Annotated in this window: 44 protein-coding genes and 1 pseudogene (2 of these 45 only partly in view); 38 read left to right on the plus strand and 7 right to left on the minus strand. The window is 48.2% G+C overall.

Going from position 1 to position 57,671, the window contains the following annotated elements; genetic code table 11:
• The 5 genes from KWJ01_RS17730 to KWJ01_RS17750 form a co-directional block, all read left to right on the plus strand.
• A protein-coding gene (locus KWJ01_RS17730) for a DUF2851 family protein (protein WP_224998242.1) crosses the window boundary here: on the plus strand, positions 1–511 show its 3' end. Its footprint begins 782 nt before the window's first position; only the last 511 of its 1,293 coding nucleotides appear in the window; its start codon lies beyond the left edge, outside the window; its stop codon occupies positions 509–511.
• Positions 492–1,751 (plus strand): hypothetical protein, encoded by a 1,260-nt coding sequence (locus KWJ01_RS17735; protein ID WP_224998244.1) that lies wholly within the window; start codon positions 492–494, stop codon positions 1,749–1,751. Before KWJ01_RS17730 ends, KWJ01_RS17735 begins: the two co-directional genes overlap by 20 nt.
• A 34-nt stretch (positions 1,752–1,785) precedes the next feature.
• Positions 1,786–2,421, plus strand: coding sequence for an acetyltransferase (locus KWJ01_RS17740; RefSeq protein ID WP_224998246.1), 636 nt, complete (start codon positions 1,786–1,788; stop codon positions 2,419–2,421).
• Between the two features lie 247 nt (positions 2,422–2,668).
• A complete protein-coding gene (locus KWJ01_RS17745; protein WP_224998248.1) occupies positions 2,669–3,634 on the plus strand; it encodes a rhodanese-related sulfurtransferase in 966 nt (321 codons plus the stop codon).
• 41 nt (positions 3,635–3,675) lie between these two features.
• Positions 3,676–4,536 (plus strand): nucleoside phosphorylase, encoded by an 861-nt coding sequence (locus KWJ01_RS17750; protein WP_224998250.1) that lies wholly within the window; start codon positions 3,676–3,678, stop codon positions 4,534–4,536.
• Positions 4,537–4,634: 98 nt separating this feature from the next.
• Here the strand turns inward: KWJ01_RS17750 and KWJ01_RS17755 are convergent, their stop codons facing one another.
• On the minus strand, positions 4,635–5,993 hold the full coding sequence (locus tag KWJ01_RS17755) for a GntP family permease (RefSeq protein WP_224998252.1): 1,359 nt from the start codon (positions 5,991–5,993) through the stop codon (positions 4,635–4,637).
• An 837-nt stretch (positions 5,994–6,830) separates the two neighbouring features.
• On the opposite strand from KWJ01_RS17755, the gene KWJ01_RS17760 reads away from it, so the two are divergent.
• The 17 genes from KWJ01_RS17760 to KWJ01_RS17840 all read left to right on the plus strand — a co-directional run bounded on the left by KWJ01_RS17760 (position 6,831) and on the right by KWJ01_RS17840 (position 32,981).
• Positions 6,831–9,968, plus strand: coding sequence for a TonB-dependent receptor (locus tag KWJ01_RS17760; RefSeq protein ID WP_224998254.1), 3,138 nt, complete (start codon positions 6,831–6,833; stop codon positions 9,966–9,968).
• A 9-nt stretch (positions 9,969–9,977) separates the two neighbouring features.
• Positions 9,978–11,645 (plus strand): RagB/SusD family nutrient uptake outer membrane protein, encoded by a 1,668-nt coding sequence (locus tag KWJ01_RS17765; RefSeq protein WP_224998256.1) that lies wholly within the window; start codon positions 9,978–9,980, stop codon positions 11,643–11,645.
• A 111-nt stretch (positions 11,646–11,756) separates the two neighbouring features.
• Positions 11,757–12,602, plus strand: a complete 846-nt coding sequence (locus tag KWJ01_RS17770; RefSeq protein WP_224998258.1) for an endonuclease/exonuclease/phosphatase family protein — start codon at positions 11,757–11,759, stop codon at positions 12,600–12,602.
• Between the two features lie 158 nt (positions 12,603–12,760).
• Positions 12,761–14,257 (plus strand): PQQ-binding-like beta-propeller repeat protein, encoded by a 1,497-nt coding sequence (locus tag KWJ01_RS17775; RefSeq protein WP_224998260.1) that lies wholly within the window; start codon positions 12,761–12,763, stop codon positions 14,255–14,257.
• A 77-nt stretch (positions 14,258–14,334) separates the two neighbouring features.
• Positions 14,335–15,180 carry an endonuclease/exonuclease/phosphatase family protein gene (locus tag KWJ01_RS17780; protein WP_224998262.1) on the plus strand — a complete coding sequence of 282 codons (846 nt, stop codon included), beginning with the start codon at positions 14,335–14,337 and terminating at the stop codon, positions 15,178–15,180.
• A 58-nt stretch (positions 15,181–15,238) separates the two neighbouring features.
• Positions 15,239–16,726, plus strand: a complete 1,488-nt coding sequence (locus tag KWJ01_RS17785) for a PQQ-binding-like beta-propeller repeat protein (RefSeq protein WP_224998264.1) — start codon at positions 15,239–15,241, stop codon at positions 16,724–16,726.
• Positions 16,727–16,751: 25 nt separating this feature from the next.
• Positions 16,752–17,579 (plus strand): endonuclease/exonuclease/phosphatase family protein, encoded by an 828-nt coding sequence (locus KWJ01_RS17790; protein WP_224998265.1) that lies wholly within the window; start codon positions 16,752–16,754, stop codon positions 17,577–17,579.
• A 4-nt stretch (positions 17,580–17,583) separates the two neighbouring features.
• The gene (locus tag KWJ01_RS17795) at positions 17,584–19,452 is read left to right on the plus strand and encodes a PQQ-binding-like beta-propeller repeat protein (protein WP_224998267.1); all 1,869 of its coding nucleotides are present in this window, start codon (positions 17,584–17,586) and stop codon (positions 19,450–19,452) included.
• Between the two features lie 262 nt (positions 19,453–19,714).
• Positions 19,715–20,959, plus strand: a complete 1,245-nt coding sequence (locus KWJ01_RS17800; RefSeq protein ID WP_224998269.1) for an ROK family protein — start codon at positions 19,715–19,717, stop codon at positions 20,957–20,959.
• 45 nt (positions 20,960–21,004) lie between these two features.
• The gene (nagB, locus tag KWJ01_RS17805; RefSeq protein WP_224998271.1) at positions 21,005–22,924 is read left to right on the plus strand and encodes a glucosamine-6-phosphate deaminase; all 1,920 of its coding nucleotides are present in this window, start codon (positions 21,005–21,007) and stop codon (positions 22,922–22,924) included.
• 82 nt (positions 22,925–23,006) lie between these two features.
• Positions 23,007–23,888, plus strand: a complete 882-nt coding sequence (locus tag KWJ01_RS17810) for an ROK family protein (protein ID WP_224998273.1) — start codon at positions 23,007–23,009, stop codon at positions 23,886–23,888.
• Positions 23,889–24,387: 499 nt separating this feature from the next.
• On the plus strand, positions 24,388–25,680 hold the full coding sequence (locus KWJ01_RS17815; protein WP_224998275.1) for a sugar MFS transporter: 1,293 nt from the start codon (positions 24,388–24,390) through the stop codon (positions 25,678–25,680).
• Positions 25,681–25,816: 136 nt separating this feature from the next.
• Positions 25,817–27,946, plus strand: a complete 2,130-nt coding sequence (locus KWJ01_RS17820; RefSeq protein ID WP_224998277.1) for an alpha-N-acetylglucosaminidase — start codon at positions 25,817–25,819, stop codon at positions 27,944–27,946.
• 71 nt (positions 27,947–28,017) lie between these two features.
• Positions 28,018–30,303, plus strand: coding sequence for an alpha-N-acetylglucosaminidase (locus KWJ01_RS17825; protein WP_224998279.1), 2,286 nt, complete (start codon positions 28,018–28,020; stop codon positions 30,301–30,303).
• Positions 30,304–30,379: 76 nt separating this feature from the next.
• The gene (locus KWJ01_RS17830) at positions 30,380–31,768 is read left to right on the plus strand and encodes a Gfo/Idh/MocA family protein (protein WP_224998281.1); all 1,389 of its coding nucleotides are present in this window, start codon (positions 30,380–30,382) and stop codon (positions 31,766–31,768) included.
• Positions 31,769–31,825: 57 nt separating this feature from the next.
• The gene (locus KWJ01_RS17835; RefSeq protein ID WP_224998283.1) at positions 31,826–32,620 is read left to right on the plus strand and encodes a HipA family kinase; all 795 of its coding nucleotides are present in this window, start codon (positions 31,826–31,828) and stop codon (positions 32,618–32,620) included.
• Positions 32,598–32,981 (plus strand): DUF3037 domain-containing protein, encoded by a 384-nt coding sequence (locus tag KWJ01_RS17840; RefSeq protein WP_224998285.1) that lies wholly within the window; start codon positions 32,598–32,600, stop codon positions 32,979–32,981. Before KWJ01_RS17835 ends, KWJ01_RS17840 begins: the two co-directional genes overlap by 23 nt.
• Positions 32,982–33,154: 173 nt before the next feature.
• Here KWJ01_RS17840 and KWJ01_RS17845 read toward each other — a convergent pair whose 3' ends face one another.
• Entirely contained in the window at positions 33,155–33,955 is an 801-nt protein-coding gene (locus tag KWJ01_RS17845) for a TrkA C-terminal domain-containing protein (RefSeq protein WP_224998287.1), read from the minus strand.
• 120 nt (positions 33,956–34,075) lie between these two features.
• Positions 34,076–35,965 (minus strand): ABC-F family ATP-binding cassette domain-containing protein, encoded by a 1,890-nt coding sequence (locus KWJ01_RS17850; protein ID WP_224998288.1) that lies wholly within the window; start codon positions 35,963–35,965, stop codon positions 34,076–34,078.
• A gap of 345 nt (positions 35,966–36,310) precedes the next feature.
• On the opposite strand from KWJ01_RS17850, the gene KWJ01_RS17855 reads away from it, so the two are divergent.
• Both KWJ01_RS17855 and KWJ01_RS17860 read left to right on the plus strand, forming a co-directional pair.
• Entirely contained in the window at positions 36,311–37,111 is an 801-nt protein-coding gene (locus tag KWJ01_RS17855; RefSeq protein ID WP_224998289.1) for a murein L,D-transpeptidase catalytic domain family protein, read from the plus strand.
• An 85-nt stretch (positions 37,112–37,196) separates the two neighbouring features.
• Positions 37,197–37,991 carry a murein L,D-transpeptidase catalytic domain family protein gene (locus KWJ01_RS17860; protein WP_224998290.1) on the plus strand — a complete coding sequence of 265 codons (795 nt, stop codon included), beginning with the start codon at positions 37,197–37,199 and terminating at the stop codon, positions 37,989–37,991.
• 13 nt (positions 37,992–38,004) lie between these two features.
• Here KWJ01_RS17860 and KWJ01_RS17865 read toward each other — a convergent pair whose 3' ends face one another.
• Positions 38,005–38,490: a hypothetical protein gene (locus KWJ01_RS17865; RefSeq protein WP_224998291.1), complete on the minus strand. Its 486-nt coding sequence runs from the start codon at positions 38,488–38,490 to the stop codon at positions 38,005–38,007.
• A gap of 581 nt (positions 38,491–39,071) precedes the next feature.
• On the opposite strand from KWJ01_RS17865, the gene KWJ01_RS17870 reads away from it, so the two are divergent.
• Positions 39,072–40,283: a S8 family serine peptidase gene (locus KWJ01_RS17870; protein WP_224998292.1), complete on the plus strand. Its 1,212-nt coding sequence runs from the start codon at positions 39,072–39,074 to the stop codon at positions 40,281–40,283.
• Between the two features lie 79 nt (positions 40,284–40,362).
• Here the strand turns inward: KWJ01_RS17870 and ade are convergent, their stop codons facing one another.
• Positions 40,363–41,997: an adenine deaminase gene (gene ade, locus KWJ01_RS17875; RefSeq protein ID WP_224998293.1), complete on the minus strand. Its 1,635-nt coding sequence runs from the start codon at positions 41,995–41,997 to the stop codon at positions 40,363–40,365.
• 241 nt (positions 41,998–42,238) lie between these two features.
• Between ade and cmk the strand changes: the two genes are divergently transcribed.
• The 13 genes and pseudogenes from cmk to KWJ01_RS17940 all read left to right on the plus strand — a co-directional run bounded on the left by cmk (position 42,239) and on the right by KWJ01_RS17940 (position 54,584).
• Positions 42,239–42,940, plus strand: coding sequence for a (d)CMP kinase (gene cmk, locus KWJ01_RS17880; RefSeq protein ID WP_224998295.1), 702 nt, complete (start codon positions 42,239–42,241; stop codon positions 42,938–42,940).
• Positions 42,937–43,836, plus strand: a complete 900-nt coding sequence (locus KWJ01_RS17885; RefSeq protein ID WP_224998297.1) for a 4-hydroxy-3-methylbut-2-enyl diphosphate reductase — start codon at positions 42,937–42,939, stop codon at positions 43,834–43,836. Before cmk ends, KWJ01_RS17885 begins: the two co-directional genes overlap by 4 nt.
• 106 nt (positions 43,837–43,942) lie before the next feature.
• Positions 43,943–45,307: a Na(+)-translocating NADH-quinone reductase subunit A gene (locus KWJ01_RS17890; protein WP_224998299.1), complete on the plus strand. Its 1,365-nt coding sequence runs from the start codon at positions 43,943–43,945 to the stop codon at positions 45,305–45,307.
• Positions 45,307–46,518 (plus strand): NADH:ubiquinone reductase (Na(+)-transporting) subunit B, encoded by a 1,212-nt coding sequence (locus tag KWJ01_RS17895; protein WP_224998301.1) that lies wholly within the window; start codon positions 45,307–45,309, stop codon positions 46,516–46,518. Before KWJ01_RS17890 ends, KWJ01_RS17895 begins: the two co-directional genes overlap by 1 nt.
• Positions 46,505–47,320, plus strand: a complete 816-nt coding sequence (gene nqrC / locus KWJ01_RS17900; RefSeq protein WP_224998302.1) for an NADH:ubiquinone reductase (Na(+)-transporting) subunit C — start codon at positions 46,505–46,507, stop codon at positions 47,318–47,320. Before KWJ01_RS17895 ends, nqrC begins: the two co-directional genes overlap by 14 nt.
• 3 nt (positions 47,321–47,323) lie before the next feature.
• Positions 47,324–48,001, plus strand: coding sequence for an NADH:ubiquinone reductase (Na(+)-transporting) subunit D (locus KWJ01_RS17905; RefSeq protein WP_224998303.1), 678 nt, complete (start codon positions 47,324–47,326; stop codon positions 47,999–48,001).
• A gap of 4 nt (positions 48,002–48,005) precedes the next feature.
• Positions 48,006–48,614 (plus strand): annotated as a pseudogene (gene nqrE / locus KWJ01_RS17910) (NADH:ubiquinone reductase (Na(+)-transporting) subunit E); the annotation flags it as partial.
• A 288-nt stretch (positions 48,615–48,902) separates the two neighbouring features.
• Positions 48,903–49,577 (plus strand): DUF502 domain-containing protein, encoded by a 675-nt coding sequence (locus KWJ01_RS17915; protein ID WP_224998304.1) that lies wholly within the window; start codon positions 48,903–48,905, stop codon positions 49,575–49,577.
• Positions 49,574–50,266 (plus strand): metallophosphoesterase, encoded by a 693-nt coding sequence (locus KWJ01_RS17920; protein WP_224998305.1) that lies wholly within the window; start codon positions 49,574–49,576, stop codon positions 50,264–50,266. The genes KWJ01_RS17915 and KWJ01_RS17920 overlap by 4 nt, the downstream gene beginning before the upstream one ends.
• Positions 50,267–50,320: 54 nt before the next feature.
• The gene (locus KWJ01_RS17925) at positions 50,321–51,190 is read left to right on the plus strand and encodes an N-formylglutamate amidohydrolase (protein ID WP_224998306.1); all 870 of its coding nucleotides are present in this window, start codon (positions 50,321–50,323) and stop codon (positions 51,188–51,190) included.
• Positions 51,120–52,964 (plus strand): flavohemoglobin expression-modulating QEGLA motif protein, encoded by a 1,845-nt coding sequence (locus tag KWJ01_RS17930; protein WP_224998307.1) that lies wholly within the window; start codon positions 51,120–51,122, stop codon positions 52,962–52,964. The genes KWJ01_RS17925 and KWJ01_RS17930 overlap by 71 nt, the downstream gene beginning before the upstream one ends.
• A 19-nt stretch (positions 52,965–52,983) precedes the next feature.
• The gene (locus KWJ01_RS17935; RefSeq protein ID WP_224998309.1) at positions 52,984–54,039 is read left to right on the plus strand and encodes a glutathione synthase; all 1,056 of its coding nucleotides are present in this window, start codon (positions 52,984–52,986) and stop codon (positions 54,037–54,039) included.
• Positions 54,039–54,584: an O-acetyl-ADP-ribose deacetylase gene (locus KWJ01_RS17940; RefSeq protein WP_224998311.1), complete on the plus strand. Its 546-nt coding sequence runs from the start codon at positions 54,039–54,041 to the stop codon at positions 54,582–54,584. The genes KWJ01_RS17935 and KWJ01_RS17940 overlap by 1 nt, the downstream gene beginning before the upstream one ends.
• Positions 54,585–54,684: 100 nt before the next feature.
• Here KWJ01_RS17940 and yidC read toward each other — a convergent pair whose 3' ends face one another.
• Together yidC and KWJ01_RS17950 are read right to left on the minus strand one after the other, a co-directional pair.
• Entirely contained in the window at positions 54,685–56,526 is a 1,842-nt protein-coding gene (gene yidC, locus KWJ01_RS17945) for a membrane protein insertase YidC (RefSeq protein ID WP_224998312.1), read from the minus strand.
• Positions 56,527–56,538: 12 nt separating this feature from the next.
• Positions 56,539–57,671, minus strand: partial view of a CTP synthase gene (locus KWJ01_RS17950; RefSeq protein WP_224998313.1) — the 3' portion only. It continues 493 nt past the right edge of the window; 1,133 of the gene's 1,626 nt are visible here — the last part of the coding sequence; the start codon falls outside the window, past its right edge — the gene reads right to left on this strand; the stop codon is at positions 56,539–56,541.

Below are 57,671 nucleotides of genomic sequence, written 5' to 3' on the forward strand. Positions count from 1 at the left end.
GAACCAGTGGCTCTTTTTCCGACTGCGCCCTGCTAACTTTCCCAGCCTGCGCCTTGCACAGCTGGCCGCTTTACTAAAACATCAGCCCCGGCTGTTTTCTTTTTTGCTGCACAGCGGGGCTAAAGAACTTTTAGAGGCACTGCAGGTAGAGCCATCAGCATACTGGAAAACCCATTATCATTTTGGCCGGGAAAGTAAAGAAGCTGTGCATCGTTTGGGGAGCAGCAGTGCAGAAAATTTACTGATCAATGTGGTAGCACCCCTTAAAGTAGCCTATGGACGCTACACCGATCAGCAGCAACCTATCGACGATGCCGTTGCCCTGCTGCAGGCGCTGCCAAAAGAAGATAACCAGGTGATTCGCTACTGGAAAAAGCTGGATATGCCTACAGCCACCGCTGCCGATACACAGGGCCTGCTTGAACTTTTTAATGAATACTGTACTCCCAAAAATTGTCTCCAGTGCAGCATAGGCCTGGCTATTCTCAAAAATGATATTACTCCTGCTTAATCTACTACTGTTATGCCTCGCTAGCTGGGGGCTGTACAGAAGGTGGCGACATACGCCTGTTGCAAGCTTTTTCTGGCCCGGCCTTATTCTGAAAATACTAAGCGGGTGGGCGCTGCTTGCCCTTTACCTTTACTACTATGGCTATGGCGATATATTAGGCTATCATACTGGTGCCAGCGAAATGGCTGCCCTTTTCCGGGAGCAGCCTGCTGAATATTTCTCACAGCTGCGCGGCATGAATTTTTTGTACGTGCCGCATGAATTTCATGGATACGCCCGGGTGCACCATTTAATAAAACTGATCAGCCCTGTGTATATTCTTTCGGGTAGTAATATGTGGGTAGCCTCTGCCTGGTTGTCTTTTCTGTCCTTTGTTGGTCTGTACTGGCTAGCGTTGCGCCTGTCGTATCAGTTTCCCGGAAGTTCCCTGGCCGCAGTAGCAGCCTTTATCTTTTGGCCCTCCATGCTTTTGTGGTCGGGCAGTATTACCAAAGAAGCACTGGTAGTGCCTGGTATTGCGGCACTGGTTGCAGCTACCCTGCCCTACATTACTGGCAAAGGCAGGAGCACCATACTGCAATGGCTCATTGCGCTGTTCGGTGCCTGGATCGTCTGGCGTATAAAATACTATTTTGCACTACCGTTATTTGCACTACTAATCGGAATGGTGCTGGCAGCCTACGCCGCCAGGTTTAAGCTTTCGCGTCCGCTTGTGCTCATCATATCAGTGGCAGGCCTGCTTTTGGCTGGCCTTTTGCTATCGCAGCTACATGCCAATTTGTATCCCGAAAGACTCTTGGGGGTGCTTGTGGAAAATTATAGAGCAATGAGTGATTTGTCTGATGATGACCTGCAACTCCGCTTTCGTGAACTACAGCCAAGTGTGTGGAGTGTGCTGTACTATACCCCCAAAGCTTTGGCAGGCGGATTGCTCATGCCGCTACCATTAGTACCCCTAAAGATTGAGTTGTTGCCCTTGATGGCTGGTGCCGAAAACCTGCTGATCCTGGTGCTGCTGATCGGGGCCTTCTATAAGCTGTACCGGCTGCCCCGGCACAACATACCGCTGCCGGCGCTGGGGCTGGTAGTTTATGTGGTGGTACTGGCAGTGGCCATGGCCATTGCATCACCTAACTTTGGTTCGCTGCTCAGGTACAGAACAGCCTATCTGCCCTTTGCTGTTTTCCTGCTGCTGTACTGGCTGTTTCCCCTCAGGTGGAATCCCGGCAACAGGAGTTGAATGCTTGCACAAATAGCTGTACCTTTGCGGCGCAATGGAAAATCCTGTAATCATATTCGGCACTGGCGGTTTAGGCCGCGCTGCCCTCGAAATATTCGAAAAAAATGGCGTAGCCGTGTATGGCTTTCTCTCTGATGAGAAAGACCAGCATGGCAAGGAGATCGATACCGTTACCGTTCTTGGCAGTACCGACGACGATGGTTTCCTGAAGCTGATCGGCAAAAAGTGCGAAGCCTTTGTTGCTACCGACGACAACCGCCTGCGCAAAAGCCTGGTGAAGATGCTGAAGGAAAAGCGGAAGGTGCAGCCTGCCAATGCTATTCATCCCGATGCCATCATTGCCCAGTCTGCCCATATTGGCTACGGCAATTTTATAAACCAGGGTGTGCGCATTGGTGCCGGTACCGGCGTAGGTAGCCAGTGCCTGCTGCACAGTGGAGCTCTCGTTGACTTCAGCGTTACCATTGGTGACTTTGTGCAGATAGGTGCCGGAGCCGTAATCGGTAGTGGCGTTACCATTGAAGATGGTGCCTTTATCGGCACAGGCGCTATAGTGGTTTCCGGAGTAACGATAGGCAAAGGCTCCCGTATTGGTGCCGGTTCTGTAGTGGTAGCTCCTGTGGAAGCAGGCCAGACAGTTTTCGGTAATCCGGCTGCAGTAATTAAGTGATCAAGAGCACAGTTACAGTTTTATTCCTGTATTGTGGCCCTGTTTACAGCGGGCTTGGGCTGTAAAGGTCAGTACTTTGTAATCGGCTGTGAATTAAAGTACCTCCTGATAAAACTTACCGGGAGGGGCTCGGAAAAATTGCTGGAACATTAGCAGGCGAATGATTTGCCCTCTTTCATTGTTGAAGTTTTGTTAATAATTTTGACTTCTTAATATCTATCCATCCTGCCTGAAACAGGAAAAGGCTATGACAAACGAGAAAAAATACCAGGTTTTGCTCTACTACTGCTATGTAAAAATTGAAGACCCGGAGCAGTACCGGTTTGAGCATCACAAGTTCTGTTTAGAGAATAATCTTAAGGGGCGCATCATCATTGCGCATGAAGGGCTCAATGGCACCGTTAGCGGCTTGCGCGAAGATTGCGAACGCTACATGGCCTATGTAAAAGGCGATCCACGCTTTGCCCACACCGATTTCAAACTGGAGGCACACGAAGATCATGCCTTCCAGAAGCTGCATGTGCGGGTAAAGCCTGAGATCGTACACAGTGGCCTGCAGCACATCGATCCTAATGTGCGTACAGGTGTGCACCTTTCGCCACAGGAGTTTAAGCAAATTAAGAATGCTGATGATGTTGTGATCGTGGATGTGCGCTCTAATTACGAGCACAGCCTCGGACATTTTAAAGGCGCCGTTACCTTTGATATTGAAAACTTCCGCGACTTTCCTGAAAAGGTAAAAGACCTGGAGCAGTTCAAGGGCAAAAAGATTGTAACCTATTGCACCGGCGGTATTAAATGCGAAAAGGCCAGTGCTTACCTGCTGGAGCAGGGCTTCGATAATGTGTACCAGCTGCATGGTGGTATTATCAAATATGGCCTGGAGACCGATGGCGAAGATTTTGAAGGCCGCTGCTATGTGTTCGATGGCCGTGTGGTAACCGACATCAACAAAAAGAACCCAAGCGTAGTGTCTAAATGCTGTGTGTGCGGCAAGCACAGTGCGCGCATGGTAAACTGTGCCAACCCTGTTTGCAACCTGCATGCCCCCATGTGCGAGGAGTGCGGCTGGGAAATGGAAGGTGCCTGTTCGCCGGCCTGCAAGGAACATCCGGAAAAAAGAGCCTATGATGGTACAGGTTATTATGCCAAAGAAATGAATGGCTACGATCCCTACCATGGGCTGAAAAATACCCAGAAACACCTATCTTAGTGCTGCCACCCGCAGCACTTTTTTTGTTCAAACCTTCTGCCATGAATCGTATTCCCAGTTCTGAGCTTGTTCTTAATCCGGATAACAGCGTTTATCACCTTAGCCTGCACCCCGAATCAATAGCCGATACCATTATTACCGTAGGCGATCCGGAGCGGGTAGCCCGCATCAGCAAGTATTTTGATAAAGTTGAGTACACAAAGGTTAAGCGGGAGTTTGTAACCCATACGGGTTATTACAAGGGTAAGCGCCTTACGGTAATGAGTACGGGCATGGGTACCGACAATATCGAAATCCTGATGATGGAGCTGGATGCCCTGGTGAATGTTGATTTGAAAAACAGGGTAGTGAAGGAGGAACACAAATCCCTGAACATCATAAGGCTTGGGACCAGTGGTAGTCTGCAGCCCGATATCCCGGTGGGTGCACAGCTGGTAAGCGATTATGCCGTTGGTCTGGATACCCTGATGTTCTTCTACAACCTGCATAGTACCCCTGATGAGCTTAAACTGCAGGATGCTATTTTCACAGAAGCGCAACTTCCCTTCAAGCCTTATGTAGTACGAGGGTCGCAGCAACTCCTGCAAAAAATTGGCTATGACATGATCAGGGGCAATACTTTAACAAGCCCGGGCTTTTATGCACCACAGGGCAGGCAGTTACGGGCTACACTGCGGATGCCCAATATGGTGGAGGCTCTTAGCCGCTTTAGGTTTGAGGGAGACAACAGGCTTACCAACTTTGAGATGGAAACCGCAGGATACTACGCCATGGGCAAAATTCTGGGGCATGAGGTGCTAAGTGTAAACGCTATCCTGGCTAACCGCATCTCCAACGAATTTTCACAGAACCCCGATGTGGTTGTAGAAGCCCTTATTCATAAAGTGCTGGACAGGGTCTAAGCTTAGATTTCAAAGCTCCTTACCGACCGGGTAAGCCTAGCACCTGAAAAGTTCTGAAACCTGTCCGGTGTGAACGGCTGCTACTTTTCCTCTGGCTACTACACCAGTATGAACCATAACAACATTGTTACAGCAATGGCCGTAACACCCTGTACCAGTGTAGCCATGGTCTGGGCTTTATAGGCATCGGCCACCTTCATGCCGCTGAATTGAGTAACCACCCAAAAATAGCTGTCATTTACATGGCTTATGGCCATTGCGCCTGCACCAATGGCCATTACCACCAGCGCCAGTGGAACAGCCCCGCTTATGCCTGCCTGGGGAAGCATGGGAGATACAAGGGCAGAAGTAATCACAAGGGCTGCAGTGGAAGAACCCTGGGCTGTTTTTAATGCTGCAGCCACTACGAAGGGTATTAGCAGGATCAGCGGACCATTCAATGCACCACCGCTGGCAATATTTTGTATTAGGCCGGCCACAGGCGTAGCCTTGATAACAGCACCAAAAGCTCCGCCGGCACCTGTCAGCAACAGGATGATAGCAGCATCCTGCAGGCCCTCGCCAACCCAGCCTGTAAGGGTTTCCTTGTTCCAGGCCGGCATTAGGGGAAATGCCGAAAACACACCAATAAGCAGGGCTACAACAGGCGAGCCAAGAAATAGCAGCAATTCTGCCGCTGCACCTTCCCACTGCAAATAATTGATAACAGAACCAGTGCCAATGAGCAGGATGGGGAGCAGGATTGGTATAAACGACTTTGCTGTTGATGGGAGAATGCCAAATGCTTTGGTAACCTCGCTATAGCTGGGGCTGCTGCTGTCTTCCCCCTCAATTTTTATTTTAGCAGCAACCCTGGTTGCCCAAAAGTAGCCTGCCAGCATTACTGGTATGGCAACGATAAAACCTATCAGAATGATAGTACCCAGATATTGGCTGGCACCAATGTTACCGGCCGCTGCAATCGGCCCGGGGGTGGGTGGTACCAGGGTGTGGGTTGCATACAGGCCTGTGGCAAGCGCAACAGACATGGAGGCCAGCGATACCTTTGCACGTTGTGCCAGTGCTTTATTCAAGCTCGAAAGAATAATGTAAGCAGAATCGCAGAACACTGGTATGCTTACAATAGCCCCGATCAGCGACATGGCAAGCTGCGGCCTTGATTCCCCAACAACCCTTAAAACTGTTTCTGCCATGCGCAGGGCTGCACCCGATTTGTCCAGGATCTTTCCGATAATGGTGCCGGCAACAATTACAATCCCGATGTAGCTCATCAGGTCTCCGAACCCCTGGTTGATGGCTTGTACCACCTCGTTGAGCGGTAAACCGGCCGCAATGCCTACACCAAAGGCTGCTATCAGCAGGCCCAGGAAGGGGTGAAGTTTAAACTTTGCCGTTGCCAGTACGATGAAACCTACTCCCAGGAGCAGTATCAGGAAAAGAAGGGGCCCTTGTACCATGGTGGTTTGTCTGAAGTATTGATCGAGTCAGTTTAATGTTATTTTTTTCGTGCTCTTTTACCCTGCTGCCACCTCCTCCCTCATTACAACAATATAGTCTGGATCGGGGATACTACATTGCTATTCCGCACCAAACAGGTGGCTTATCATCATCAGTGCCTTTTCCGCTTCATGAAAAGGGAGAAGCTGCTGCAATCGATTCTCTGTAAGTAATTTATTTTTATTAAATTAATAAACTTAGTTAATTAATTGTTGTTAATCCGTTAATCTTAAGTAAAAATTTTACATAAGTTTTGCAGTTAATAAAAAATATTTCCTTATTGAAGCATTAGTTGCAGGGGATAGATGATTCAGTAGATTTTTGATCATCGATATTTTTTCTGCAGATGCCAACAGAAGCGAAAAGAGAGCGACCAGAGTGATGGCAATTTTTAGAGTAAAAGCAAAAATAGACGAGCAGTAAATATTTCTTTCTGACAGAGGGAGCGTGGTAAAACAGTAGGTAGGCGCCGCTGTCATGAGCAGTGGGGTCAGGAAGTTAGACTTAGTAATTGTAAGTGATCAGGAGGTTGCCTGAGTTAGATCCGGAGTACTGCTGCAGCGCAGCTGTACTGATTTTGCGGAAGGCTTAAGGCAGCTCATAAAGTTCCATCTGGGTCTGTGGGCACAAAAGCCCCGGCATAGTGAGATATGCCTGCCAGACTTATTCCAGGTGCTGACTGGCGGTAGCAGTTTAGCCTACCGGTAAAACAGCATCAGCACCCGGAAAGGTGAAATTTTTAAGAACGGCATTTTTTGTGAAAAGGACCAAGTAACCACCAAACGCTCATGTTGCATATGTTTGAACTTTTACTGTTAAAGAACCGGGAAGGCAATCAGTACAGATCCGCTTTTCTGTTGTTGATCCTGCTGGGAATAGCTCCGCAATGGAGCTATGCAGCAGGGGCTAAAGCTACTGTTATCGGGTCGATGGCCTCTGTTATTGTTAATGAGGATAGCCAGCAGGCAGATCTTGTAAGGGGCCAGGTAAATAATGCTGCCGGTGAGCCATTACCAGGCGTTGCCATTCGCCTGAAGGGAACCACTACAGGTACAGTAACCGATATGGATGGCAGGTTTAGCCTGGATGTTGAGGGGGTTGAAGCCCCGGTACTCGTATTATCCTACATAGGGTATAAAGACCAGGAGGTAGCACTGGGCAATCAGCGGGAACTAACCATCTCACTCCAGGAAGATAATGAAGTGCTGGATGAGGTAGTGGTAGTAGGCTACGGCACCCAAAAGAAAGCAAACCTGACAGGTGCAGTATCGCAGGTACAGGCAGAAGCTATAGAAGACAGGCCTGTAACGAATATTAATAATGCCATTCAGGGACTACTACCTGGGGTAACTGTTACTGGTACATCTGGTGTGCCCGGGAATAATGCAGGTACCATCCGAATCAGGGGTATTGGTACCTGGGGAGACGCCCGGCCTTTAGTTGTGATTGATGGTATACCCGGAGGCGATATGGATATACTTAACCCCAATGACATAGCGAGTATATCTGTGCTGAAAGATGCTGCTTCTTCTTCTATTTATGGTGTGAGGGGCGCAAACGGTGTGATTCTGATCACTACGAAGAAAGGAACCGGCAAAACTACTGTTTCTTATAATGGATACTATGGTGTACAAACCCCAACTGCCCTGCCTGAATTTCTGGGTTCGCCTGAATACATGGAACTTCTGAACGAATCCATGATCAATGCAGGGAGGAATCCAACCTACACACAGGAGGATATAGACGTTGCCAGAAGCGGATCTGATCCTAACTATTTTGCCAATACCGACTGGATGGAGGAAATCTATAAAGATTATGCCCCGCAACAAAATCATAATGTTAGTGTAAGTGGAGGTAAAGAAGATTTTAACTACTATCTCTCTTATGGACTTTTGAAAGAAGGTGGTTTGGTTACAGGAGATAATTTCAATGCTACCAGGCACAACATCCGTGTTAAATTAAATACTACCCTGCTGGATCGATTGGAGGTGACTGCTAACATGGGCTACATCGATCGTGACTACACTGGCTCATCTGCAGGTACTGGGGTGATTTACTCTGCGCACTCTATTCTTCCGCTGGTGCCGGTTCGCTTTACGACTGGCGGCTGGGGGTACCTGGGCGGACAGCGTAATCCAGTGGCAATTGCAACAGATGGTGGCACAGATGATTTTGCATCGCAGGAAGTTACCGGTAATTTCAGTGCTACGCTTAACCTGTTCGAAGGATTTAAGCTGCGGGGCCAGTATGGACTGGTCAGGTCTAATTCTAAAAGAACAATTTTCTCGCGCACTGTTAACTACTACAGTCCCGAAGACGGCTCGCTCATCTACAGAAACAACTATCCCAATAAGATCGATACCCGGGATTATACCTCCCTCTACCAAACGTTTATCGCAACTGCTGAATACAGCCGGAATTTTAATGATACCCATGATGTAACACTCCTTTTAGGTGCTTCGCAGGAAGAAACCATCGGAGATAACTTCACCGCAACCAGAACTAATCTTGCTTCGCAGTCTGTAGGCCATCTAAACCTGGGTACTGAAGATCAGCTTAATAGCGGTAGTGCAGATCAAAATGCATTACAATCCCTTTTTGGCAGGATTAATTACGCTTTCAGAAATAAGTACCTGGTCGAGGCAAACTTCAGGTACGATGGTTCTACGCGCTTTGCCGAAGATGTGCGTTGGGAATTGTTCTCATCAGCATCGCTCGGCTGGGCTTTTACAGAAGAAGCATTTTTTGAGGGACTGCGTAATGTAGTTGAATATGGTAAATTCCGCGCCTCCTACGGAACACAGGGTAACGACAGAATAGGCGACTGGGCCTATATGGATATTTTGGGTCCGGTAGGAACCATGCCAATCGGGTATGAAAACACCATTGGCTATCGTCAGACAGTTGTTGCCAATGAGATCCTCACATGGGAATCAGCTATCAAGAAAAATATTGGTGTTGATCTGGCATTCCTGAACAACCGCTTACAACTAACCGCAGATTACTTTATCAATGAAACAGAAAATATTCTGCTCACGCTTCCTTTACCAGATGTATTTGGTGCACCATACCCTGTTCAGAATGCAGGAAAGATAGAAAACAAGGGATGGGAGCTACAACTAGGCTGGAACAACCAGGTAGGCGATTTTCAGTATGGCGCCAGCTTTAACATTTCTGATGTACGAAACCGGGTGGTAGATCTGGGAGGAACAGACCCTACCATTGATGATAGGATAAGAATGGTTGGTCAACCACTGGATGCCTTTTATGGATTAGTGGCAGAGCGCCTTGCTCAGGAAGAGGACTTCTCCTACAATCCCGAGACCGGCAGTTTTGTGGCAGACTTCCCTCATATTGTAAGCGATCCGGTAGCACCGGGAGATATTATTTACAAAGACCTGAATGGCGATGGTGTGGTAACACTCGAAGATGACAGAACTGTTATTGGTAGTCATATACCAAGATACACCTATGGCTTCCGTGGCGATGTTGGCTGGAAGGGTTTTGACCTCAGACTCTTTTTGCAGGGAGTAGGAGAGGTAGATGGCTACCTGTACGGCTCCGCACGCCATGCCTTTATTTCAGAAAGCAGCTTTCCGCAGACTATTCACCTGGATCGCTGGACCCCTGAAAACACAGATGCCAGCTATCCGCGCTTGTCCTATCAGCAGGATTACAACCAGCGCTTATCTACCTACTGGCTGGAAGATGCATCTTATCTAAGAATCAAAAATGTGCAGCTGGGATATACTGTACCGTCACAAATAACAGAAAGGTACCGGATGAGCAACCTGCGTATCTACGTTTCTGCAGACAATGTCTTTACCCAATCAGACTATTTCTACGGCTATGATCCGGAATCGCCGGTAAGCAATGGTAACTTTTATCCACAGGTGAAGACCTTCGTCTTAGGTCTGAATGTCAACTTCAAATAACCATCTCTCATGAAAATAAATATAAAATATAGCCTGCTGGTGTGTGCATTTTTATTAGGCTCCTGTGAAGATGATTTTCTGGACCGGGCACCACTGGATGTGATTACGAATGAAACTTTCTGGGAAACAGAAGAGCACCTGGTACTGGCCGTAAATGCTATTTATGGTAACATCAAAGAAAAGAATACCGTGGACATGGAAAATATGGGAGATAACACCATATGGCCGTCCACAACCTCCTATCAGTTAATTGGCAGTGGAAACTTTGGAAATGATCTGGGTACCCTGAATACAGAATGGGGCACCCAGTATGCAGCAGTACGCCAGGCAAACGCCTTCCTGGAGAACTACGATAAGGCAGATGTTCCCGAAGCCAGAAAAGAACAACTGGCGGCTGAAGTTCGGGTGATCAGGGCTCTTGCCTACAGCTACCTAACTAATTTCTGGGGCGATGTGCCGCTTGTTACCACTACACTTACCGTTGATGAATTATATGGACCTCGTAACCCAAGGGAAGAGGTAGTGGATTTTCTTCTGGAAGATTTAGAGCTGGCAGCACAGCACCTGCCGGCCGAAATTCCAACCGGAGTAGACAGGGGACGCATGAACAAAGCAGCTGCCTTAGGTTTGAAAGCAAGAATTGCCTTGTACAACCAAAGGTGGGAGGTAGCAGAACAGGCTGCAAAAGCAGTGATGGATATGGGTATTTATGAATTGTACAGCAATGGTGATCCCAATACCAGTTATAAAGAGTTGTTCACCTATGCGGGTAACCTCTCGGGTGGTAACAACCGCGAAACTATCATTGCCCGCCTTTCTTTAACCGGCGTAACAGACCACAACCTTAGCCGCGAAATTCAGGTGCCCGATCAGGTAGTACGCTGGAATCCAACAAAGTCTTTAGTAGACAGCTATCTGATGATCGACGGCCTGCCAATAGAAAAATCTCCTCTCTACGATGTAGATACCTATGAGGAAGTGTTTGAGAACCGCGACCCCCGCATGACTCAGACTATTCTGGAGCCTGGTTCTCCCTGGGGTGGTCGCTACGATAGTAGCTTAAGACATTCGGATAATGATGCTTCCAATGATCATCCGGACACATTGTGGGTGCCCAAGTTTCAATCCGACAGAAGAGGGGCTACCACCATTACAGGCTATTATTTCACTAAGTACGTAGAACTTTCTACCGTGCCTGAGGTGGGTCGCGATGTAAACGATATCATCTTGTTGCGCTATGCCGAGATCTTGCTCACTTATGCAGAAGCTCGTTACGAACAGGGGGAGCTTACTCAGGCCGATCTGGATATGACTATTAACCTGCTGCGCGACCGGGTAGGTATGAAACATATGGTGCTTTCGGAGCTGGAGGCTAATGGTCTTGATGTGCGGGAGGAAATCCACCGGGAGCGGCGTGTGGAGCTTGCCCTGGAGGGGCAGCGCTACTTCGATATTATTCGCTGGAGAAAAGGAGAGTTGCTGGCACAGGATGTTAAGGGAACTAATGTAAACTGGCTGCCGGAACATCTTAATTTGTCTGCCCTCCGTACCGACGATGAAGGCTTTATCATTGTCTCTTCCGGCAGAACCTTTGACCCGGGACGTAATTATCTGTGGCCTGTGCCGCTACCACAGGTGCAGCGCAACCCAGAGCTGGGGCAAAACCCGGGCTGGTAGGGCTTTTTTGCTGCTTTACCCCATTTTTAACCAGTAGGGGAAGGGCAACAGGTTTAGGTGATAGCGGTACTGGTAGGTTACACTTGCTGTTTGAAAACTAGGTAAGCACGTATGGAAAACATCTCAACTCTATTTCTGGCGATTCTGGCGATGTTCTTTTGTGCCTGTAGCACAGATGATGCGCTGGAGGATATAGAGCAGGATGTAAATGATACAACCGTAGTAGCTGAAGAAGCTGATCTGCGGGTGATGACCTACAACATTCACCTGGCTAACCCACCTGCAGCAGGTGAAAAGAGAGATCTGCCAGCCATTGCCCGCGTGATCAATAGTGAAATGCCCGACCTGGTTGCATTGCAGGAGGTAGATGTATATACCGAACGTTCCGGACTGGATGTACACCAGGCCAAAGCACTGGGCGAGCTTACCAATATGTACGCCTACCATGTAAAAGCAATGGATGTGTTTGGGGGCGGTGCCTATGGCGAAGCTATCTTATCGCGTTTCCCTATCCTGGATTCTGCGGGCTACGAATTACGGGCCGATCCTGCCGTGGGCGGCGAAACCCGTGCGCTGGCCGTGGTAAAAGTTGCTTTGCCCGATGGGCGGGAAGTAGTGTTTGCCGGCACCCACCTGGATCACCGCAGCGAACAAAACAGGCTCTACCAGGGCGACAGGATCAGGAAGATCCTGCAAAGGGAAGAGCTGCCGGTTATTCTGGCTGGTGATTTCAACGCGGTACCGCAAACAGCAACGGTCGATTATTTTGACAACTATTATACCCGCAGCTGCAGGCATAACTGCTCACCCACTTTTCCTGCCCGTAATCCGCAAAGTGCCATAGATTTTATCATGCACAGAAAGGATGCCGACATAGAGGTGGTGTCGCATAAAACCATTTTTGAGTCTTATGCCTCTGACCACTTGCCTGTAGTAGTAGCATACAAAATTAACTGAATGAAAATTACGCATACATGGAGCTGATCTGCTGATGAAAAAGGCTTTAGAATTCAGAGGTCACAGCTGCCTTACTAACCATTGAAGCAGCATGGATACACTGAAGCTGAAAGCAGTTGGCTAAATCAATACCGACTACCTGGCTAAACAATAACATTATGAAAATAGGAAAATTACTAATCTTATTCGCCATTCTAAGCATTGCCTTTGCTGGCTGCGACGAAGATGAAGATCCGGGCAACATCATGCTTCCGCGAGCAGATTTTGCCTACACGCCAAGCACCCCCAGGGAAGGAGAGGAGATCTTGTTTTATGCTGATCCCGAAGAAAACTCGGGGGATATTGTATCCTGGCACTGGTCGTTTGGTGATCCTGAAGGTTCTACCTCTACCAAAAGGAATCCCTACTTCACCTATGCAGCTGCAGGCGATTATGAGGTTGTTCTGAGGGTGATGAACGCTGCCGGAAATTCCATGGAGGTTTCCAGAACGGTAACCGTTACCCCGCCGCCGCCAGATGAATTTCCGGCAAACATTGCCTGGTCATTCACCAGCAATAATACAGTAGCTAACATCAACGATGGCTCCAGCGCACCGGTTATTGGCGACGATGGTACCATCTATTATGTAGAGTCAAGGGCTGGTGCAGGCAGCAGTGTGCTGGCCGTTACAGATGGGGGCGAGAGCGCCACCCTTAAGTGGGTATCGAATGCATTTGGGGGAGAACTTCCCAATGCGCCTTCTATCGGGCCTGATGGCAACATCTTTATCAATGCCTGGGTAGACGACAGGGCTATCTCCAAGATCAGTGCCGCCGATGGTAGCATTCTCTGGAGTGGCGCAATAGGTACTGATGTATCTAATAACACCCCTGCAGTAGACTCCCAAGGGAATACCTACCACGGTTCAAGGGCACAGGGTGCAAATGGTGGTGTTTTTTCCTGGAGCCCGGAAGGTGAGAAACGCTGGGAAATTACAGGTGTTGGTGCCTTTTATGCCGCTCCTGTAATTAGTGCAGATGAGAGCACCGTGTACTTCCTCAATACCAATGAAGGGAAAATCTGGGCAGTAAATGCTGCTGATGGCACCCAGAAATGGACTGAACCAGTAGGTCTGGATGCCGGTATACATGGCTCCTCATTATCTATGGGTGCAGATGGTACCATCTACTTTACCACCAACACCCATGTGGCTGCCGTAACCGATGAGGGTGAAACAGGTGCTCTGAAATGGGCTGTAGAAGTAAATGATGCTTCTAACTCGGGTGTGGTGATTGGCCCTGATGGTACCCTGTACACAGGTTCTGTGGGAGGCTTACTGGCTATGAATCCTGCAGATGGAAGCGTGTTATGGACTTATGATGCCGAGATCAGGGAAAGTGTTCCCGCTGTGGATATGAACGGGAACATTTATGTAGGAACCACCAGTGGTCTGCTGCTGATTGTAAGCCCCGAGGGTGAACTGCTGAAAGAGCTGCAATTGGGCGATGATGTGGTTAACTCGCCTACAATCATGGAAGATGGCACTGTTTACGTGGAGGCTACCGATAAGCTTACTATTAAACTATACAAAATTCTGGTGGAAAACAGTGGCGTTGCCGATTCGCCATGGCCTATGAAGGGTAAAAATGTTAAGAATACTGCCCTGATGAATTGACCATTGTGAAGGCTCGCGGGGACATTTAAAGAAGGCTGAAGCTGGAGCGCAGCCTGGCTTGGATTTAATAGTATATCATGGAAAGATTATTGATAGGATTTTTTACACTGGCCACCATTTTCCTGGCACTTTTTTCGGCCTGCTCATCAGGTTCGGATGAGGAACCGGAGCCTGTAGTGCCCGATGAGGAAGTTGTTGTGGAAACGGTTAAGGTAATGTCCTACAATATACACCATGCCAATCCGCCAGCCCGCCCCGGAGAAATCGATCTTGATGCAATTGCCAGTGTGATCAGGACGCAGAATCCTGATGTAGTGGCCCTGCAGGAGGTTGATGTAAACACCGAAAGATCAGGCCCCTTTAACCAGGCAGCGGAACTTGCCGACAGGCTCGATATGCACTACTTTTTCGGGAAAGCTATTGATTACCAGGGTGGAGAATATGGCGTGGCCATTCTCTCCAGGTATCCATTGTCGGAAACGGTGGTGCATCGCCTACCTACCAGGGCAGGATCTAATGGCGAGCCCAGGGTGCTGACAACTGCTAAGCTAAGCCTGCCGGGGGGTACGAGCATCAGGTTTGGCAGCACCCACCTCGATGCCCAGAGCAGTGATGAAAACCGCCTCCTGCAGATCGAAGAGGTATTAGAAATTGCCAGCGGGGAGGAACTGCCCTTTATCATCGCCGGTGATTTTAATGCAGTACCTGATTCTGAGGTAATGAACATATTCGACAGCCACTTCACACTCAGCTGCCGGCTATGTCCTGCAACAAGTTCTGCCAGAAATCCTGTCAGGACCATTGATTACATTGCTTTTCATCATCCGGAAAGAAAATTCAGTGTTAAAAGCCACCAGGCAGTAAATGAAAAACAAGCCTCTGACCACCTTCCTATTGTAGCAGAAATTAATGTTCTGGAATAGCCCAATAGATTTTTTTAAAACGACCGACTGACGATACAGACTTATAAACCATCCTGTTATGAAATTAAGAAACTTACTCATTTTATATTCGATCATCAGCATTGGCATGATTGCTTGTGACGATGATGAAGCCCAGGAAACGCTGGTAACACCCCGGGCCAACTTTACTTACACGCCTGCAGCACCGGTAGAAGGGGATGAAGTTGCTTTTACCGCCGCTGCTGTGGAGGGATCCAGTGATATCACTACCTGGAACTGGCATTTTGGGGATGCAGATTCAAGCCTGTCTGTTGAACAGAATCCTACTTTTATTTATGAAAGCCCGGGCACCTACGAAGTAACCCTGGAAGTAACAGATGCCGCTAAGAACGTCTTCAAGATTTCAAAACCAGTAACCGTAATCAAAGCAGAGTTTCCTGCTTCGGTTGTATGGGAGTATACCACCGAAAATGCAGTAGCTAACATCAACGATGGCTCCAGTGCACCAGTTATTGGCGACGATGGTACCATCTATTATGTAGAGTCAAGGGCAGGAGCGCTCAGTAGCGTGGTGGCTGTAACAGATGCAGGAGAAAATGCAACATTGAAATGGGCATCAAGTGCTGTGGAGGGAGATCTTCCCAATGCGCCCTCTATCGGGCCTGATGGCAACATCTTTATCAACGCCTGGGTAGACGACAGGGCTATTTCCAAGATCAGTGCCGCCGATGGTACGATTCTCTGGAGTGGCGCAATAGGTACTGATGTATCTAATAATACCCCGGCCATAGATTCACAGGGCAATACCTACCATGGTTCAAGAGCACAGGGTGCAAATGGAGGCGTTTTCTCCTGGGGTCCCGATGGAGAAAAGCGCTGGGAAATTACTGGTGTTGGTGCCTTTTATGCAGCTCCTGTGATTAGTGCAGATGAGAGCACCGTGTACTTTCTCAATACCAATGAAGGGAAAATCTGGGCAGTGAATGCTGCAGATGGCACCCAGAAATGGGCTGAACCAGTGGGTCTGGATGCCGGTATACATGGTTCCTCTTTGTCTATGGATGCAGATGGTACCATTTATTTTACCACCAACACACATGTAGCCGCCATAACAGATCAGGGCGAAACCGGCGCGGTAAAATGGACTGCCGAAGTTGATGATGCATCTAACTCGGGTGTGGTGGTAGGTCCTGACGGAACGCTCTACACAGGTTCTGTAGGAGGCTTGCTGGCTATGAATCCTGCAGATGGAAGCGTGTTATGGACCTACGATGCCGAGATCAGGGAAAGTGTTCCCGCTGTGGATATGAACGGGAACATTTATGTAGGTACTGCAGATGGCAGAATGCTGATCATCAATGCCGCAGGTGAGCTGGAAAAAGAGCTGGAGCTGGGCGATAATGTTACCAATTCTCCTACCATTGCCAGCGACGGAACGGTGTACATAGAATCTAAGGATGGCGATACCATCAAGCTATTTAAAATAGCAGTGGCAAATAGTGGCCCAGCCGATTCTGCATGGCCCATGAAGGGACAAAATGTTAAAAACACCGGCAAAGCACGCTAAGCAGACAATGTCAAGACAAATGCATATGAGCAGATTACTACTAACTTTAATTATAAGTGTTACTTTTCTGGCAGGCGGCTGTAACAGGCAAATGGGCACATCCGGGTCTGCAAATGCTACAGAACGGGTAGATAAGCTGAAGGTGATGTCGTACAACATTCATCATGCCAACCCTCCCAGCAGGGAAGGCTATATTGATCTGGATGCAATAGCAGCTGTAATCAAGGCTCAGGATCCGGATCTGCTGGCGCTGCAGGAAGTAGATGTAAATACCGAGCGATCGGGAGCTTTTAATCAGGCCGAAGAACTGGCCAGAAGGCTCAGCATGAATTACTACTTTGGCAAAGCCATCGATTACCAGGGTGGTGAATATGGCGTAGCCATACTTTCTAAATACCCTATATCGGAAACAGTGGTAAACAGACTGCCAACCCAAGAGGGTACCAGGGGTGAGCCGCGCATACTGGCTACGGCTAAGGTTACCCTGCCCGATGGTACCCACATCCGCTTTGGCAGTACGCACCTGGATGCACAACGGGAGCCGGTTAACAGGCAGCTGCAAATCAATAAGATTGCAGAGATAGCCCAGGCGGAGAAGCTTCCCTTTATCATTGCAGGCGATTTTAATGCAACACCTGATTCGGAGATCATCCAGGTGTTAGACCAGCACTTTACCAGGAGCTGTATGCAGTGTGAACCCACCATACCAGTTAATAATCCCAGCAGAACCATTGATTTCATTGCCTTCAGCCATCCTGCAGATAAGTTCAAGGCAGGCAGCCAGCAGGTAATCAACGAAACCTATGCTTCAGATCATTTACCCATTGTAGCAGAGATCAACATTGAAGAATAAATACATGAAGTATTTTAAATCTATATGCTTTGCGCTTCTGACCATTCCATGCCTAAGCTTTGGCTTTCAGCAGCAGCAACAGCAGGGCGATACCCTTCGGTTTGCAGTTGTTACCGATACCCACATTGGCAAATCCGGCAACAACAAAGGGCTGGCAGCCATTGTGGAGGATATTAACCAGAACCCGGAGATAGATTTTGTACTTCATGCAGGAGATGTAAGCGATTTTGGTACCGCAAGCCAGCTGGCCGATGCCAAAAACCTGATGGAAGGGCTCACAAAGCCCTATTATATTGTGCCGGGAAACCACGATACGGGCTGGTCCGACAGCGGTGGTCTTACCTATAATGTGCACTGGAAAGATCAGAAGTTTCTGGCAGATATCGGGGGTGTACGCTTTATTGGTGTCAGCACCGGCCCTTACGGGCGCATGTCGAGGGGCTATGTGCCACTAGACCAGATGCGATGGCTGGACAGCCTGGTAATGGTAACCCCCAAAGACCAGCGGGTGGTGTTTCTTACCCACTACCCCCTGGATGAGGGCCTGAGCAACTATTATCAGCTGATAGAAAAGCTCCGTGAGCTGAACACTGTAGCCGTTTTTGTAGGGCACGGCCATGTTAACAAAGTGTTTAATTTTGGAGGCATTACCGGTGTCATGACAAGAACGGCCCAATCCCGCAAAGGAACCTTTGCCTACAACACCGTTACGCTAACGCCAGATTCTGTCTTGGTAAAAATGGTTGATGTGGGGCAGCCGGCCAATCCCCTGTGGGCCTCCCTGCGCCTGCGTGGCAATACAGAAAGGCCTCCCTTTTCAGCCCCGGAATCCGATGCGGCACCTGTCAGAAAGGAGCACCAGGATGTAAAGGCAGTCTGGACCTACCAGGACAGGGGCAATATAGTGGCAAGCCCTGCCATATGGAAAAACAGTGTGCTGATCGGCAACCTGCTGGGAGAGTTTAAATCGCTGGATGTTGAAACTGCCAAAGTGAACTGGCAGTTCAGGGCAGGCCAGTCGATTTACTCAACGGCTGATGTAGCAGGTAACCGGGTGGTGTTTGGCGCTGCCGATAGTACCATCTACTGCCTGAATGCCAAAACCGGCAGCCTTCTCTGGAAGGTAAAAACAGGGGCGCCAGTATTGGCCTCGCCTGTCATAGACAATAAGCGGGTGTACATCGGCAGCAGCGACCTCAAGTTCAGGGCCATCGACCTGGCATCTGGCAAAGTTATCTGGACCTACGAGGGCCTGGCAGGTTTTCCGCCCAGCAAGCCTGCCGTGGGGGAGGGTAAAGTGGTATTTGGTACCTGGAATAAAACCCTTTATGCCCTGAACACCAAAGATGGTTCCCTGGCCTGGGAATGGAAAAATAACGACTACAGCCATTACTACTCACCGGCCATGAGCATCCCGGTAATTCAGAATGGTAAAGTATATATGGTTGCGCCAGATGAAAAACTTCGTGAGTTTGACCTGAAAACCGGGGAGCAAACCTTTGTGAGCGACAGATTTAGAGTAAGAGAATCACTTGGCGGGAAAAGCAGCAAGAACTGGCTTGTTGCTAAAACCATGCAGGATACCATTGTGGCCTGGAGCACTAAGAAGGGGCAACCGGAACCCATCTTTAAAATTTCTGGAGAATTTGGCAGAGACTTTTCTCATTCTGCCCCCGCCTTTGATGATAGAACCACCTTTTTCTTTGGAACTACCTTTGGACGGGTATATGCAGTGGATATAGAAGCGAAACAGGTAAAGTGGATTTACCAGCTTAGTGAGGATATGGTAAATACTGTAAAGCCCCTGAAGAATGGAGCAGGTGTTTTAGCAACCAGTGCAGACGGAAAAATAGTGCTGCTAAGGGGTTCATAAGCTCGGCATAGGTTTATGGCCTGGTTAGCAGGAGTTTGATTATTCTGGATCTGATAGATTATTAACATTTTTGATGTGTAACATAGACAGACTGTATAAGCCCATTATATCCTGTATACAAAAATAATTTAGCAGGCTGTAATATCTGTGATGCTAATATTAGGATTAAGTTAAGATTGCTTACTTTTGTAAAATATTTATAAAAGGTAGGTCCTTTAAAATAAAAATCTTGATTAATTAATTACTTCCAAGCAGGCTAAACATGAGTACGATAATAAAAGGTGAGTCTTATCTTGATACACTCAATAATGTTGAGCGAAAAAAGCATACCCAAAAGATTAAGATAATTAAGCATCTTTATGTGAAAGGCTCCCGGACTAATTCTGAACTCTGTAATGTAATCGGGATGAGTTCGCCTACCTCTATGAGTCTGCTTAATGAGTTGATGTCAGAAGGCTTGGTTGAAAAGCAGGGAAGGGCAAAATCTGAGGGAGGAAGAAAGCCTGATCTTTATGGTTTAAGAGACAATTCACTCTTTGTGCTTAGCATTGCCATGGGCCGGTTTAAAACCAGGATGGCCATCTTCGACAACAACAATAATAACATTACAGGAATCAAGACTTTCCCCATACGGGTTTCTGATGGAATAGGGGCGCATGAGCTGCTGTATCAGCATGCACAGGATGTAATCAGCAGCTCGGGCATTGATACCAGAAAGCTTATGGGGGTGGGCCTGAATATGCCAGGTCTGGTAGATTCAAAGGAAGGTAACAATTTTACCTATATGAACCCTCCGGAAGGTTCGCCTTCGCTGCAGCAGCTGCTTGAAGATAAATTCCAGAAACCTGTACACATAGAAAATGATGTTAAGGCATCGGCACTGGCTGAGTACAGGTTTGGTCTTGCCCATGGAAAAAAAGATGTACTGGTACTTTCACTCGACTGGGGTATTGGTTTGGGTGTTATACTGGATGGAAAACTACAGCGTGGCACCACTGGCTATTCCGGTGAAATAGGCCATATTCCTTTCGTAAACGATGGTGCTCTCTGTTACTGTGGTAAACGTGGCTGCCTGGAAACAGTGGCTTCCGGTATTGCACTTGCCCGCCTGGCCAAAGAGGGAATAAAGTCGGGGCAGAATTCCCTTCTGAACGAATTATCAGACCAGGAGATAGATCGCATAGAACCGCAGCTGGTGATAGATGCCGCAAACAGGGGAGACCAGTATGCCATTAGTATCCTGTCGCAGTTAGGCATGAACTTGGGAAAGGGGATTGCCATTTTAATGCAGCTCTACAATCCCGAGCTGGTAATTCTGGGTGGCAGAATTGCAGAGGCCAGGCAGTACATCACTACGCCTATTCAGCATTCCATCAACATCTACTGCATGACACAGATACGGGAAAAAACAACCATAGCCTTATCAAAGCTTGGTCAGAATGCCGGTATACTCGGTTCGGTAGCCGTGGTAATGGAAAACATTTTTGAAGATGTGATAGACTATTGATATCTGCTAAAAGCTTCAGGTAAAGAATTTTTAAATATTTATACTATGTCTCGATTAAACCTTTTAGAAGAGACCCGTTTTGAGAAACTTCCGGTAACGGTTTATCCCGATGAACACATTGCTTCTAAAAAAGTAGCACAGCGCATTGCCGCACTCATTCGCAGCAAACAGCAGCAGGGTAAATCTGCCGTATTGGGCCTGGCTACAGGCGCAACCCCGGTAGAAGTCTATGCGGAACTGGTGCGCCTGCATAGGGAAGAAGGGCTTAGCTTCAGCAATGTAATTACCTTTAACCTGGATGAGTACTACCCCATGCAGCCAACGGCGCCGCAGAGCTACGTAACCTTCATGCACGAAAATCTCTTCGACCATATCGATATTGCCCCTGGTAATATTCACATACCAGATGGTACACTCGATAAAAAAGACATAGCCGCATACTGCCTGGAGTATGAAAATAAGATTGGTGCCCTGGGCGGACTGGACCTGCAGATCCTGGGCATAGGCCGTACAGGTCACATAGGTTTTAACGAACCAGGTTCTGCACCAAATTCAGGCACCCGCCTGGTAACCCTCGATGATCTTACCCGCCGCGATGCTTCCAGGGATTTTGGCGGTAAAGAGAATGTGCCCACCAAAGCCATCACGATGGGCATTGGTACCATCTTCAAGGCACGCGAGATTATTCTCATGGCCTGGAGCAAGAAAAAAGCACCCATCATTAAAAAAGCAGTAGAGGGGGAGATGTCTGGCGATGTACCGGCCACCTATCTGCAGCTTTCTGATAATGTAGAATTTATCCTGGATACCGATGCAGCTTCGGAGCTCACCCGTTTTGATACGCCATGGCTGGTAAAGGACTGTGCCTGGGATGAAATGCTGATTAAAAAAGCAGTGATCTGGCTCTCGAATACCGTTCAGAAACCAATTCTGAAGCTAACCGACGAAGACTACAACAACCATGGCATGGCCCAGCTGGCCACAGAAAAAGGTCCTGCTTATAACATCAACATCCAGGTATTTAACCAGCTGCAGCACACCATTACCGGCTGGCCCGGCGGCAAGCCCAATGCCGATGATTCGCAGCGCCCCGAGCGGGCAGATCCTGCTAAAAAGCGCTCCATCATTTTTTCTCCCCATCCCGATGATGATGTAATTTCCATGGGAGGCACCTTTATTCGCCTGGTAGACCAGGGGCACGAGGTGCACGTGGCCTACCAGACCTCCGGAAATACTGCCGTGTGGGATACAGATGTGCTACGCTATATGGAGTTTGCTATAGACTTTAACAGGAGTATTGGCGATAGTGTGGAGCACCTGTGTTCAGTATATGAAGAAATGCGTGATTTCTTTAAGAAGAAGCAGCCCAACCAGGTAGACCTTCAGGTGATCCGCAATGTAAAAGGCTTTATACGCAAAACCGAGGCCTACGCAGGTGCCCGCTATGCAGGCTTGCCCGATACAAACATACATTTTATGGCCCTGCCTTTTTATGAAACCGGTAAAACACAGAAAAATCCGGTAACAGAAAAAGATGTACAGCTCACCATGGAACTGCTGCAGCAGGTAAAACCTCACCAGGTGTTTGCCGCCGGCGATTTCGCAGACCCGCATGGTACCCATATTGTTTGCTTCAGAATTATACTGGAAGCTCTAACCCGGCTGCGCAAAACAGAAGCATGGACCAAAGACTGCTGGTTCTGGCTGTACAGGGGGGCATGGCAGGAATTTAAAACACATGAGATAGAAATGGCAGTGCCACTTTCGCCACAGGAGGTGGAGCGGAAGAACATCGCCATATTCCAGCATCAGTCACAGAAAGACAGGCCTGTCTTCCCGGGTGATGATGAAAGGGAATTCTGGGTGAGAGCCCGGGAGCGTAATCGTGAAACAGCCAGAAATTACCATAAGCTGGGTCTTGCCGACTATGAGGCCATGGAAGCTTTTGTAATGTGGAAGTTTTAACAGTGTTGCCGGAGCCTGTTAAAGCAGGCTTCGGCAAAATGTTGCATGTTGAGAGAAGGCTTTAATTTTTTAATTGTTCGTTATGGAAGGTCGGAAGATAATAGGGATAGATATTGGCGGTACCAAGGTCCATCTGGGGGTAGTAAAGGGAGGCAAGGTGCTTCGCGAGCTGAAACTATCAACCCCCTCACAGGCTCCCAAGGGGGAGATCTTAATGAAAATTACCGGGGGCATCAGTCAGCTGATGGATGCAGAGGTTGCCGGGATTGGTATTGGCGTGCCTGGCCTGGTGGATGAAAAGGAGGGAATTGTGCTTGATGTGCAGAATATCCCTTCCTGGAAAAAGGTGCACCTTAAAAAGCACTTGGAAGATCATTTCAAAAAGCCGGTATATGTAGCCAACGATGCCAATTCTTTTGTTGCAGGCGAAAAGATTTACGGAAAGGGCAGAGACCTGGAGAACTTTGTGGGGGTAACCCTGGGTACCGGCATCGGTACGGGTATCATAATCGATAACAGTCTGTACACAGGGGCTTACTCCAGTGCCGGAGAGTTTGGCGGTATGCCTTATCTCGACCAGACGGTTGAAGATTACTGTTCCGGAAAATTCTTTACAAAGAAGTTTGGAATTAGTGGTAAAGAATTGCAGAAACGGGCAGAACAGGGAGACAGGGAGGCGCTGGAGATTTTCAGGCAGTTTGGACACCATGTGGGGAACGCCCTTAAACTGATGCTGTTTGCACTCTCTCCCGAGGGTATTTTTTTAGGCGGCTCTGTATGCAAAGGTTATTCTTATTTTAAAGAAGCAATGGAGGAGAGCATACGTTCATTTCCCTTCAAAATTGTACAGGAGCAGCTGGTACTAGAGTGCTCCGAATTAAAAAATGCATCGATCCTGGGCGCTGCAGCACTTTTTAAGATGAGAAACACGAGCGGACATGAAAGCAGAAGAATGTTTGCATAGGTGGTTTCTGTCGCTGTCTGATTAACAATTTATTCTTTAGCTCTGCAGTTTGTTGAATCAGCAATTGCTGTTTAGGGGCTGTGGATGCTCATGCCATAGCGCACAGCTAACAAGGTGTACAAGTATTGCTTTTCTGTTCCTGTGGTAAATATGCTGCAAAACAGAAAGGGCTCTGAAAAACTCGTATTCTAAAATAAATTTATTATCATTAAACACTTTTATAAAAATTTATATTAAGTGTTTGTATATGTAGAAAAAAATAGCATACTTGAAGCATTGACACTGAGCAGGCAAGGAGCGCTACTGCGCACATGTAATCATCTGCAGTAGCGGGAGACACTAATTTCCCTGGCGAAGAAAGCGATTAGCAGGGGGCAGAGGCTTTAGGGAAATGTTTTTAATTTTTGTCTTTAGATTTTTCTCACGCCCATTTTTGAAGAGCGTGCCTTGGGTTGCATCAGCATCGACGATTGTACTACTGATTAAAAAAAATTACTGCATGGAACAGACTCCGGCCCTAGAAAAAGCAGGTGTAAAAGAAGCTCCTCCAAAAACGGACTACACCCGGCCCATGCTGATCATTGGAACGCTGTTCTTTATTTTTGGCTTTGTAACCTGGCTGAATGCTGTTCTGATTCCTTACCTGAAAATTGCCTGCCAGCTTAATAACTTTGAATCCTACCTGGTAGCCTTTGCCTTTTACATTTCTTACTTGGTTATGGCCATTCCTTCAGCCTGGATTCTGAAACTCACAGGATTCAAAAAAGGAATGCCCCTGGGCTTGCTCATCATGGCAGTGGGATCGCTGATCTTTATTCCTGCTGCGCTAACCCGTACCTACATAATTTTTCTGCTGGGCCTTTTTGTGCAGGGTACAGGCTTAGCCCTGCTGCAGACGGCAGCCAATCCCTACATCACCATCCTGGGGCCGCGCGAAAGTGCTGCCAGGCGCATCAGCATCATGGGCATATGCAATAAAGTAGCAGGGGCGCTGGCACCTATTGTATTAGGGGCCATAGTATTGATCAATACAGACGAGTTGGTTGCACAGCTGGACAGTATGAGTGCTGCCCAAAAAGTCGAAGAACTTAATGCACTGGCTACGCGGGTAATCACCCCTTACCTGGTAATTGCAGGTGTGCTGGTGTTGCTGGCTGTTGTGGTGTATAATTCTTCTTTGCCTGAGGTTGATACAAACGCGGAAGATAAACCTGCAGCAGGGGCGGTGAAGGATAAGAAAAGCATCTTTGGTTTTCCACATTTGTTGATGGGGGCTTTTACCATGTTTTTGTATGTGGGGGTAGAGGTAATGGCAGTAGATACCATTATAGCCTATGGTGCTGCCCAGAACATAGACCTGTCTACGGCTAAATTCTTTGCCACCAGCACCTTGCTGGCCATGGTGCTGGGCTACCTGATAGGCATTGTAGCCATGCCAAAGTATATCTCGCAGGAGCGGGCCATGCAGATCTCTGCATTGGCAGGAATTGCTTTTACGGTGGTTGCCATTTTTACCTGGGGCTATATATCTGTATTGTTTATTGCACTGCTGGGACTGGCAAATGCTTTGGTGTTTCCGGCCATCTGGCCGCTGGCCCTGGCAGATCTGGGTCGGTTTACAAAGGTTGGGTCATCACTTTTGATTATGGGCATAGCCGGTGGCGCTGTTATTCCGCTGGTGTATGGCTACCTGGCAGATCTGTGGGATCCGCAGCAGGCCTACTGGGTGATGGTGCCCTGTTACCTTTTCATCTGGTACTATGCAGCCATCGGACATAAAAAAAGAACCTGAAAGAGGGCAAAAGAATAGTTCCCTTTTTGCCTGGGCTGATCGGCTGAAAGATTTAGATCTTAAACTTATGCTTATGCAGAAGCACTACATCGCTTTACTTTTTTTACTCCTCTTTGCAATTTCATGCACAAACCCTGTGCAAACGCAGGGCGAAGCTACCACCACCAGCACTCAAAGCAATGAAATAACCGCTGCAAGGGGCGTTATACAACGCCTGATCGGCGACAGGGCAGAAGACATAGCACTGGAAATAATTCCTGCAGATGAGGGGCTGGATACCTACGAAATAGAAGCCAGTGGGGGAAAGCTAACTGTGCGCGGCAGCAGTACAGTAGCCTTAACCTTTGGCTTTTACCAGTACCTGAAAAAAGCCACCAACAGTATGGTGAGCTGGAGTGGCGAGCACCTAAACCTGCCCGCCCGCTGGCCCGACTACGCACTGGAGCACCGGGCCTCCCCCTATAAGTATCGTTATTTTTTAAATGTAGTAACCTACGGCTATACCACCCCTTACTGGGATTGGGAACGTTGGGAAAAAGAACTCGACTGGATGGCCCTGCATGGGGTAAACATGCCCCTGGCCGTAGTGGGCAGCGAAGCCATTGCAGAGCGTGTCTGGAAACAGCTGGGGCTAAGCAATACCGAAATCAGGGAATTTTTTACCGGCCCGGCACATTTGCCCTGGCACCGCATGGGCAACCTGAATAAATGGGATGGCCCTATTCCCGATGGCTGGCACGAAGACCAGCTGGCACTACAGCATAAAATACTAGACCGCATGCACGAGCTGGGCTTTGAGCCCATTGCCCCAGCTTTTGCAGGTTTTGTGCCCGAGGGCTTTAAAAAGAAGCATCCCGAGCTAAAAGTAAATGCGCTGAAATGGGGCGGTTTCCCGCAGGAATATAATGCCTATGTGTTGCCTCCTGATTCTCCCTTTTTTGAAAAGATCGGGAAGCTGTTTGTGGAGGAGTGGGAAAAGGAATTCGGGAAGAACAAGTTTTACCTCTCCGACAGCTTTAACGAAATGGATGTGCCTGTTCCCAAGGACGATCCCGAACAAAAGTATGAGCTGCTGGCTGGCTATGGAGAGTCTATCTACAAATCTATTGTGGCAGGTAATCCCGATGCCGTTTGGGTAACCCAGGGCTGGACCTTCGGCTGGCAACATGAGTTTTGGGATAAAAAGACCCTGCAGGCCATGATGTCGCGGGTACCCGATGATAAAATGGTGATCCTGGACCTGGCCAACGAATACCCCGAGCTGGTATGGGACATTCCGCTTGTCTGGAAGGAGCATGAAGGGTACTACGGCAAGCAATGGGTGTACAGCTATGTACCCAACTTCGGTGGCAAAACGCCGTATACCGGCGTGCTTTCCATGTATGCTTCAGGTGCTATCGATGCCCTCAACTCTCCCTATAGCGAAAACCTGATTGGTTTCGGCTCGGCCCCGGAAGGCATCGAAAACAATGAAGTAGTATATGAGCTGTTGGCAGACATGGGCTGGGCAAAAGAAAAGATAGACCTTGACGAGTGGATGGAGGAATACAGCCGTGCCCGCTATGGTGCCTATCCGCAACAGATGGAAACAGCCTGGGAGCAGCTCCGGGAATCGGTATACAGCAGCTTTTCGCCCTATCCCCGTTTTGTATGGCAGCTGGTAGTGCCCGATACCCGCAGAAAGGGCAGCGTGCATTCCGATCCGCTCTTCCTCAGAGGGATTGAAAATTTCCTGGACAGTTCCGAGGAGTTGAAAGAAAGTGAGCTGTACCGCAACGATGCCATTGAGCTTGCCATGCACTACCTGGGCATCAAAGCAGATGAATACTACCAGCAGGCCCTTGCAGCCAAAGCAGCCAACAACGAAGCCGCAAAAAAAGAAGCCGGCGAAAAAGCCATCAGCATTCTGCAAAATATTGACCGCCTGCTGGAGTCACATCCGACCAACAGGCTGGAGCCCTGGATCGGCTTTGCCCGCTCGCACGGTAAGAACGAGCAGGAAAAGGACTACTATGAAGCAAACGCCAAACGGCTGATCACGACCTGGGGTGGCTTCCAGGAAGATTATGCAGCCCGGCTCTGGAGCGGGCTTATCCGCGACTATTACATTCCGCGTATCAGGCAGCACCTCTTTGAACCGGCTGTGGATGTTGATGCCTGGGAGGAAAAATGGATCAATACCCCCGGCATGAGTGCTGTTGCCCCGTTTGAGGATCCGCTGGCAAAGGCAAAGCAGCTGGTAGGGGAGTTCAGGAGGAATAATTAACCTCCGGCCACTGGTACTTTTACTAAATAGATTGGAAATCAATGCTGGCCGGAAATTAAAACATTATCAGAATGAAGCAGGCCCAATACATAAGGTATAAAAGCGTAGGTATAGCAGGGCTAATGCTCTCGCTACTGCTGCTGTTCTATTGTACAGAACAGCCTGCAAACACAGCCGATGCTCCAGCAGCATACACAAGCACAATAGCTGCAGAAGATAGTACCAAAGCTATTTATGGCCTGATCAGGCGGGTGGTGCCGGAGCACGCCGATAATTTTGTTGTGGAATTTATTCCAAAGGCGGGAGACAGGGATGTGTATGAGATTGAAAGCCGTGACGGAAAAATCATTTTAAGGGGCAACAATGGTGTTTCTGTAGCCAGTGCGCTCAATCATTACCTGAAATACTACACCAACAGCAGCATTAGCTGGAATGGCACCAACCTGAATATTCCAGACCCCATGCCTGCGGTGCCGCAGAAAGTTCGTAAAACCAGCCCCTACCAATACCGCTACTACCTCAACTACTGTACCTTTAACTACACCATGAGCTGGTGGGACTGGGAGCGCTGGCAGTGGGAGATCGACTGGATGGCCCTGAACGGCATCAACATGCCCCTGGCTGTAACCGGCCAGAATGCCATACACCGCAGGGTGTACAAAAGCCTGGGCTTAACCGATAAAGACCTGGAGACCTTTTTCAGCGGCCCTGCCTACTTCAGCTGGTTCTGGATGGGGAATCTTGATGGCTGGGCCGGCCCTCTGCCCGTAAGCTGGATGGAAAGCCATGAAGCCCTGCAAAAGCAGATACTGGAACAGGAGAGAGGCCTGGGTATGACCCCCATACTACCCGCCTTCACCGGCCATGTACCGCCGGCCTTTAAAGATAAGTTCCCAAATGCCAGGCTGAAAAAGACCAACTGGGATGGCATGTTCCCGGATGTGTACCTGCTGGATCCGGATGATCCCATGTTTGTGGAGATCGGGAAGAAGTTTATCGAAGAAGAGATCAGGACCTACGGCACAGATCATTTTTATACCTCCGATACTTTCAATGAAAATGAGCCACCCTCCAGCGACTCCACCTTCCTTAGCAATGTAGGGGAAAAGGTCTACCAGTCCATGGCCGCTGCCGATCCGGACGCTACCTGGATCATGCAGGGCTGGTTGTTTCACTTCTCCAGGGATTTCTGGCAGCCAGCGCAAACACGTGCCATGCTGGGAGCGGTGCCTGATGATAAAATGATCATACTGGACCTCTGGAGCGAAAAGAACCCAATGTGGCGCAAGACCAATGCCTACTATGGCAAGCCCTGGATCTGGAACATGCTGCACAACTTCGGGGGCAATGTGAATATGTACGGTTTGATGGACAGGGTAGCCACAGCACCCTCCCAGGCCCTGCACCATCCCGAAAGGGGGAAGATGGTAGGCATTGGCCTTACACCCGAGGGTATTGAGCATAACCCGGTGATGTACGACCTGATGATGGAAAATGCCTGGACAGATGAGCCGATAGAGATAGACAGCTGGCTCAAAGATTACGCCCGCCGCCGCTATGGTGCAGCAAGCGAGCAGGCAGACAAGGCCTGGCAAATCCTTCGCAGAACCGTTTATGCTGATAGTGTAACCAATGGAGGCCCCGAGTCTATCGTCGCCGGCCGCCCCACCTTCAGCAGAAATACAGGCGGTATTACCACCAACTTTACCTACGAGCCCATGGAGCTGGTGAATGCCTGGGACCACCTGGCAGCAGCCTCAGACCAGCTGCAGGGGAGCGAAGGCTACCAGTTCGACCTGGTGGACCTCACCCGGCAGGTGATGGCTAATTATGCCACCAACATTCAGCAGCAGTTTGCCCGCGATTATGAGAACAAAGATCTGGAGGCATTCAAAAAGCACAGTGCAGAGTTTATTGCCCTGATAGAGGATATGGACCGGCTGCTGGCAACCCGGGAAGATTTTCTGCTGGGCCGCTGGCTTAATGCTGCAAAAAGCTGGGCTACCACAGCAGAAGAAAAAGAGCTCTATGAAAGAAATGCCCGCAACCTGATTACCTTATGGGGAGACAAGGACAGCAAGCTGCGGGAGTATAGCAACAGGCAGTGGTCGGGCTTGTTAAGCGGCTATTACAAAAAGCGCTGGCAGCAGTACTTCGACTATGTGATGAGCCAGATGGAAAAGGGGCAGCAGATAGATCAGAAAGCCTTTGATGAAAAGATCAAAGAATGGGAGTGGCAATGGGTGCACAGCAATGAAAGCTATCCCCATCAGCCGCAGGGACAGCCGGTTACAGTAGCCAAAGAAATGTACAGTAAATATAATGAGCTGATAAAGAGCAGGTATAGGCTTCAATGACAGGTATAGAATTCAATAGTAAGAAACAGGCTTGGCTGTTCAATTGAACCACGCAGCAGCATTAAAATAAGAGATCATGAACCGCAGAAACTTACTTAAATCATTAGGCTTAGGCATTGGTGCCGCAGTTATCAGCACCGATGCACTTGCCAGGCTGGGCGAGAACCGCTATGGCTACAGGATACCCCCAAATCCTATGCACAAGCCAATGGCTAAGCCAGTTACCGCCATTACCCTGGGGGCAGGAAACAGGGGTACGGTATATGGAAATTTTGCGGCCAGTTTTCCGGATCAGCTCAAAATGGTTGGAGTGGCTGAGCCCATTCCCTACAGAAATAACAAGTTTGCCCAAAAGCATGCCATACCACAGGCCAACCGCTTCGATACCTGGGAGCGGGTTTTTGAGCGGCCAAAGTTTGCAGATGCCATTGTTATTTCCACCCCCGACAGGATGCACTATGCCCCCTGCATGAAGGCGCTCTCCATGGGCTATGATATTCTGCTTGAGAAACCCATTGCCCCCACTGAAAAAGAATGCCGTGATATACTGGCCCTGGCCAAAGAAAACGGCAGGATTGTGGCGGTTTGCCACGTACTGCGCTATGCGCCCTACTTTGTAAAAATGAAGGAGCTTGTGGCGGAGGGTGCCATTGGCGAGATCATCAGTGTGCAGCACTTCGAGCCAATAGAACACACGCATATGGCACACTCTTATGTGCGCGGCAACTGGCATAATTCTAAAGAAACTACGCCCATTATCCTTGCAAAGTCATGCCACGACCTGGATATTATTAAATGGGTAATTAACAAGCCCAGCAGGCAAATAGTGGCCATGGGCGACCTGAAGTGGTTTAAGCGCGAAAATGCTCCTGAGGGAAGCACCGACCGCTGCACCGATGGTTGCCTGGTAGAGCGGGAGTGCCCCTATTCAGCCATAAAAGAGTACCACGACCGCCGCCACCGCACCAAGGTACTGGACCTGCCAGAAGATAAATCGAAGCATAGTGCTGTGATCATGGAAAGGCTTAGAACTACCAATTATGGCCGCTGTGTTTATCGTATGGAAAACGACCAGCCAGATCATTACATCACCAGCATTATGTTTGCCGATGGGGTTACCGCTAATTTCTCCATGGAGGCCTTTACTTCCTACCACGGCCGGCGTACCCGTGTAATGGGTTCCATGGGCGATATGGTAGGCGACATGGACGAACTGGTGATTACCGATTTCCGCACCCGCGAATCTTTGAAGTTTATTCCGCAGGCCGAAGATGTGGAAGGCTACAAGAACAGCGGGCATGGGGGAGGCGACTGGCTGCTGGTACGCGATTTTGTGCAGGCAGTAGCGCAGCAGAATCCTGCTATCCTTACCTCTACCATCGACGAATCCATTGAAAGCCACGTAATGGGCTTTATGGCCGAAGAGAGCCGGAAGCAGAAAAAAGTAATGGACATCAGCATGTAAGGCGCAAAAAACAAAAAATTGTTCGCTTGCATCAGTTGTTTTGCTGAGATTTAGGGCATGAAATACGATCCGGAGCTAAGGACAGTTCAGGTAACCCGCTATGTTACTCCTTTGCGTGAGGGCGGCTCACTGCCGGCCATTGTAGAGGCTGATGATGATTTTCTGTACGTGCTGAAGTTCAGGGGAGCAGGGCAGGGGGCAAAGGCACTGATTGCCGAGCTGCTTGGCGGAGAAATAGCACGCGCCCTCGGCTTTAAAGTGCCCGAGCTTGTATACGCCCAGCTGGATGAGGCCTTTGGCCGCACAGAGCCTGATGAGGAAATCCAGGATCTGCTCCGGGCCAGTGAGGGGCTTAACCTGGCGCTCCATTACCTGCAGAGTGCCATTACCTTTGATGCACTTGTTACGCAGGTAAATCCTCTGCTGGCTTCGCAGATTGTATGGTTCGATTGCCTGATCACTAACGTTGACCGCACCCCCCGCAACACCAATATGCTGATGTGGCACAAAGAACTGTGGCTCATCGATCATGGTGCTTCCTTCTTTTTTCATCACTCCTGGCAGGACATTGAAAAACAGGCCATGCGGCCCTTTGTGCAGATAAAGGACCATGTGCTGTTGCAGCAGGCTACCGCTTTAGAAGAAGTGGATAGGGCCTTTAGTGCCCTGCTCACACCTGAATTGATCGATTCTATCGTATCTTTGATCCCCGATGAGTGGCTGGTGATAGACTCACCTTTTGAAACTGCAGAAGAGCACCGCCAGGCGTACAGCCAATACCTGAAAACCCGGATTGCAAACACAGAAGTTTTTGTCAAAGAAGCACAGCATGCAAGAGAAGCACTTATTTGAATACGCCATTATTCGCGTTGTGCCGTGTGTGGAACGACAGGAATTTATGAATGTAGGAGTGATCGTCTACTGCTCTTCACAGGGCTTTCTGCAGACTCAGTACGAACTGGACAGGGAGCGCCTCAAAGCTTTTTCTGATAAGCTGGATGTTGAAGAACTGGAGGAGCGATTACAGGCTTTTGTACGGATCTGCAAAGGCGGTAATAATGGCGGCACCATAGGCAAACTACCCATTGCATCGCGCTTTCGCTGGCTCACCGCTACCCGCAGTACGGTTGTGCAAACCTCACCTGTGCACCCCGGCTTTTGTGTAAATGCACAGGAAAAGCTGGCGCAACTGCACGCACAGCTGGTTCAGTAAGCTAAGCAGGTGATCTTGTTGACTTTTGCTTCTTTTTCTTTATCAGAAGGTAGGTGGGGTGCCATTTGCTGTGCCAGGGAATGCTGGCTTGCTAAGAGTTCCCGGGAGCTTCCCCTTTCGATGTTATCTCCCTGCCAGTGAGGACATAGAATAGAAAGATGCCGCTGCCAGCACTATTTATGTTCTTTCTCCTGCTGTTTTTCCACTTTCTGCTGATCTACCTCCCGCTCTATAGTTTTTGCCTCCTGGTGTTTTTGTACACCTTTCAAATGTTCCAGGTGCGCCCGTTCATCTTTACGGCGTTGCAGCAGGCTTTTAATGATGGAGCTGCGGCCATAAACTATTACAGTGTCGCCCGTAAGAATAAGGGTATCATGCCCGGGCACACCCAGGTAGCTGCCATCCTGCCGGGTAACGCCAAGGATGTAAACCCCTTCTTTTGAAAGAGCCAGCTCGGCCAGGGTGCAGTTAGACATCCAGTGGTTTTCCTTCACAAACAGCTCTGCAATTTTATATTCGCCACCCAGGTGTAGTATGCCTGCATAATCCTGCACAGTTAAGTCGGTATAGCGGTGCAGAGCCCAGTTAATGATACGGCTTAAAAGCTGGTTGAACAGCTTGCTGGAGAATAGCAGCCAGAGAGAAATTACGCCCAGTACAATCAGTGCAAGGCGCAGGTATAGCGGGATATCCCCCTTGTCATTGCCTAAAAATGTTAGTACCAGTGTTGCTACTACCGATACAATACCGGCATTTCCCAGCAGCATCAGCACCATTACAATTTTGCGGCGCAGGGGGTGGTTTACAATGTTTTCGGCTTCTTTGGTGGCATAGCCCACGCCGGTAAAAATAGAGCGTGCCTGAAATTGGGCCGACTGCCGGCTAAGCCCCGTGTGCATCAGTGCAATGGTGGCAACTTTGGTGATCAGGAAGGAGAATGAAAGAATCAGAATCAGTGTAATAACAGCAATCATGGTTAAGCAGGTGCTCTATGCTGATTAACCATAAACTGTGCAGAAGGTTGTAGGGCCCCGGCAAAGAACAACTTCCTTGCCGGGGCCCTACCTGCATCTAATGCTATGCCTGCGTTGGCTTTAAGCCAGGTCGCTTAGCTCCAGCCAGCGCATCTCTTTTTCGTCCAGCTGTTCGTTTATTGTTTCCAGCTCCTGGCCCAGGGCCATCAGCGCTTCATGGTCGCCGCCCTTGTTCATTTTCTGCACCAGCTCTTCTTTCTTCTTATTAAGCTGTGCAATTTCCTTTTCCAGCTGCTCAAACTCCTTTTGTTCCTTATAGCTAAGCTTGCGCTTTTCAATTACAGGTTTGGCTACAACTGGAGCCTCAACCTGTTTCACAGGGGCTGCTTTAGCCTGGGGTTTTGCGCTTTCAGCAGCATCTTCCTCCTCCTTGGCCTCACGCCAGTCGGTATAGTTGCCCGGGAAGTCGCGGATCTGGCCTTCACCAAATACAAATAGGTGGTCTACCAGGCGGTCCATGAAGTAACGGTCGTGCGATACAATTACCAGGCAGCCACCATAATTTGCCAGAAAATCTTCCAGCACGTTCAGCGTGCTGATGTCAAGGTCGTTGGTAGGCTCGTCGAGGATCAGGAAGTTGGGATTCTGCATCAGGATGCGCAGCATCTGCAGCCTGCGCTTTTCGCCCCCGCTTAGCTTGCCTACCAGGGTATACTGCTGATCGCCGTTAAACCCAAACTCCAGCAGCAGCTGGCCTGCAGTAAGGGTGCGGCCGTCGGCCATGGGTATTACCTCGGCAACCTCTTTCACTACCTCAATTACCCGCATGTTGGGATCAAAGATCTGCTCCTCCTGCCGGTAGTAGCCTACCTGCAGGGTCTGGCCGGCATCTACTGTGCCGGTATCGGGTTTGATGGCACCGGTGATGATGTTCAGGAAAGTACTTTTGCCTGCACCATTCGGACCTATCAGGCCGATTTTATCACCTCTTAAGAATTTATAGCTGAAAGGTTCAAACAGCTTTTTGTCGCCATAGCTTTTGCTGATGTTCTCCAGCTCCAGCACTTTGCTGCCCAGGCGGCGGCCAATGGTTTGCAGCTGTATGTCTTTCTCGCCCACCTTCTGGCTTGCTTTTTCTTTCAGGTCTTCGAAGGCATCGAGCCTGTATTTGGCCTTGGTACCACGTGCTTTTGGCTGGCGGCGTACCCAGTCCAGCTCCTTGCGCATCAGGTTGCGGGCCTTGTCTACCTCAGCCTGCTGCTGCTCCTGGCGCTCGGCTTTTTTCTCGAGGTAATAGCTATAGCTGCCATGGTAACCATAAAGTTTTGTGCCTGAAAGCTCCAGTACCTCGTTGGTTACCTGCTCCATAAAGTAGCGGTCGTGGGTAACCATCAGCAGGCTAAGCTGTGCTTTGCTAAGGTAATCTTCCAGCCACTCAATTGCGGGAAGGTCAAGGTGGTTGGTAGGCTCATCCAGCAGCAGGAAGTGAGGGCGCTCCAGCAGGGTTTTGGCAAGGGCCACCCTGCGGCGCTGGCCACCACTCATGGAATCGATGGGCTGCTGCATGTCATGAATATCCAGCTTGCCTAGTATCTGTTTTACACTGCTTTCATAGTCCCAGAGGTTCTGGCTGTCGATTTCCGACATTACCACCTGGAAACGATCACTGAGTTCAGGTTTTTCGCTAATAGCCTCCAGCAGGTATTCGTATTCCGATACCAGGGAGAGGGCAGGATTGCTGCTGTCGAACAGCGCCTCACGCACCGAATGGCCGGGGGTAAACTTAGGGTGCTGGGGCAGGTAGCCTACCTGCACACCATTTCTGTACACCACCTGGCCCGCATCTGGTGCTTCGGCTGATGCCAGAATTTTAATAAGCGTACTTTTACCGGTTCCATTTCGGCCAATCAAGGCTACTTTCTGGCCCTGGCCAATGCCAAAGGTAATATCCTGAAACAGCTGTCGCTGATTGTATTGTTTGGAAAGATTTTCTACAGATAGCAAATTCATGGTGCAAAGGTAGATACTATTGCTGTAAAGAGAACTATACAGTTATCTATCGGTTTAAAAGAACCTTTTCTTTGTACATTATCCTGATGAAAAAATAGGGCTGGGCGCTGCGCTGCATCGGCAGCGAAAGATTTTCTTATAAAAATTTTAGGGTTCGGGCACCAAAAATGCTTTGGCGCGTTAAGAAAAAGGGCAGCAGACGCTGGTGTTTAAAAATAGGATAAAATATAGTATAAAGTTGTATTTTACCGAACTATGCCCCCGGGTATCCTGTTTTATTAGTAGAGGCAGCAAAGAAAATTTTTTGCTGAAAGACAATAGATGTAGAATGTAAAACAAGTGTTCATGAGGCTCAAAGTGTTATCCCTTATTTTTATCTTTTTTTCACTGGCCGCGCTGGCAGGCAGTGGTGAAGCAATTAATTCAAGCTCCAATAATGATAAATTATTGGCATCTGCGGCAGAAGCAGAAGTCACAGCAGACAATAATTCTAAGTTACTGCTGGCCGAAGAAAAGCTTAATCAACTGTACAGGAGTATAGACTATGGCAAAAATGCCCGGCCTGCTTATGATGTTTTTCGCAAGGGCATGGTTGGCTATTTAAATCTACTTCGCCAGGATAAGATTTCAAACAAGGGTATACTTACCATCATTGACTTCAGCATTCCTTCCGTTAAAAAAAGATTGTGGGTGTTTGACCTGAAAAACCGCAAATTACTTTTTCACGATCTGGTAGCACATGGCAAAAACAGTGGCCACAATATTGCTAACGCATTTTCAAACATTCCGGAATCAAACCAGAGCAGCCTGGGCTTTTATGTTACAGCTAATACCTATGTGGGCAAGCATGGTTTAAGTCTTCGCCTGAAAGGGCAGGAAACAGGCTTTAACGATAAGGCCATGGCCAGGGCTATTGTGATGCATGGTGCTGATTATGTAAATACTTCTATCATAAAAAGTATGGGCCGCCTGGGCCGCAGCTTTGGTTGCCCGGCCTTATCACGAGCCATTTCAGATCAGGTAATCAATACCGTAGCTGACCGTACCTGCCTCTTTATTTACCACCCCTCAAAAGAGTATCTCGATAATTCGGTTTACCTCCAGGAGGCTGGTGCCATAGATTACCTGCTGGCAACAAACATATGAGATTCAGTTTTTTACAGCATTGGAAGCCGGTTTAATAACCGGCTTTTTTTGTAACATCAGGCCTGCATCTGCCGAATACTATTATATGCAGAAACGTTTACTTACCCTTATTACTACTTCTTTTTTATCATTCAAATCCATGGATGTGTTCAGCAGCGATACTGATGTGCTGGATAATACAGAGCATTTTGGAAGTGAGCTAAAACGTCAGATAGCAGAGCAGAGTATACTGAATTATTATAACAACATTGATTTTGGTGATGCTGCCAAGCCGGAGTATAGTACCTTCCGCAAGGCGATGATAGGTTATCTTAACCTCCAGAATCAGAAAAAGCTGGGAGAAAAGCAGGTAATCACAATCATTGATTATAGTTTGCCTTCTACCGAGAAGCGTTTATGGGTAATTAACCTGAAAGCAAAGAAGCTGCTGTTCCACGAACTGGTAGCTCATGGCCGGAACAGTGGTAATTTGTATGCTTCCAACTTCTCCAACAGAATGAACTCAAATGCTACCAGCCTGGGCTTTTATATTACCGGAGAAACCTATACCGGTAAATTTGGCAGGGCCCTTAGGCTCGACGGACAGGAACTGGGCATTAACAACAGGGCCAGGGAAAGGGGGGTAGTAATGCATGGTGCCGACTACGTTAGCGAAGCCATTGCAGCTGCAGGCCGCCTGGGCAGAAGCTTGGGGTGCCCTGCATTAGCCTGGGATAATAAGGATGAGATCATTGATGCCATCATGAATAAAACGGTGATGTACATCAATGGCTCCGATTTTCAGTATGATGCAAAAAGCCTGCTCCTTAATGCAGAACAGGCTTTTGAAACACTTGCATCCCGGGGTTTCGAATTTACCAGGAAGCTACGGTCACTTTAGGTAGGGTAGAAGACTAGATATTTCTGCCTTCAAAATTATTGCCCTGCTGTTGTTGCTGCTGTGTGGAATCGGTAGCCTGGCTGCCAGTAGCACTATTTTGTGGCTCGCTGGCTGAGTAAGCAGTACCAGCATTGTTTTCGCCATAGTTGGCGCTGCCATAAGTAGCATTAGCGGTATTGGTGTCACCAGCGTTAGTGCCGCCTGTATAAGCTCCTCCTGATGTGCCGGATTGTTTGCGGGTAAAGGTCGATTCAAACGCCTTTCTTAGTTCAAGGGCAGCACCCTTCAGGTGCACCTGCACTTCCCGCCACTTTTCATCGTCTTTTACAAACTCATGCAGTTCATTTTCCAGCTTATCAGTAGCCTGCCTGAGGTCTTCCATTCTTTCCGAAAATTTCGCTTCTTCGGCACCTTGCCGGGCCCGGTCCAGCAGCTGATCCAGCTTGCGGCCAAGTTCTGTCATGAAGCCTTCTATTTTTCCTTTATTCGCTTGTTCCATGTCAAAAAATGTTTTGGAGTATTTTTGATATACAATAGTATAATGACGGCAGGAGCTTATCAATAGTTCTTTTATCAACGGAAGAATAGCGCTGTTAACGGGAAAATCAGTGTTACAACTAACAGTGGTGGTGTGGACTTACTGGCTTTTCATTACATATTAGCCTGGGGTTCTGTGCCTGGACTCCCTTCCAGAGGATCGGCTTTTCAATTCGGCTTCGCTTTACTTTTCTCCATCCTTCTTTTCCTGATAAGTGAATGTTGCTTTCATCAAGTAAGTGTAGGCCTGTAGTGCGCAGACAGGTTGGCACTAGCAGCTGGAGCCGTTGTTGTACCATTGAAAATTTTTTAAATAATATACTGTGAAACAGAACTTTGCTGTAGTTGATCCGTTCAAATATGGCTTTAATTTCATGCGTAAAATGTTATTTCATTATTTTAAAATTTAACACAATAAAATTTGATATTTAGTTTTTTAATAGCTTGATTAGGTGATATACAATGAAATTATCCAAATAAGTAGTGGCTAATTATGGTGTAGTTTGTGACTTTTTAGTTTTCCAATTTTAACCTTTTTTGTTTATGCAAAACAATTACTTTCGAGGAGGTGCTGCCCTGTTGCTGGCAGCCGTTATGGGACTTTCTTCCTGTCAGCAGGATGAGGAACTGGAATCAGTAAGCACTGATTTTGTAGAGCCGGGTCAGTCTGCTATTATTGAAGGCCAGTACATTGTAGTGCTGAAAGAAGAAGCTATTAACGGAAGAATGAGTCTTTCCGGCGATTATGAGGAGCGAAAGGCTGCTGTTAAGTCTGCTGTGCTCTCTATGTTTGCGAATGCGCGTTTGAGTGAGGATATGCTGGATCAGGTTTATGGCAGTGCTATTTATGGTTTTTCTGCCAGGCTCGATGAAGCTACAGTAGCAAGGCTGCAGAAAGATCCTAAAGTGGCCTATGTAGAAAAGGACAGGATAATAATGCTGGCACCTCCTTCAGGTAAGGGGCCAGGCGGTGGCGGATCTACTGCACAGGTAACTCCCTGGGGTATTGCACGTGTAGGCGGTGCTGGTGATGGTGCCGGAAAAACTGCCTGGGTCATTGACTCTGGAATAGACCTGGATCACCCAGACCTGAATGTAGATGGCAGCCGTGGCTTTAATGCCTTTACGTCTGGCAGAGATTCTGGGGCGCCGGACGATGGCAACGGACATGGCACCCATGTAGCAGGCACTATTGCAGCCTTAAATAACAGTGTTGGAGTAGTGGGTGTTGCAGCTGGTGCTACGGTAGTGCCTGTAAAAGTGCTCGATTCAAGGGGCAGCGGTTCCTACTCCGGTGTAATTGCTGGTGTGGACTTTGTTGGTGCTAACGGAAGGAGCGGCGATGTGGCGAATATGAGTCTGGGTGGCCCTGTATCAGATGCACTTGACAGGGCTGTGGTAAATGCTTCTAATGCCAGAGGCGTAAAATTTGTACTGGCTGCGGGCAACGAAACAGATAATGCCAACAATCATTCTCCGGCCCGTGCAAATGGTCCGAACGTATATACCATTTCTGCTATGAACAGCAGCAACAGATGGGCTTCTTTCTCTAATTTTGGAAATCCACCGGTGGATTACTGTGCTCCAGGTGTAAGTATTAACTCTACCTGGAAAGAGGGCGGTTACAATTCCATCAGCGGTACTTCAATGGCCGCACCACATGCCGCAGGCGTTCTGCTCCTAGGCGCTGCAAGGACAGACGGTTACGTGAGTGGAGACCCTGATGGTAATCCTGATGCTATAATTCACAGATAGAAAAATACAGAATTATTGAAAAGAGGCCAGCGGTTGAATATCGCTGGCCTCTTTCTTATTAATAAGTGGTACTTCTATTTTAAACAAACACAGGCTTAAATTTAAAAATCTCACCATCGAAAAGTCCTTTGTCACTTAGCTTAAGGGCTGGAATCACCAGCAGGGCCATAAAGCTAAGGGTCATGAAAGGAGAGCCCAGGCGGCTTCCCATTTCTTTTGCCATCTGATCCAGGCGGCTGTACTGTTCCGCAACCTTATAGCCATCAGCGGCCGACATAAGACCGGCAATAGGCAGTGGTAATATTTCTGCTGCACCCTCGTGAACTGCTGCAATGCCACCCTGCTGTGCTATAAGCAGGTTCAGGGCTTTAGCAAGTGCTTCATCATCTACCCCTACAGCAATTAAGTTATGGCTGTCGTGGGCAACACTGGAGGCAATCGCTCCCTTTTGCAGCCCAAAGCCCTGAATAAAGGCAATGGCAGGCGGTGCATCGGTATAGCGGTTTAGCACCACCAGCTTCAGGATGTCCTGTTCTGGCATTGCCAAAGCATTGCCATGCTCAATTTTAGCAGCTTGTTCAAATGATTCTGTAATCAGCTGGCCATCCAGCGCCCGTATAACCCGGATTGTTTCTGTTTGAGCTGTGAGAGCGAGCGCTTCGGCAGTTACAGGCCTGGCAGCAAATTTATTGGGAGTCTGTGAAGAGAGGTGCTGCAGCAGCGGTCTGCCATCTTTTGCCACCAGCTGGCCCTTTAGCCATGTTTGCTCTACCCTGAATTCTTCCAGGTTGTTCACCACAATAAAATCTGCAGGATCATCCACACGCAGCTGCCCCATTGGTAAACGGTAATGGGCAACAGGATTATGGCAGGCCACCTGCACTACTTTAAAAGCATCTACCCCCAGGGCTACTGCCCGGCGTGCCAACTCGTTTATGTGTCCCTCTACCAGGCTGTCAGGGTGCTTATCATCAGAGCAGAACATCATGCCGGCCCAATGCTCACTGAGCAGGGGCGCCAGGGCATCAAAGTTGCGGGCGGCGCTGCCTTCCCTGATCAGGATCTTCATGCCGGCCGCTAATTTGTCCAGGGCTTCATCGGCAGTAAAGCATTCGTGGTCGGTGCTGATGCCGGCAGCAGCATACTGCACTGCCTGCTCACCCTTAAGGCCGGGGGCGTGTCCGTCTACTGGCTTCCCCAGCCGGTGGGCAATGGCAATTTTTTCCATCACATCGGTATCCTGATTAAGCACGCCGGGCCAGTTCATCATTTCTGCCAGGTAGCCAATGGAGGGCTGCTGCAGCAATTCTTCTATTTGCTGTGCTGTAATGGTGGCCCCTGCCGTTTCAAAAGGGGTGGCCGGCACACAGGAGGGGGCACCAAAGCAAAAGTAAAAGGGCACCTGCTCCCCGTTTTCCACCATATAGCGAACCCCGTCTACGCCCAGTACGTTGCCAATTTCATGCGGGTCGGAGATGGTAGCGCCTGTGCCATGTACAACAGCCAGGCGGGCAAATTCTGCCGGGGTGAGCATTGAGCTCTCAATGTGCACGTGTGCATCTACAAAAGGAGGCAGGAAATATTTTTCAGGGGCATGATCAATGTCTTCAATTTTACTGATCAGCCCGTTTTGCAGATAGAGACGAACAGGACGGATTTGTCGTTTAGTACAGTCAACCAGTTGTCCTTCCAGTGTGTGGGTATTTTGAGTCATTTCAGGAAAAAATCGCGGGAACCAATTCCGCTGTCAAGTAATTTTTATATTTGCAACAATTTAACGCTCATCTTGATTTTGAGAAAAGGGTTTAGAATTTTCGTATACATGATTTTGGCGCTTTCATTGGTTATAGGCGGATGCCAAACTACAAATAAAGCCCGTAAGCAGCCAAAGCGTGGCCCAATTCCCTGCCCAATAAAAGATTGTTAAGGCATAGAGGGTCATAAACCATAACCTGATGAAGAAAATTGTGATTGCCATTGACGGCTACTCGGCCTGTGGAAAAAGCTCCACAGCCAAACAGGTAGCTGCACAGCTTAACTACGCATATATCGATACCGGGGCAATGTACCGGGCCGTAACTTATTATTTTCTTCAGCACTTTATAAATCCCACCAACCCCAGGGGTGTAGAGGATGCACTAAAGAAAATCGGCATAGAATTTCACTACAATGCAAAAACCGGTGCAAATGAAACCTATCTCAATGGCTTAAACGTTGAGAAGGAGATACGTGGCATGGCAGTTTCGGAGCGGGTGAGCGAAGTAAGTGCCCTGCCTCGTGTGCGGCATTGTATGGTGGAATTACAGCGGAAAATGGGTAAGAAAAAAGGCCTGGTGATGGATGGCCGTGATATTGGCACTACTGTTTTCCCTGATGCCGAGCTGAAAATTTTCATGACCGCCGATTTTGACGAGCGGGCAGCCCGCCGCCAGCGGGAACTGCTGGATAAAAATCAGTTAGTGGCGCTGGAGGCGATCAGGGATAATCTAGCCAAGCGGGATCGTATCGATACCACCCGTGCCGAAAGCCCCCTGCGCAAAGCCGAAGATGCCTACGTAATAGACACAACGCACACTACCATGGATGAGCAGGTAAACATGATCCTGCACATGGCGCGTGAAATCATTAACCAGGAGGAATTTCAAAATAAAGGATGAAGGTTACGATCGATAAAAACTCCGGCTACTGTTTTGGGGTAGAATTTGCCATACAAATGGCAGAAGATGAAATGCCTCAGGATGGCATACTTTATTGTCTTGGCGATATTGTACACAACGACATGGAGGTAAAGCGCCTGTACGATAAAGGCTTGCGCGTTATTACCAGGGAGGAGCTGCAAAACCTTCGCGACTGCAAAGTACTGATCAGGGCGCATGGCGAGCCTCCGGAAACTTATCAGATAGCCCTTGAAAATAACCTCGAACTCATAGATGCCTCCTGTCCGGTAGTGCTAAAGCTGCAGAATAGGGTAAAGCATGCCTATGATAAAATGCAGGAAGTTGAGGGGCAGATTGTGATCTATGGTCAGAAAGGACATGCAGAGGTTATAGGCTTAACCGGCCAGACCTATGGCGAGGCCCTCGTTGTTACAACGCCGGAAGACCTGGAGGGCGTTGATTTTAGCCGGCCCGTTACACTTTTCAGCCAGACTACAAAAAGTACAAAAGGTTTCTACCATATCAAGGAATTGATAGAACAGCGCATGCAGGAGGCCAGGGGAGGCGCAGCGCTAACGGTGCTTGATTTTAATGCCAACGACAGCATTTGCCGGCAGGTGAGTAACAGAGAGCCCCAGCTTACCAGGTTTTCTCAGCAGCACGATGTAATTTTGTTTGTAAGCGGGCGCAAAAGTTCAAATGGAAAAGCACTCTATGCTGTTTGTAAGCAGTTTAACGAGAATAGCTATTTCATCGAAAACGAGTCTGAAATAGACCCTGCATGGCTGGAAAAAGCTGAAAGTGTGGGGATTTGCGGTGCAACATCAACCCCTATGTGGTTAATGGAGCGTGTAGCCGGCTATATTGAAAGCATATGCCAGCAGCAGGAAGTCTAAGCCTGATGTTTAATGTGCTTTTGGCTACCATTTATGATCGGAATCATGTTTTTATTGTCGCTTTTTTTACTATTTTTGCAGCGTTTTACGGGTTAATAAGTACAAAATGTCGAAAGTCATTAAGCTGAGAAAAGGCTTTACCATCAACCTGGCCGGCCGTGCAGAACTCAAAGTTGCCGGTGAGGTGATGCCCGAAACCTTCGCGATCAAACCCACCGATTTTCACGGAATTCAGCGGCCAAAAGTTTTGGTTAAAGAAGGCGATACCGTTAAGGCCGGTACTCCAATACTCTATGATAAAGCCAATCCGCGGGTGCAGTTTGTTGCACCGGTAAGTGGTGAAATTGCAGAAGTAGTAAGGGGTGCCAAACGCAAACTTCTTGAAATCCGCATTCTTGCAGATCGCACGGTGGCATACGAAGAGTTTCCTAAATTGTCATCTAACGATGTAGCGAATCTGCAGCGCGAAGAGGTGGTGGAGCTGCTTGCCAAAAGCGGTACATGGCCTAACCTGGTGCAACGTCCTTACGGCATTATAGCCAGCCCGGATGTTACGCCTAAAGCCATATTCATCTCTTCTTTTGATACCCACCCTCTTGCTCCCGATTACGATTTTCTGCTGAAAGGCCAGGAGCGTTACTTCCAGGCGGGTATCGACCTGCTTAAAAAGCTTACAGATGGTCCTGTGCATATTGGCCTTAATGCCGATGCAGAGGTTTCTCCGGTTTTTACAGGTGTAAAAGGTGCTACGCTTCACAAGTTTAGCGGTAAACATCCTGTTGGTAATGTAGGGGTTCAGATCCATCATATCGACCCGATCAATAAGGGAGATATTGTATGGACCATCAATCCTTACGGAGTTGCCCAGATAGGTAAGCTGCTGGTTGATGGACGCTACGACAGCTCCAAGCTGGTGGCAGTGGTTGGTTCAGAGGTAAAAGACCCGCACTATGTTAAAACATGGGGTGGTGCCAATGTAGGCAAACTGGTGGCAGGTAAAATAAAGCAGGATAACGTTCGCTATGTAAGCGGAAACGTACTGACTGGTACCAATGTTGGCAAAGATGGCTACCTGGGCTACTTTGACAATATGGTAACTGTAATTCCGGAAGGAAACCATTATGAGTTCCTGGGCTGGTTAACAGTTACACCTAAAAAATACAGCTACCACCGTGCCTTTGGTCTGCTCTCGTTCCTGAACCGCAGCAAGCCATATGTGATCGATACAAACCTGCAGGGCGAAGAGCGTGCATGGGTACAGACAGGTACCTTCGATAATATGATCCCGATGGATATTCTGCCGGAGTACCTGCTAAAGTCAATTATGGCAGAGGATTATGATGGTATGGAGTCACTGGGTATTTATGAGGTGATTGAGGAAGATATGGCCCTGTGTGAATTTATAGATGTTTCTAAACACGATGTACAGGCCATCTTGAGAGAAGGACTTACCTTAATGCAATATAGCTAATGAAAGCATTTCGCGATTTACTAGATAAACAGAAACCTTTATTTGAAAAGGGTGGTAAGTTAGAGAAGTTCTATTACCTCTACGAGGCAGGTGAGACTTTCATGTTTACCCCCAACCATGTAACCGGTCCAAAAGGAGCCCAGATCCGCGATGCGAACAACCTGAAGCGCTACATGATGACCGTGGTGATTGCCATGATTCCCTGCTTACTATTTGGTATCTGGAACATGGGCTATCAGCATTTTCTGGCAGTGGGAGAGGAGCCTGAGTTCTGGCCTTCAGTGCTGTTAGGTGCAGAACTGGTAATTCCTATTGTACTGGTGGCTTACGTAGCAGGTGGCCTGGTGGAAGGTTTGTTTGCCGTTGTTCGCAAGCACCCCATCAACGAAGGTTTCCTGGTAACAGGTATGCTTATCCCGCTGATTATGCCGGTAACCATACCGCTGTGGCAGGTAGCCCTGGCAACTATATTTTCGGTTGTTATTGCAAAAGAAGTGTTTGGCGGAACTGGTATGAACGTTTTAAACGTTGCCATGACAGCCCGTGCATTCCTTTACTTTGCTTATCCTACCGATATTTCTGGTGACGTTTGGACCTATTACGGCGATAAAGTGGCTGTAGAAGGTTATACCGGTGCAACGCCGCTGGCGGTTGCAGCACAGGCGAATATAGATGGCGAAGCTGTTACGGCTGCGCTGGATGCCAGCTGGTTTGGCCAGTTAGGCGGGTACTTCGAGCCCTGGAACCTGTTCCTGGGTGCTTATCCCGATTCAATTGGTGCCTCATCGGTACTGATGTGTCTGGTAGGTGCTTTTATCCTGATCTTAACAGGAGTAGGTAGCTGGAAGCTAATGCTAAGCACTGTACTTGGTGCGTACGTAATGGGCCTGATCAATAACATTTTTGCCGTAAATACCTTTATGGAAATGCCTGCTTACTATCATATCCTGATTGGCGGCCTGGCATTTGGTGCTGTGTTTATGGTAACAGACCCGGTTTCTGCAGCCCATACCGAAACAGGTAAGTGGATTTATGGCTTCCTGATCGGGGTGTTAACAGTTATTATCCGTGTGTTCAACCCTGCATATCCTGAGGGCATCATGCTGGCTGTACTGTTAATGAACGTACTGGCTCCGCTGATTGACCACTATGTAGTAGAAGCCAATAAGAAAAGAAGATTAAAACGAGGAATAGCCCGTGCGACAGTCTAATGCATATGTAATAGGATTTGCCGCAGTACTAACCGTAGTACTCGGTGGCTTGCTGGCCCTGGCTGCAGTAGGTTTAAGAGAACCGCAGCAAAAGGCAGTAAAGCTCGATACGCGCACTAAAATATTAAGTGCCGTAATGGAAATACAGGAAGGCGACGATGTAAACCGGATTTGGGAAGAGCGTATCAACTCACTGGTGGTAGACATTGACGGCGACGTGGTAGGTGAGCTTGATAATGGTACGGCCGTGATTGCAGAGCAGATCGACGTAGGAAAAGAATTCAAGAAACCTGCTCAGGATCGTCTTTTCCCTGTGTTCCAGTTCATGAATGAACAGGGCCAGGTAGATTCTTATATCATTCCAGTGTATGGTAACGGACTGTGGGACAGGATCTGGGGCTTCGTGGCTCTTGAGAAAGACCTGGTAACCATCCGCGGTGTGCGCTTCGACCACAAAGGCGAAACTCCTGGTCTTGGTGCCAGGATCACCGATGGCGAGGTACAGGACCGCTACATTGGTAAAAAGATATACAGCAATGTTGGCGAGCTGGTTTCGATCCAGATGGTGAAGTCTGAGGCTGGCGACCCTTCAATCTACGACGAGTACCATGTGGATGGTATGTCTGGTGCCACCATGACAGCCAATGGTGTTAATGATATGCTGCTGAAGTACTTTAAGTACTATTCAAGCTACTTCAAAACCATTGAAACTGCCGATAAAGAAGCGATAGAAGAAGGCGAGCAGATTGAGGAGATCGAAGAGAGCGAGACTCAGTTGATTGATGAACAAGCAAATCAGTAAATTATGAGCGCACAAGTTTCAGAAACTCAAGATATACAGGTAGCGAAAAAGCCCGCAGAGGAGTTGTTCTCCAAACGCAGGCGTAAGCTTATCTCTGACCCGCTGAACGACGATAACCCGATTACCGTACAGGTACTCGGTATCTGTTCTGCTCTTGCGGTAACGAGCCAGATGTATCCTACTACTATCATGGCAATGGCTGTGGTTGTGGTTGTGGTAATGTCTAACCTCACTATTTCCGCCATGCGGAACATCATCCCTAACCGTATCAGGATTATTGTGCAGCTGGCAATTGTAGCTTCGCTGGTAATTCTGGTAGACCAGGTACTGAAAGCATATGCTTACGATGTATCCAGGGAACTTTCAGTATTCGTAGGTCTGATCATTACCAACTGTATTGTAATGGGCCGTCTGGAGGCATTTGCCATGGGTAACAAGCCTTACGATTCAATCCTGGATGGTTTAGGCAGTGGCTTTGGTTATGCCTGGATCATTCTGGCAGTAGCTTTCTTCCGCGAATTATTCGGTGCAGGTGCTATTTATGGATTTGAGGTGTTCAATGCCATTGGCCTGGAGAACTTCCCTAATAACGGTCTGATGGTTACCCCTGTAGGAGCATTCCTTATCCTGGGCCTGATTATCTGGGTGCAAAGATCTAAAACCGGTTACGTAGAAAAGTAAGATTATGGAATTAATAAACTTAGGCATAAGAGCAATCTTTATCGAGAACATGGTGTTTGCCTACTTTCTTGGTATGTGCTCTTACCTGGCGGTATCCAAAAAAGTAAACACGGCCTTTGGTCTTGGTCTGGCTGTAATTTTCGTACTTACCATTACCGTACCAACTAACTGGCTGCTGCAGACATACGTGCTTCAGGAAGGTGCTCTTACCTGGATTAGTGCAGATCTGGCAAACGTAGACCTTTCCTTCCTGCAGTTCATCATGTTCATCGCTATTATTGCGGCCATGGTACAGCTGGTAGAAATGGTGATCGAGAAGTTTTCTCCGGCCCTTTATGGTTCACTGGGTATCTTCCTTCCGCTTATTGCGGTAAACTGCGCCATCCTTGGTTCTTCTCTTTTCATGGTGCAGCGCGATTACACCCTATCTGAGGCTACCGTGTTTGGTTTTGCTTCCGGCGTAGGTTGGTTCCTGGCTATCATTGCCCTGGCAGCCATCCGTGAGCGTCTTAAATACTCAAATGTACCTGATGGTCTGAAAGGTCTGGGCATTACCATGCTCCTGACTGGTCTTATGGGCCTTGGCTTTATGTCTTTTATGGGTATTAAGCTTGGCAACGAAACAGAAGATGAAACTGCTGTACCAGGTGCAGATGTAAAGGAACAAACCGAATTGGTTGTGCCTAAGCAGGATAATGCTGTTACAATGCAGGAGTAAACGAGCCCTGGGCTTGTAATACATATTACATATTTGAAAGTCCTGCCCTTACCGGCAGGGCTTTTTTTGTTTAAATTCTGCAATACATACATCAAAAATGACATTTTTTGCGTATTAAAATTTGCAGATGTAAACAGACCTGCTCTTCACAGCCAGCAACCATAATTCAGGATTTAAATTTTTATGAGCAAATTCACCTCTAAGCGTATTCTCTACTATTTTCTGAGGGGCCTTGTTATTCTGGTGCCCCTGGCGCTTACGGTATACATCATCATTGTAACACTGGCCTGGGTAGATAGTCTTATACCAGTGAATTTTCCCGGGCTGGGCCTTATCATTGTGAGTGGCGTTATTGTGGCCATTGGCTGGCTGGCATCTTCTTTTATTGCCCGGCCTGTATTTGACCTGCTGGAAGAGCTGATCATGGGGGTACCGCTGATTAGCCTTATTTACTCCAGTATAAAAGATCTGCTTTCTGCTTTTGTAGGGGATAAAAAGAAGTTTAACCAGCCGGTACTGGTAGAAATGGAACCGGGAAGCAGCCTCTTTAAAATGGGTTTTATTACACAGGAAGATATGAGCATCGTGGGGCAACCGGGCCTGGTTGCCGTGTACCTGCCACACTCCTATAACTTTTCGGGCAATTTTTACATAGTACCAAAAGAACGGGTAACCCTGCTGTCGCTGCCTAGTGCCGATGTTATGAAATTTGTAGTATCGGGTGGTGTGAGTGGGTACCAGGAGCTGCTTTTGGCCGATGAACATGCCCGTAACCAGGAAGCACAACACTCCACAGCAAACAATACGCCAACAGCTCCGGAAAAACCTTCAGTTTCACGCATAGCCATTGACGGATGAGTCGCTGGCTGGTTACCGATATTCATGGCTGCTACCATTCATTAAAGGCGCTGCTGGAACAGCAGCTGGGCTTAAAGAAACAGGACCATCTCTATCTGCTGGGCGACTACATCAGCAAAGGCCCTTTTAGCAAACAGGTACTGGATTATCTGATGGAGCTCCGCGAAGGGGGCTACCAGTTGCACATGCTAAGAGGAAACCATGAGCAGGAGGTGCTAAATGTGCTAAAAGGAACCACCAGCCTTACAACGTTCCGTGAAAAAGGTGGATTCACTTTTCTGAATAATCTGAACATCAGCCATCCTGCCGATATACCTGATCGGTACATTAATTTTTTTGAGCAGCTCGACTGGTACTTTACCCTGGATGACTGGATACTGGTTCATGCGGGCTTTGATTTTGAACAGGAAGATCCTTTTCAGCTAAGCGATAAGCTGGTTAACATCCGGGACTACAGGGTAAACCTTAGCAAAACCGCAGGCAGAAAGCTCCTGCACGGCCATTCTCCAACAGATCTTGCTGTTATTGAAGACAGCCTGGAAAAAAAAGAATCGCTGCACATAAGCCTTGATGCAGGTTGTGTATATAAGAATAATCCTGCCCAGGCCTGTTTAATTGCCCTTAATGTTGATGAGTGGCAATGGAAAGTACAGAAGAATATCGACGAGCACGACAATTATCATCTCTAAGCTAACTAAAGTGTGTTATGGTAGTTTTACTAATAAACCGAACCATCTTTAGTTATGAGCAAACCATTTTTTGAAATTGTAGGTGGAGAAGGTCCTTTAGTAGTTACTGCTATTCATGATGGGCACCATATTCGTCCTGTTTTAAACGCATATATAGGGTTATCAGCAAAGCAAAGACTACGAGAAGAAGACCCTCACACTGGTAAGCTGGCATCACTTTTTCCTGATCATATTGTTGCTAATTATTCACGCTTCGAAACTGACCTGAACAGATCACGCAATAAGGCTGTGTATTTGAAACCCGAAGATGCCTGGGGGCTGCACGTATGGCGTGAGTCACTGCCAAAAGACGAAGTTGAAGTATCATTAAAGAACTACGACCTGTTTTACAAAGCAGTAGAAAGCTACCTCCTGGATATCATAAACCGGCATGGTTTTGTGGTTATTTATGATTTACACACCTATAATCACAGGAGGGGAGGTCCGCAATCCACACCTGCAGACCCTGCTCAAAACCCGGAAATCAATATCGGGCTTGGAAATATAAACAAGGGTACCTGGAGGCCTGTAATAGACACCTTCACCAATTGCTTTAAAAGTGCTTATCCTGCAGGAGAGGAACCTGACATTCGTGAAAACGTAAAATTTGAAGGAGGACACTTCATGCACTGGGTTCATGAACGTTTCGGTAGAAAAGCATGTGCCATCTCTATCGAATTTAAAAAGACTTTTATGGATGAATGGACCAATGAAGTGGATCAGGCTCACCTGAACCGGCTGGGAGAGGCTTTGAAAAGCACTGAAGCAGAGGTGATAGACAGAGCCAGATTGTTGTTTAGTAAGCCAATACAAAATGATAGATCAAGCAAGCGAACAGATACAGAAATTAGTACACAAGATAAAGAACGACGAGGGCATACATGAGGAACTACCCGGTGGTAGTCTGATACACCTGGACAGGCCAATGCCCTTTATATGTATATATCGATTTCCAAAAGAGGAGAAGAAAACCCCCGAAGCTACTCTTCTGTCAACTCAGGTAGCCTACCTGTACCTGCGCGATAAAGACACCCCACTGATAAAAGACTTTCTGTGCGATCTGGCAGAAAGCATGCAAAAACGTTTTGGAGCTTTTTTAATGCTTGAAATCTGGCAGGCACAGGATCAAAAGGGAATTGAACTGGTAAGTGCTGATGATACCAACGAGCAATTTCTGGGAACATTACAGAAGGAACTCTCCCAGTTTCCGCTCTCCATAGTGCAGCAGGTTACTACTACAGACCACTTTCCAGAGACAAATACACCCCTGCTGCCCCGCCACATGCTCAAGGAGGAAACCGTTCGGGCGCTGGGTATGCAGTTAAGCCCCTTTTACTGGAACAACGAAAACAAGCGCCTTTACCCCATGATCTACCGTCAGTTCAGGAAAGAGTTGTCGGTGGCCCTGCGAAAGTTTTTCTATGACTTTGTGCGGGTGCAAACACGCATGGAGGTGGCGCACTATAATAGCCTGGGGCGGCAAAAAGTTGGTGATGTAGCCTGGAAAATAGACCAGGAGCTGGTGAAAATAGGCAACACCTTTGATTTTCTGCTGTTAACCTCTGTGGTAAACCATAACGAAGCCTGGGAGGAGTTCAGGCGTGGCGGCTTTAACCAGCAACCCACCTTTTTGTACCGCCTGATACCGGTAGACCCCGAGTTATTGAAAAGAAGGCTTTACCAGGTGCCTATTGAGGAGCTGGATGATCCTACACTTGCGTTCATCTTCAGGGATAAGCGCAGAGAACTGGACCGGATGCTGAATATGCTTGAAGAACGGAATACCCGCGACTTCCATTTATCCAGCATACAGGTATTTGGTGGGGTAGAGGAGGAGTTGCTGGCAAAGGCCAACCAGATCCTGGATTACCAGGTAGAAGAAAAAGAGGAAGACGAGGATGAAGAACCGCAGGCCACAGAACGCATTAGCACCGAAGAATTTGTAGCACTGGCCCGGCAGGAAATTTCCTGGATGCAGCAACAGTACAAGCCTTTGGATGCAACGGTAACCATCAGAAATGATATTACCGGACTTATGGTTTCCAGGGGGCAGCTGCTGGTAGGCAGTGGTTTTACCACAACCCGCAAAAGAGCAGATGCCCTTATTCAACACGAAGTAGGTACACATGTGCTTACTTACTACAATGGAAAGGCACAGCCGCTGCAGCAAATGTATGTTGGGTCTCCCGGTTATGAAGATCTGCAGGAGGGACTAGCCGTACTGGCTGAATACCTGGTGGGAGGTTTAACCCTGAGTCGCCTGCGTACCCTGGCTGGCAGGGTAGTGGCTGTAGATTGTATGCTTCATAATGCTGATTTTTCGGAAACATTTCATGTGTTGCACCGTGATAAAGGTTTTACGGCCTATACTGCCTATGGAATTACAGAGCGGGTATATAGGGGCGGAGGCATGACCAAAGATGCTGTATATTTGCGGGGGCTTTTGCACCTGCTCGATCACCTGGCCCAGGGAAATGAGTTACAGCCACTCCTGATTGGAAAGATTCGTCAGGACTATCTGCCCATTATTGATGAGCTCATACAAAGAAAAATATTAAAGCCAGCTCCTATTGTGCCCCGGTATTTCAGCAATCCGGTAAGCATGGAAAGGTTAAGGCGATTGCAAACCAAAACAGACGTACTTTCTTTACTGAACTAACAGCCAATTTTTTAAAAAAATGAAGATACTTTTTGTACTGGATGATGTTGCGACTGAATATGAACGCAACACATCTGTTCTAATGGCCCACCACATGCATAACAAAGGCCATGAGGTGTTCCTTAGCGATGTTCGGGCCATGGCTTACCAGGCTACCGGGAATATGGGGGCACATGCCTACATAGCTCCTAAAAAAAACTACAAAACGCAGGAAGAATATATACAGGATATCACAGGGAATATCAAGAAGAAAGCAGAGCCTGTTATGGTATCTGGCGCGGAACTTGATGTGATTTTCATCAGGAATGATCCATCCAAACAGCAGGGCCAGCAGTGGGCTCAGACCGCAGGAGCCGTTTTTGGCCAGGTAGCCACGCAGGAAGGCGTAATTGTGCTGAACGATCCTTTTACACTTTCAGATAGTGTAAATAAAATGTACTTCCAGCAATTCCCCGAAGATGTTCGCCCCAGAACTGTAATTACCCGTGATCCTAAAGAAATCAAAGACTTTTATCAGCAGCAAAAAAAACAGGGAGTTGTGATGAAACCGCTGCAGGGCTCGGGAGGCCAGGGGGTGTTCCTGGTAAACGAAAAAAATGAAGCTAACCTGAATTCCATGATAGAGGCCAATCTTCGCGATGGCTATATTATTGTGCAGGAGTATTTACCGGAAGCAGCAGAGGGCGATATTCGCCTGTTTATGCTCAACGGCCAGATATTTGAATCTGAGGGCAAAATTGCCGCGATGCATCGTTTTAACGATTCCGGCGATGCACGCAGCAATGTTTCTGCCGGTGGCAAAATCAAGAAAGCAAAAATGACAGCTGAGGTAAGGGAGTTAGCCGATAAGGTTCGTCCCAAGCTGGTGCAGGATGGAGTGTTTCTTTGCGGACTGGATATTGCAGGGAAAAAGCTAATGGAAACTAACATTTTCAGCCCCGGCGGACTTACAGATATAAACATCATGCTGGAATATGATTTTGCTGCACCACTGACAGAATCGATTGAACGGAAGGTGGAGTACCGGCGGGTGTATGGAAACCGCTTATCTAATAAACTACTGAACACACTCTAATGGCGCGTCTGGTTCTTATACAGGGAGATATTACCAAGCAAAAAGTTGATGCTATTGTAAATGCTGCCAACACCAGCCTGCAGGGCGGTGGCGGTGTAGATGGGGCCATTCATGATGCGGGAGGCCCCAGTATACTGGAGGCCTGTAAAGAGATTTTAAAAGACAAAGGCGGAAAAATCAAAACAGGCGAAGCTGTGATTACCACTGCCGGCAAGCTGCCTGCAAAATTTGTAATTCATACCGCAGGGCCTGTCTGGAAGGGCGGTGGCAAAGGTGAATCCAAGCATCTGGCAGACTGTTACCGTAACAGTATGTTCCTGGCGCACGAGCGGGTGCTTAAAACCATTGCTTTTCCTAATATCAGTACGGGCGTGTATGGTTTTCCCAAAGCGCAGGCCGCCGAAATTGCCATTGGCATTGTACGTTCCCTGCTGGAAGAAGAAGAGGCCTATAACATAGAAGAGGTGCGCTTTGTATGCTTCGATGAAGAGAATTTTAAGCTCTACCGCCAGCGTATGAAAGGAGAAATGGTGGATTGTGGCTAAGCCGGTCTGAATAAAATACCAACATTAAAAAAGCCCCGGAAGTATGCTTCCGGGGCTTTTAGTTTATAGGGCTGTTGCGCGTTTAGCAGCAAAGCTTATTTTATTTCTTAGACTTTTTTACAGGCTTAGCGGCGGTTTCCTTGTTCTTTTGAGCCTCCTGGCTTGCCCTTAAGGCTTGCTCCAGGCGGGCCTGGAAACCACCCTTCTTCTTGTCTTTATTCTTCAGGCGGTTGCGCTCAATGATCTGCATTACCTTATCATCGTTCACAAAGCGCTTGATCAGGTCCTGCTGGCCAAAGGTTACAATGTTAGATACAAAGTAATAGTAGGTAAGTGCTGCTGGAAATGAGTTCAGGAAGAACAAAAAGGTAACAGGCATCAGATAGCTAAGGGTTTTCATAGGGCCCTGTACTGCTGCCGACATTTGCTGGTTACGATAGGTATAGAGAATCGTTGAAAGCGTCATCAGCAGCGTGAACAAACTCACATGATCGCCATAGGCAGGTATGGAGAATGGCAGCTGCAGTACACTATCGTAGGTGGAGAGGTCTTCTGCCCACAGGAAGCTTTCCTGGCGTAGTTCTATTGAGTTCGGGAAAAAATAGAACATGGCGAACAGAATTGGCATTTGCAGCAGCATAGGTATACAACCGCTGATCGGGTTAATGCCCAGCTGTGAGTAAAGCTTCATCTGCTCCTGCTGCATTTTCATGGGGTCATCGCCATGCTTTTCTTTCAGCTCATCTATTTGCGGCTTCAGTACCCGCATTTTAGCCATACCTATATAAGATTTATAGGTAAGCGGGAAAAGCAGCATTTTAATGAATATTACCAGCAGCAGAATAATAATGCCGTAGTTGTCGATAAACTGCTCCAGGAAGTGGAAAACAGGAATGATCAGCCACTTGTTGATGGGGCGCAGAATAAAGTAACCCAGGTCTACATTCCTGCCAAAGCCATCGGCTACATCGTTCAGCAAATAGTAGTTGTTGGGGCCAAAGAAGTAGGTGAACTGTCCGCCGGCCAGTGCAGCACTATCGGGCAGCTGCATGCGTATATCTGAGTGTTTCAGGAAAGTAGTGTCTCCTGCAGGAACTTCGGCAGCAACATAACCACCGGTAAAGGCTTTATCGGCAATGATGGCTGTGGTAAAAAACCTGTGGTTAAAACCAACCCATTTCACTGCTTCCTCTATCTGGGCCTCTTCCTTGTCAGATACATTTTTGTCCAGTTCTTCAAAGTCTTCGCCGGCAGTATAGTACTTAATGGTACTGCGCTGACGGCTATCTTCCAGCTCGCGCTCCAGGTTGCGGTAACGTTGCTGCCAGCGGTAGCTGAGTGCCTGGCTTTCCAGGTTGTTGCTTAGGCCACTGGTTTTAAACTCATACTGCAGCTGGTAGCTATCGGCGGGCAGGGTATAAATATGCTGCACCTGGCCACCATTGGCAAGCGAAAGGCTAAACACCACCTGCTGGCCGGCATCAGTAGTTCTGGTTTCAGCATTATAATACAGGTCGTACAGGTTTAAAGTACCTCTGTTGGTATTTGCCTCCAGGCTAAACTGAGCATTGCCTTCTTCGAGCAGGTAAAGTGGTTCGTGGTTATAGGTAGTGTACTCCTTAAGCAAAACACTGCTTGGGGTAGCACCTTGTGTATTAAGGGCAACGCGCACCACCTCGTTCTCAAGCACTACTTCCCGAGCTTCGCCCTGCATGCCGGCAGCAAACTCACCCCAGCGCTGGTTTAGCTGTGCCTGGCGAACAGAATCGGGTAGTTGCTCGGCCTGGGCTGCTGCCGTATTTTGAGGAGCGCCCTCTTGTACAGCGGTAGTAGTCTGCGCGGGGGGAATAGTTTCCTGTGGAGGCTCTGGTGCAAAGAAGAACATGTACACTAAAAAGAGTACACTGATCAGCACCAGGCCGGTTACTTTATCTTTATCCATTATTGCGTGTTCTTAGTCCTTCTGTTTTTTTTGCTTGTACTCCAGCGCCGCTTTAATGAAGCGGATAAAGAGTGGATGGGGATTCAGCACTCTGCTCTTCAGCTCAGGGTGAAACTGGCCGCCAACAAACCAGGGGTGGTCTTTCAGCTCAACCATTTCTACCAGTCCGGTATCGGGGTTGATGCCCGAAGCCAGCATGCCGGCAGCTTCAAACTCTTTTAGGTATTTGTTATTGAATTCGTAGCGGTGGCGGTGGCGCTCGCTGATCTTGTTTTTACCATATGCCTGTGCTGCCTTGCTGCCTTTGCGAAGATCGCAGGTATAGGTGCCCAGGCGCATGGTGCCCCCCATTTCCTGTATGTTCTTCTGATCTTCCATCATGGCAATAACAGGGTGAGGTGTTTCCTTATTCATTTCTGTAGAGTTTGCACCTTCCAGACCCAGCACATTGCGTGCAAATTCAACCACGGCCACCTGCATACCCAGGCATATGCCCAGGAACGGAATGCCATTCTCGCGCGCAAAGCGCACCGTCTGTATCTTTCCTTCTATGCCCCTGTCGCCAAAGCCAGGTGCCACCAGTATGCCATCCAGCTCACCCAGCAGCTGTTGTGCATTTTCTGCTGTAACCTCTTCAGAATGGATCAGCTTAAGATGCACCTTACACTCATTATAAGCGCCGGCATGGGTAAAAGATTCAATAATAGATTTATAAGCATCCGGCAGCTCAACATATTTGCCAATAAGGCCAATTCTGGTCTCGCTGGTGGGGTTTTTCAGTTTTCCTAAAAACTCTTTCCAGTGCTCAATGGCAGGCTCCTGCTTGTGCGGCATGCGCAGTTTGCTTAGCACCCGTTCATCAAGCTTTTCCTTGAGCATGAGCAGCGGTACATCATAGATAGATTCTGCATCGCGGGCCTCAATCACAGAGTTGATGTTTACGTTGCAGAACAGCGCCATCTTTTTGCGGATGTCGTTGGGCAGCGGGTGTTCTGCACGGCACACCAGTATATCAGGCTGAATACCCGCCTCAAGCAGCTGCTTTACAGAGTGCTGGGTAGGCTTGGTTTTTAGCTCGCCGGCAGATTTAAGGTAGGGCACTAGTGTGAGGTGTATCACCAGGAAGTTATTCTGGCCAACCTCCC

The sequence above is a fragment of the Cesiribacter sp. SM1 genome (assembly GCF_020178975.1).
GTDB lineage: Bacteria > Bacteroidota > Bacteroidia > Cytophagales > Cyclobacteriaceae > Cesiribacter.

Excerpts from the sequence above, each read along its gene's own strand:
- KWJ01_RS17735 (WP_224998244.1), top strand. The coding sequence starts at position 492 with ATGATATTACTCCTGCTTAATCTACTACTGTTATGCCTCGCTAGCTGG.
- KWJ01_RS17740 (WP_224998246.1), top strand. The coding sequence starts at position 1,786 with ATGGAAAATCCTGTAATCATATTCGGCACTGGCGGTTTAGGCCGCGCT.
- KWJ01_RS17745 (WP_224998248.1), top strand. The coding sequence starts at position 2,669 with ATGACAAACGAGAAAAAATACCAGGTTTTGCTCTACTACTGCTATGTA.
- KWJ01_RS17750 (WP_224998250.1), top strand. The coding sequence starts at position 3,676 with ATGAATCGTATTCCCAGTTCTGAGCTTGTTCTTAATCCGGATAACAGC.
- KWJ01_RS17755 (WP_224998252.1), bottom strand. The coding sequence starts at position 5,993 with ATGGTACAAGGGCCCCTTCTTTTCCTGATACTGCTCCTGGGAGTAGGT.
- KWJ01_RS17760 (WP_224998254.1), top strand. The coding sequence starts at position 6,831 with ATGTTTGAACTTTTACTGTTAAAGAACCGGGAAGGCAATCAGTACAGA.
- KWJ01_RS17765 (WP_224998256.1), top strand. The coding sequence starts at position 9,978 with ATGAAAATAAATATAAAATATAGCCTGCTGGTGTGTGCATTTTTATTA.
- KWJ01_RS17770 (WP_224998258.1), top strand. The coding sequence starts at position 11,757 with ATGGAAAACATCTCAACTCTATTTCTGGCGATTCTGGCGATGTTCTTT.
- KWJ01_RS17775 (WP_224998260.1), top strand. The coding sequence starts at position 12,761 with ATGAAAATAGGAAAATTACTAATCTTATTCGCCATTCTAAGCATTGCC.
- KWJ01_RS17780 (WP_224998262.1), top strand. The coding sequence starts at position 14,335 with ATGGAAAGATTATTGATAGGATTTTTTACACTGGCCACCATTTTCCTG.
- KWJ01_RS17785 (WP_224998264.1), top strand. The coding sequence starts at position 15,239 with ATGAAATTAAGAAACTTACTCATTTTATATTCGATCATCAGCATTGGC.
- KWJ01_RS17790 (WP_224998265.1), top strand. The coding sequence starts at position 16,752 with ATGAGCAGATTACTACTAACTTTAATTATAAGTGTTACTTTTCTGGCA.
- KWJ01_RS17795 (WP_224998267.1), top strand. The coding sequence starts at position 17,584 with ATGAAGTATTTTAAATCTATATGCTTTGCGCTTCTGACCATTCCATGC.
- KWJ01_RS17800 (WP_224998269.1), top strand. The coding sequence starts at position 19,715 with ATGAGTACGATAATAAAAGGTGAGTCTTATCTTGATACACTCAATAAT.
- nagB (WP_224998271.1), top strand. The coding sequence starts at position 21,005 with ATGTCTCGATTAAACCTTTTAGAAGAGACCCGTTTTGAGAAACTTCCG.
- KWJ01_RS17810 (WP_224998273.1), top strand. The coding sequence starts at position 23,007 with ATGGAAGGTCGGAAGATAATAGGGATAGATATTGGCGGTACCAAGGTC.
- KWJ01_RS17815 (WP_224998275.1), top strand. The coding sequence starts at position 24,388 with ATGGAACAGACTCCGGCCCTAGAAAAAGCAGGTGTAAAAGAAGCTCCT.
- KWJ01_RS17825 (WP_224998279.1), top strand. The coding sequence starts at position 28,018 with ATGAAGCAGGCCCAATACATAAGGTATAAAAGCGTAGGTATAGCAGGG.
- KWJ01_RS17830 (WP_224998281.1), top strand. The coding sequence starts at position 30,380 with ATGAACCGCAGAAACTTACTTAAATCATTAGGCTTAGGCATTGGTGCC.
- KWJ01_RS17835 (WP_224998283.1), top strand. The coding sequence starts at position 31,826 with ATGAAATACGATCCGGAGCTAAGGACAGTTCAGGTAACCCGCTATGTT.
- KWJ01_RS17840 (WP_224998285.1), top strand. The coding sequence starts at position 32,598 with ATGCAAGAGAAGCACTTATTTGAATACGCCATTATTCGCGTTGTGCCG.
- KWJ01_RS17845 (WP_224998287.1), bottom strand. The coding sequence starts at position 33,955 with ATGATTGCTGTTATTACACTGATTCTGATTCTTTCATTCTCCTTCCTG.
- KWJ01_RS17850 (WP_224998288.1), bottom strand. The coding sequence starts at position 35,965 with ATGAATTTGCTATCTGTAGAAAATCTTTCCAAACAATACAATCAGCGA.
- KWJ01_RS17855 (WP_224998289.1), top strand. The coding sequence starts at position 36,311 with ATGAGGCTCAAAGTGTTATCCCTTATTTTTATCTTTTTTTCACTGGCC.
- KWJ01_RS17860 (WP_224998290.1), top strand. The coding sequence starts at position 37,197 with ATGCAGAAACGTTTACTTACCCTTATTACTACTTCTTTTTTATCATTC.
- KWJ01_RS17865 (WP_224998291.1), bottom strand. The coding sequence starts at position 38,490 with ATGGAACAAGCGAATAAAGGAAAAATAGAAGGCTTCATGACAGAACTT.
- KWJ01_RS17870 (WP_224998292.1), top strand. The coding sequence starts at position 39,072 with ATGCAAAACAATTACTTTCGAGGAGGTGCTGCCCTGTTGCTGGCAGCC.
- ade (WP_224998293.1), bottom strand. The coding sequence starts at position 41,997 with ATGACTCAAAATACCCACACACTGGAAGGACAACTGGTTGACTGTACT.
- cmk (WP_224998295.1), top strand. The coding sequence starts at position 42,239 with ATGAAGAAAATTGTGATTGCCATTGACGGCTACTCGGCCTGTGGAAAA.
- KWJ01_RS17885 (WP_224998297.1), top strand. The coding sequence starts at position 42,937 with ATGAAGGTTACGATCGATAAAAACTCCGGCTACTGTTTTGGGGTAGAA.
- KWJ01_RS17890 (WP_224998299.1), top strand. The coding sequence starts at position 43,943 with ATGTCGAAAGTCATTAAGCTGAGAAAAGGCTTTACCATCAACCTGGCC.
- KWJ01_RS17895 (WP_224998301.1), top strand. The coding sequence starts at position 45,307 with ATGAAAGCATTTCGCGATTTACTAGATAAACAGAAACCTTTATTTGAA.
- KWJ01_RS17905 (WP_224998303.1), top strand. The coding sequence starts at position 47,324 with ATGAGCGCACAAGTTTCAGAAACTCAAGATATACAGGTAGCGAAAAAG.
- KWJ01_RS17915 (WP_224998304.1), top strand. The coding sequence starts at position 48,903 with ATGAGCAAATTCACCTCTAAGCGTATTCTCTACTATTTTCTGAGGGGC.
- KWJ01_RS17920 (WP_224998305.1), top strand. The coding sequence starts at position 49,574 with ATGAGTCGCTGGCTGGTTACCGATATTCATGGCTGCTACCATTCATTA.
- KWJ01_RS17925 (WP_224998306.1), top strand. The coding sequence starts at position 50,321 with ATGAGCAAACCATTTTTTGAAATTGTAGGTGGAGAAGGTCCTTTAGTA.
- KWJ01_RS17930 (WP_224998307.1), top strand. The coding sequence starts at position 51,120 with ATGATAGATCAAGCAAGCGAACAGATACAGAAATTAGTACACAAGATA.
- KWJ01_RS17935 (WP_224998309.1), top strand. The coding sequence starts at position 52,984 with ATGAAGATACTTTTTGTACTGGATGATGTTGCGACTGAATATGAACGC.
- KWJ01_RS17940 (WP_224998311.1), top strand. The coding sequence starts at position 54,039 with ATGGCGCGTCTGGTTCTTATACAGGGAGATATTACCAAGCAAAAAGTT.
- yidC (WP_224998312.1), bottom strand. The coding sequence starts at position 56,526 with ATGGATAAAGATAAAGTAACCGGCCTGGTGCTGATCAGTGTACTCTTT.